General features: G+C 34.6%; 50 protein-coding genes and 1 tRNA gene. 18 read left to right on the top strand and 33 right to left on the bottom strand.

All coding sequences use genetic code 11. The annotated features are described in order from the left end of the window. Nucleotides 1-96 precede the first annotated feature (96 nt). Nucleotides 97-1,719, top strand: coding sequence for a phosphoenolpyruvate carboxykinase (ATP) (pckA, locus tag AC1DCD_RS05685; protein ID WP_008448895.1), 1,623 nt, complete (start codon nt 97-99; stop codon nt 1,717-1,719). Between the two features lie 297 nt (nt 1,720-2,016). On the opposite strand, the gene AC1DCD_RS05680 is transcribed toward pckA, so the two are convergent. After that, nucleotides 2,017-2,679, bottom strand: a complete 663-nt coding sequence (locus tag AC1DCD_RS05680; RefSeq protein ID WP_008448092.1) for a hypothetical protein — start codon at nt 2,677-2,679, stop codon at nt 2,017-2,019. Between the two features lie 176 nt (nt 2,680-2,855). Beyond that, nucleotides 2,856-4,742, bottom strand: a complete 1,887-nt coding sequence (locus tag AC1DCD_RS05675; protein WP_464640723.1) for a heavy metal translocating P-type ATPase — start codon at nt 4,740-4,742, stop codon at nt 2,856-2,858. A gap of 128 nt (nt 4,743-4,870) precedes the next feature. Between AC1DCD_RS05675 and dusB the strand changes: the two genes are divergently transcribed. Then, nucleotides 4,871-5,848 (top strand): tRNA dihydrouridine synthase DusB, encoded by a 978-nt coding sequence (gene dusB / locus AC1DCD_RS05670; protein WP_464640725.1) that lies wholly within the window; start codon nt 4,871-4,873, stop codon nt 5,846-5,848. Between the two features lie 34 nt (nt 5,849-5,882). On the opposite strand, the gene AC1DCD_RS05665 is transcribed toward dusB, so the two are convergent. Beyond that, the gene (locus AC1DCD_RS05665; RefSeq protein WP_464640727.1) at nt 5,883-7,511 is read right to left on the bottom strand and encodes an ArnT family glycosyltransferase; all 1,629 of its coding nucleotides are present in this window, start codon (nt 7,509-7,511) and stop codon (nt 5,883-5,885) included. A gap of 34 nt (nt 7,512-7,545) precedes the next feature. Continuing rightward, nucleotides 7,546-8,697: a glycosyltransferase family 4 protein gene (locus tag AC1DCD_RS05660; protein ID WP_464640773.1), complete on the bottom strand. Its 1,152-nt coding sequence runs from the start codon at nt 8,695-8,697 to the stop codon at nt 7,546-7,548. 118 nt (nt 8,698-8,815) lie between these two features. Between AC1DCD_RS05660 and AC1DCD_RS05655 the strand changes: the two genes are divergently transcribed. The 3 genes from AC1DCD_RS05655 to AC1DCD_RS05645 are packed head-to-tail and all read left to right on the top strand — an operon-like array spanning nt 8,816 to nt 11,827. After that, nucleotides 8,816-9,775, top strand: a complete 960-nt coding sequence (locus AC1DCD_RS05655; protein ID WP_353585976.1) for a lysophospholipid acyltransferase family protein — start codon at nt 8,816-8,818, stop codon at nt 9,773-9,775. A gap of 3 nt (nt 9,776-9,778) precedes the next feature. Then, nucleotides 9,779-10,591, top strand: coding sequence for an alpha-1,2-fucosyltransferase (locus AC1DCD_RS05650; RefSeq protein WP_464640729.1), 813 nt, complete (start codon nt 9,779-9,781; stop codon nt 10,589-10,591). 15 nt (nt 10,592-10,606) lie between these two features. Then, on the top strand, nt 10,607-11,827 hold the full coding sequence (locus AC1DCD_RS05645) for a glycosyltransferase family 87 protein (RefSeq protein WP_464640731.1): 1,221 nt from the start codon (nt 10,607-10,609) through the stop codon (nt 11,825-11,827). On the opposite strand, the gene AC1DCD_RS05640 is transcribed toward AC1DCD_RS05645, so the two are convergent. From AC1DCD_RS05640 to AC1DCD_RS05540, 21 genes are all read right to left on the bottom strand, one after another. Beyond that, on the bottom strand, nt 11,721-12,701 hold the full coding sequence (locus AC1DCD_RS05640; RefSeq protein WP_464640733.1) for a glycosyltransferase family 2 protein: 981 nt from the start codon (nt 12,699-12,701) through the stop codon (nt 11,721-11,723). The two genes, AC1DCD_RS05645 and AC1DCD_RS05640, sit on opposite strands and share 107 nt — an antisense overlap. Nucleotides 12,702-12,714: 13 nt before the next feature. Further along, nucleotides 12,715-13,497, bottom strand: a complete 783-nt coding sequence (locus AC1DCD_RS05635) for a polysaccharide deacetylase family protein (RefSeq protein ID WP_039864044.1) — start codon at nt 13,495-13,497, stop codon at nt 12,715-12,717. Nucleotides 13,498-13,911: 414 nt separating this feature from the next. Continuing rightward, complete coding sequence (locus AC1DCD_RS05630; protein ID WP_464640735.1) at nt 13,912-14,685, bottom strand: HNH endonuclease; 774 nt, start codon at nt 14,683-14,685, stop codon at nt 13,912-13,914. 1 nt (nt 14,686) lies between these two features. Beyond that, nucleotides 14,687-15,928, bottom strand: a complete 1,242-nt coding sequence (locus tag AC1DCD_RS05625; protein WP_464640739.1) for a DNA adenine methylase — start codon at nt 15,926-15,928, stop codon at nt 14,687-14,689. Nucleotides 15,929-16,011: 83 nt separating this feature from the next. Further along, nucleotides 16,012-16,212 carry a DUF4250 domain-containing protein gene (locus tag AC1DCD_RS05620; RefSeq protein ID WP_464640741.1) on the bottom strand — a complete coding sequence of 67 codons (201 nt, stop codon included), beginning with the start codon at nt 16,210-16,212 and terminating at the stop codon, nt 16,012-16,014. A gap of 91 nt (nt 16,213-16,303) precedes the next feature. After that, on the bottom strand, nt 16,304-16,783 hold the full coding sequence (locus tag AC1DCD_RS05615; protein WP_464640743.1) for a cytidine deaminase: 480 nt from the start codon (nt 16,781-16,783) through the stop codon (nt 16,304-16,306). Then, entirely contained in the window at nt 16,780-17,550 is a 771-nt protein-coding gene (locus AC1DCD_RS05610) for a glycosyltransferase family 2 protein (RefSeq protein WP_464640745.1), read from the bottom strand. Before AC1DCD_RS05610 ends, AC1DCD_RS05615 begins: the two co-directional genes overlap by 4 nt. 19 nt (nt 17,551-17,569) lie before the next feature. Next, nucleotides 17,570-18,409: a glutamate racemase gene (gene murI / locus AC1DCD_RS05605; protein WP_464640747.1), complete on the bottom strand. Its 840-nt coding sequence runs from the start codon at nt 18,407-18,409 to the stop codon at nt 17,570-17,572. Nucleotides 18,410-18,474: 65 nt separating this feature from the next. Next, nucleotides 18,475-18,978 carry an OmpH/Skp family outer membrane protein gene (locus AC1DCD_RS05600; RefSeq protein ID WP_464640749.1) on the bottom strand — a complete coding sequence of 168 codons (504 nt, stop codon included), beginning with the start codon at nt 18,976-18,978 and terminating at the stop codon, nt 18,475-18,477. Nucleotides 18,979-19,117: 139 nt separating this feature from the next. Further along, entirely contained in the window at nt 19,118-19,621 is a 504-nt protein-coding gene (locus AC1DCD_RS05595) for an OmpH/Skp family outer membrane protein (protein ID WP_353585986.1), read from the bottom strand. Between the two features lie 42 nt (nt 19,622-19,663). Next, complete coding sequence (locus AC1DCD_RS05590; protein ID WP_036856023.1) at nt 19,664-20,182, bottom strand: OmpH/Skp family outer membrane protein; 519 nt, start codon at nt 20,180-20,182, stop codon at nt 19,664-19,666. A gap of 34 nt (nt 20,183-20,216) precedes the next feature. Further along, nucleotides 20,217-22,832, bottom strand: a complete 2,616-nt coding sequence (locus AC1DCD_RS05585) for a BamA/OMP85 family outer membrane protein (RefSeq protein WP_464640752.1) — start codon at nt 22,830-22,832, stop codon at nt 20,217-20,219. Between the two features lie 15 nt (nt 22,833-22,847). After that, nucleotides 22,848-23,606 (bottom strand): isoprenyl transferase, encoded by a 759-nt coding sequence (locus AC1DCD_RS05580; protein ID WP_008447208.1) that lies wholly within the window; start codon nt 23,604-23,606, stop codon nt 22,848-22,850. An 85-nt stretch (nt 23,607-23,691) separates the two neighbouring features. Next, entirely contained in the window at nt 23,692-25,029 is a 1,338-nt protein-coding gene (locus AC1DCD_RS05575; protein WP_464640754.1) for a DUF6242 domain-containing protein, read from the bottom strand. Between the two features lie 273 nt (nt 25,030-25,302). Continuing rightward, nucleotides 25,303-25,683 carry a DUF1634 domain-containing protein gene (locus AC1DCD_RS05570; protein WP_008447234.1) on the bottom strand — a complete coding sequence of 127 codons (381 nt, stop codon included), beginning with the start codon at nt 25,681-25,683 and terminating at the stop codon, nt 25,303-25,305. A 3-nt stretch (nt 25,684-25,686) separates the two neighbouring features. Then, nucleotides 25,687-26,520 (bottom strand): sulfite exporter TauE/SafE family protein, encoded by an 834-nt coding sequence (locus tag AC1DCD_RS05565; protein WP_008447255.1) that lies wholly within the window; start codon nt 26,518-26,520, stop codon nt 25,687-25,689. Nucleotides 26,521-26,677: 157 nt separating this feature from the next. After that, nucleotides 26,678-26,749 (bottom strand) — tRNA-Arg (locus tag AC1DCD_RS05560). Between the two features lie 40 nt (nt 26,750-26,789). After that, nucleotides 26,790-28,451, bottom strand: coding sequence for a putative transporter (locus tag AC1DCD_RS05555; protein ID WP_464640757.1), 1,662 nt, complete (start codon nt 28,449-28,451; stop codon nt 26,790-26,792). Between the two features lie 5 nt (nt 28,452-28,456). Beyond that, nucleotides 28,457-29,275, bottom strand: a complete 819-nt coding sequence (locus tag AC1DCD_RS05550; RefSeq protein ID WP_008447277.1) for a pyridoxamine kinase — start codon at nt 29,273-29,275, stop codon at nt 28,457-28,459. 179 nt (nt 29,276-29,454) lie between these two features. Further along, the gene (locus AC1DCD_RS05545) at nt 29,455-30,399 is read right to left on the bottom strand and encodes a DMT family transporter (protein WP_019036320.1); all 945 of its coding nucleotides are present in this window, start codon (nt 30,397-30,399) and stop codon (nt 29,455-29,457) included. A gap of 334 nt (nt 30,400-30,733) precedes the next feature. Next, nucleotides 30,734-32,674 (bottom strand): starch-binding protein, encoded by a 1,941-nt coding sequence (locus AC1DCD_RS05540; protein WP_036856035.1) that lies wholly within the window; start codon nt 32,672-32,674, stop codon nt 30,734-30,736. 674 nt (nt 32,675-33,348) lie between these two features. Here AC1DCD_RS05540 and AC1DCD_RS05535 point away from each other — a divergent pair. From AC1DCD_RS05535 to AC1DCD_RS05525, 3 genes are all read left to right on the top strand, one after another. Then, nucleotides 33,349-34,497 (top strand): hypothetical protein, encoded by a 1,149-nt coding sequence (locus AC1DCD_RS05535; RefSeq protein WP_036856038.1) that lies wholly within the window; start codon nt 33,349-33,351, stop codon nt 34,495-34,497. Nucleotides 34,498-34,568: 71 nt separating this feature from the next. Continuing rightward, entirely contained in the window at nt 34,569-36,509 is a 1,941-nt protein-coding gene (locus tag AC1DCD_RS05530; protein WP_464640758.1) for a DNA topoisomerase IV subunit B, read from the top strand. Nucleotides 36,510-36,594: 85 nt separating this feature from the next. Next, nucleotides 36,595-38,172 carry a S41 family peptidase gene (locus AC1DCD_RS05525; protein WP_464640759.1) on the top strand — a complete coding sequence of 526 codons (1,578 nt, stop codon included), beginning with the start codon at nt 36,595-36,597 and terminating at the stop codon, nt 38,170-38,172. Nucleotides 38,173-38,282: 110 nt separating this feature from the next. Here AC1DCD_RS05525 and AC1DCD_RS05520 read toward each other — a convergent pair whose 3' ends face one another. From AC1DCD_RS05520 to AC1DCD_RS05510, 3 genes are all read right to left on the bottom strand, one after another. Then, complete coding sequence (locus AC1DCD_RS05520) at nt 38,283-38,987, bottom strand: ATP-binding cassette domain-containing protein (protein WP_464640760.1); 705 nt, start codon at nt 38,985-38,987, stop codon at nt 38,283-38,285. Nucleotides 38,988-39,018: 31 nt separating this feature from the next. Beyond that, nucleotides 39,019-40,413, bottom strand: coding sequence for a DUF5687 family protein (locus tag AC1DCD_RS05515; protein ID WP_464640761.1), 1,395 nt, complete (start codon nt 40,411-40,413; stop codon nt 39,019-39,021). A 122-nt stretch (nt 40,414-40,535) separates the two neighbouring features. After that, a complete protein-coding gene (locus AC1DCD_RS05510; RefSeq protein WP_019036315.1) occupies nt 40,536-41,399 on the bottom strand; it encodes a YitT family protein in 864 nt (287 codons plus the stop codon). Between the two features lie 203 nt (nt 41,400-41,602). Here AC1DCD_RS05510 and AC1DCD_RS05505 point away from each other — a divergent pair, with 203 nt between their 5' ends. From AC1DCD_RS05505 to ruvB, 3 genes are read left to right on the top strand one after another with little or no spacing between them, the layout of a single operon-like run. Further along, nucleotides 41,603-42,148: a hypothetical protein gene (locus tag AC1DCD_RS05505; protein ID WP_464640763.1), complete on the top strand. Its 546-nt coding sequence runs from the start codon at nt 41,603-41,605 to the stop codon at nt 42,146-42,148. Beyond that, complete coding sequence (locus AC1DCD_RS05500; protein ID WP_464640765.1) at nt 42,130-42,489, top strand: DNA methyltransferase; 360 nt, start codon at nt 42,130-42,132, stop codon at nt 42,487-42,489. The genes AC1DCD_RS05505 and AC1DCD_RS05500 overlap by 19 nt, the downstream gene beginning before the upstream one ends. 14 nt (nt 42,490-42,503) lie before the next feature. Then, nucleotides 42,504-43,541: a Holliday junction branch migration DNA helicase RuvB gene (ruvB, locus tag AC1DCD_RS05495; RefSeq protein WP_353586005.1), complete on the top strand. Its 1,038-nt coding sequence runs from the start codon at nt 42,504-42,506 to the stop codon at nt 43,539-43,541. Between the two features lie 390 nt (nt 43,542-43,931). Here the strand turns inward: ruvB and AC1DCD_RS05490 are convergent, their stop codons facing one another. The 5 genes from AC1DCD_RS05490 to AC1DCD_RS05470 form a co-directional block, all read right to left on the bottom strand. Continuing rightward, nucleotides 43,932-45,200: a THUMP-like domain-containing protein gene (locus tag AC1DCD_RS05490; RefSeq protein ID WP_464640768.1), complete on the bottom strand. Its 1,269-nt coding sequence runs from the start codon at nt 45,198-45,200 to the stop codon at nt 43,932-43,934. Between the two features lie 198 nt (nt 45,201-45,398). Further along, the gene (locus tag AC1DCD_RS05485) at nt 45,399-46,583 is read right to left on the bottom strand and encodes a protein kinase domain-containing protein (RefSeq protein ID WP_008447244.1); all 1,185 of its coding nucleotides are present in this window, start codon (nt 46,581-46,583) and stop codon (nt 45,399-45,401) included. Nucleotides 46,584-46,777: 194 nt separating this feature from the next. Then, nucleotides 46,778-47,533, bottom strand: coding sequence for a succinate dehydrogenase/fumarate reductase iron-sulfur subunit (locus AC1DCD_RS05480; protein WP_008447174.1), 756 nt, complete (start codon nt 47,531-47,533; stop codon nt 46,778-46,780). Between the two features lie 2 nt (nt 47,534-47,535). Further along, a complete protein-coding gene (locus AC1DCD_RS05475) occupies nt 47,536-49,518 on the bottom strand; it encodes a fumarate reductase/succinate dehydrogenase flavoprotein subunit (RefSeq protein WP_019036309.1) in 1,983 nt (660 codons plus the stop codon). 65 nt (nt 49,519-49,583) lie between these two features. Beyond that, nucleotides 49,584-50,258: a succinate dehydrogenase cytochrome b subunit gene (locus AC1DCD_RS05470; RefSeq protein ID WP_036856052.1), complete on the bottom strand. Its 675-nt coding sequence runs from the start codon at nt 50,256-50,258 to the stop codon at nt 49,584-49,586. 269 nt (nt 50,259-50,527) lie between these two features. On the opposite strand from AC1DCD_RS05470, the gene mnmG reads away from it, so the two are divergent. The 7 genes from mnmG (at nt 50,528) to deoC (ending at nt 57,204) form a co-directional block, all read left to right on the top strand. Further along, entirely contained in the window at nt 50,528-52,423 is a 1,896-nt protein-coding gene (mnmG, locus tag AC1DCD_RS05465; RefSeq protein WP_036856054.1) for a tRNA uridine-5-carboxymethylaminomethyl(34) synthesis enzyme MnmG, read from the top strand. An 87-nt stretch (nt 52,424-52,510) separates the two neighbouring features. After that, nucleotides 52,511-53,041, top strand: a complete 531-nt coding sequence (locus AC1DCD_RS05460; protein WP_008447279.1) for an adenine phosphoribosyltransferase — start codon at nt 52,511-52,513, stop codon at nt 53,039-53,041. A gap of 347 nt (nt 53,042-53,388) precedes the next feature. Next, nucleotides 53,389-55,230 (top strand): excinuclease ABC subunit UvrC, encoded by a 1,842-nt coding sequence (gene uvrC / locus AC1DCD_RS05455; protein ID WP_036856057.1) that lies wholly within the window; start codon nt 53,389-53,391, stop codon nt 55,228-55,230. A 24-nt stretch (nt 55,231-55,254) separates the two neighbouring features. Further along, on the top strand, nt 55,255-55,707 hold the full coding sequence (dtd, locus tag AC1DCD_RS05450) for a D-aminoacyl-tRNA deacylase (protein WP_019036305.1): 453 nt from the start codon (nt 55,255-55,257) through the stop codon (nt 55,705-55,707). Nucleotides 55,708-55,743: 36 nt separating this feature from the next. Then, complete coding sequence (locus AC1DCD_RS05445; protein WP_008447290.1) at nt 55,744-55,869, top strand: hypothetical protein; 126 nt, start codon at nt 55,744-55,746, stop codon at nt 55,867-55,869. Between the two features lie 6 nt (nt 55,870-55,875). Further along, nucleotides 55,876-56,214, top strand: coding sequence for a nucleotide pyrophosphohydrolase (locus AC1DCD_RS05440; protein WP_008447269.1), 339 nt, complete (start codon nt 55,876-55,878; stop codon nt 56,212-56,214). 42 nt (nt 56,215-56,256) lie between these two features. Then, complete coding sequence (deoC, locus tag AC1DCD_RS05435) at nt 56,257-57,204, top strand: deoxyribose-phosphate aldolase (protein WP_008447218.1); 948 nt, start codon at nt 56,257-56,259, stop codon at nt 57,202-57,204. The last annotated feature ends 467 nt before the right edge of the window (nt 57,205-57,671 follow it).

Raw genomic sequence — 57,671 nt, 5'->3', positions numbered from 1 at the left:
CAAGTTTATTAAAAATGCTACCTTTGCGGTGTCTTAGTAAATAAGATTAAATTAAAAAAAAGAATAATTATTTTCCAACTAAATACATTTTATAAAATGGCACAGTTTGATAAAAGTGTACTAGAAAAGTACGGTATCACAGGTACAACAGAAGTTGTTTACAATCCTTCTTACGAGAAATTGTTTGAAGAAGAAACAAAAGCAAGTTTAGAAGGCTTTGAGAAAGGTCAGGTAACAGAGCTTGGTGCAGTAAACGTGCAGACAGGTGTTTATACAGGTCGTTCTCCTAAGGATAAGTTCATCGTAGATGATGCAAACTCTCACAACACAGTATGGTGGACTTCTGAAGAATACAAGAACGACAACAAGAAGATGTCTGAAAAGACTTGGGCTGTAGTTAACGACTTAGCTAAAAAAGAGCTTTCTAACAAACGTCTTTTCATTGTTGATGGTTTCTGCGGTGCTAATAAGGATACTCGTATGAAGATTCGTTTCATCGTAGAAGTAGCTTGGCAAGCTCACTTTGTAACAAATATGTTCATTAAGCCTATCAACGAAGAGGAATTGGCACAGGAACCAGACTTCATTGTTTACAATGCTTCAAAAGCTAAAGTTAAAAATTACGCTGAATTAGGATTAAATTCTGAAACCTGCGTTGCTTTCAACGTAACAACAAAAGAGCAGGTTATCCTTAACACATGGTATGGTGGTGAAATGAAGAAAGGTATGTTCTCTATGATGAACTACTATCTACCTCTAAAGGGTATTGCTTCTATGCACTGTTCTGCTAATACCGACCTAAACGGTGAGAACACTACTATTTTCTTCGGTTTATCAGGTACTGGAAAGACTACTCTATCAACCGATCCTAAACGTCTTCTTATAGGTGATGATGAACACGGCTGGGACGACAATGGTGTGTTTAACTTTGAGGGCGGTTGCTACGCTAAGGTTATCAACTTAGACAAGGAGTCAGAGCCTGATATCTATGCTGCTATCAAACGTAACGCTCTTCTTGAAAACGTTATGGTTGATGCTAATGGTAAGATAAATTTTGCTGATAATAGCAGAACTGAGAATACTCGTGTATCTTATCCTATCAATCACATTAAGAATATCGTACTAAAGAAGAATTCTGTATCTGCTGGTCCAGCTGCTAAACAGGTTATCTTCCTTTCTGCAGATGCTTTCGGTGTATTACCTCCTGTATCTATTCTTAATGCTGAACAAACAAAATACTACTTCCTATCTGGTTTTACAGCTAAATTAGCTGGTACAGAGCGTGGTATTACTGAGCCAACTCCTACTTTCTCAGCATGTTTCGGTCAGGCTTTCTTGGAGCTACATCCAACAAAGTATGCAGAAGAATTAGTTAAGAAGATGGAAAAGAATGGTGCTAAGGCTTACTTGGTTAACACTGGTTGGAATGGTACTGGCAAGCGTATATCTATTAAGGATACACGTGGTATTATTGATGGTATTTTAAGTGGTGCTATTAACAATGCTCCTACAAAGACTATTCCTTATTTCAACTTTGTTGTTCCAACAGAGCTTGAAGGTGTTGATACTAAGATCTTAGACCCACGTGATACATATGCTGACGCTACACAGTGGGAAGAGAAAGCTAAAGATCTTGCTGCTCGTTTCCAAAAGAATTTTGTGAAATACACAGGCAACGAAGCTGGAAAAGCACTTGTAGCTGCTGGTCCACAGCTCTAATATCTCTCTGAAGATATATCAATATAATATTAAAATGCTCACATCTGAATATATAGATGTGAGCATTTTTTATATAATGCAATAGTATATAAGCTCGCCCCATCGTTACCTAAACACATAATATAATACTTATTTCATAGCACAAACTATATTCCTATCTGCTTGTATATACCCATTTTTATAACCTTTATAACCTCACTACAAAACTAAAAAATAATATAAAACATCTTTTACTATTTATCATAAGACAGAAATGATAAATAGCTTTTCTGTAAAATGTTTTTTTTAATAAAACTATTATTTATTTTTATTTTGTGGTTTAGTAGTAAAAGAGTATGTAGAAATAGTATCTTTAGGAATTTTCCTTCGTTCAAAGGCAGCGTCCAGCACACGCTTTTTTTCTATTTCCTCAGTGTATATTTGTTCTATAATATTTTTGCCATTTAGCTTTTTTATTATTTCTTTATTTTGCTGAACATGCTCTCTATCGCGATTAAGTCGCCTATCAAGTATAGTAGCAAGATCAAAGCTACCTCCGCTTGATTTCAAATAACCATAATCATATAGCTCTCTTTTAGACATATTGCGTGATAAACTATCTATATTGAGCTTGTGCTTTCCTATTACAACTACTTCATTGAGACTATGTTTGCTTGGAAATAAGAACACTGTATCGCGTAAAACTTCTTCACGGATAAGTTTTTCTGAAGAATATCCCTTAGCTTTAAAACTTGCTTGCTTAAACTGCTTTGGTAACGTTATAGTACCAAGATATATCGTTTTACCTATAAACTGCCCATCTACACATACCTCTACATCACGCACAGGAAATCTACTTATAGCATCGCATACTAATATCTGTTGCGCTTTTACATCTACTGTAATAATAATAGATATAAAAAAGCATAAGTATAAAAATATTCTTTCAGGATAAATAAAGGAAGATATGGATAGTTTCATAAAACAAAATTATTTTTTATAAAAGTAGAAATAATATATTATTTACGTTATGCTTATTACATAATAATAACAATATTTATGTCTTTTGCATAAATAACATAGTTATGTTTTATAAATATAAACAAAAAAAATGCGGTAGAATAAAACATCTACCGCATATTTTTTTTTATTTCAAATTATGCTTTTAAAGCTCTCATTGCGTTTATAACAGCTAATATCATCACGCCAACATCTGCAAATATCGCTAAACCCATTGATGCTAACCCAATAGTAGCAAGTATAAGCACAGCTATTTTTATTCCAATAGCAAATATCACGTTCTCTTTAGCTATATTAATGGTACGACGTGATAGCTTAATAGCTGTAGCTATCTTAGCAGGATTATCGTCCATTAATACCACATCGGCTGCTTCTATAGCAGCATCACTACCTAATCCGCCCATAGCTATCCCTACATCTGCACGCGATAATACAGGTGCATCATTAATACCATCACCTACAAAAGCTATGGTCTTATCTTTTGGTTTAATACTTATAATATTCTCAAAGTAGCTTACCTTATCGCTTGGTAATAGTTCTGCATGATAGCTATCAATGCCAGTTTGTTGTGCTACTTGTGCTGCAACACTTTCTTTATCACCAGTTAACATAACCGTCTTGGCTATTCCTAAATGTTTTAATTCTGCAATAGAAGAAACACTTTCGCTCTTTATTTTATCAGCTATTACTATATGTCCTGCATATAAGCCTTCAATAGCTATATGGATAATAGTACCTGTATTATGGGTAGAACAGTAATTACATATAGGAATGTTTACACCTAAATGTTGCATCATACGCCTATTCCCTACGCTCACTTGCTTACCGTTTATAGTAGCAGTAATACCTTTTCCAGCTAATTCGTGCACATTCTCTACACTGCATCCATCTGCCTCTTTAGCATAAGCTTCGCGCAATGCAAGAGCTATAGGGTGACTTGAATAACGCTCAACATGAGCTGCTAAATGTAATAACTCTTGCTCATTTATTTGGTTTGGGTGAATGGCTGTAACCTCAAAAGTACCATGAGTAAGGGTTCCTGTCTTATCAAAAACCATAGTGTGGAGCTTGGAAAGCGCATCCATATAATTGCCTCCTTTTATCAATATGCCTTTATGTGAAGCTCCTCCTATACCCGCAAAGAATGTTAAAGGAACAGATATTACTAAAGCACAAGGACAACTTACTACTAAAAAGGTTAATGCACGATGTAACCAAACAGAAAAATCTGCACTATAAGAAGCTGAGAAAAAAGGTGGTATAAATGCTAAAACAAGGGCTAATATTACAACTATAGGGGTATAAACATGAGCAAAACGACGTATAAACGATTCGCTCTTAGACTTGTTCTCATTAGCATTTTCTACTAAAGAAAGAATCTTACTTGCTGTAGATTCGCTAAAAATCTTAGACACCTTCACTCTTAACACTCCAGAAAGATTGACACTTCCTGAAATAACGTCATCTCCTTTAGACACATCACAAGGCATACTTTCACCTGTTAAAGCCACTGTGTTAAGGCTTGAAGTACCCTCTAAGATAACACCATCTAATGGTATTTTTTCACCAGGCTTCACTATTATTACATCGCCTATAGACACGTCCTCAGGATTAACCTTTTCGATGTTTCCGTTATTTTCTATATAAGCTGCATCAGGACGAAGATCCATCAGGTCTGTTATAGAATCACGAGCTTTGTCTTCGGCATAATCTTCAAATAGTTCACCAAGCTGGAAAAACAACATCACAAAGACAGCTTCCAAATACTCTGGCTCTGCATTAGGTAAAAAGCCTATTAGAAGTGCACCCACTGTAGCTATCACCATAAGTAAGTTTTCATCAAAAGGATCGCGTTTTATGATGCCTTCTATAGCTTCCATTAACACATCATAGCTTATCAAAAGATAAGGTATTAAATACACTAAGAGTAGCTGCCAAAGGGGCAACTTTGCGTATTTTTCTATTAGCCATGCTCCTAAAAGAAGTATGACAGTGAGGATAATACGGAGCAATTTCTTATTCATACGACATTAATATTTACTTGTTATATTTATAATTAATATACAAAAGTAACAGTTATGTTTTACAACTTGGTTGCAAAATGACCTTCTATACCATTAGTCATATATGCTTTTTTATTACCTTTGCACTTATGAAGATAGGAAATATAGATATAGGTTATCGTCCTTTATTCCTTGCTCCTATGGAAGATGTTACTGATATAGGGTTTAGAAGTATGTGCAAGCGTTATGGGGCAGCTATGGTTTATACCGAATTTGTTTCGGCAGATGCCATTATTCGTAATATAAAATCGACATTATCGAAAATGATTATAGACGATAATGAGCGTCCTACAGGCATTCAGATATATGGTAATAATGTAGAATCGATGGTAGAAGCAGCCAAGATAGTAGAGGAAGCTAAGCCTGATGTCATTGATATTAACTTTGGTTGCCCGGTTAAAAAAGTTGCAGGTAAGGGGGCTGGAGCGGGCTTACTAAGAAATATCCCACTACTTTTAAACATTGTTCGTGAAGTAGTAAAGGCTGTTAATGTGCCTGTTACGGTAAAAACACGCTTAGGATGGGACGACTATAACTTAATTATAACTGATTTAGCCGAACAAATACAAGACTGTGGAGCAAAGGCACTCACCATACATGGGCGCACAAGAGAGCAAATGTATACAGGGAAAGCCGATTGGACGTTGATAGGAAAGGTTGCTAAAAATCCACACATCACAATACCTATCATAGGTAATGGAGATATTGTTAGTGTAAAAGATGCTTACGATCATTTTGATAAATACGGAGTAGATGCGGTAATGATTGGTCGTGCTACATTTGGGTGTCCATGGCTTTTTTGTAAAGACCAAACATCACTTTCTCTTGATGATAAGATAGATGTGTTAGAAGAAATGCTCCGCATTAATGTGGAACGTATAGACGAATATCGTGGTATCTTACACACTCGGCGTCATCTTGCAGCATCACCAATATTTAAAGGCATTCCAGATTTTAAGCAAATGCGTATTGCTATGCTCCGCTGTTCTAAAATGGAAGAGCTTATAAAAATGTTAGAAGAGATAAGAGGATTTCTCAAAGAGAATAGCTCTCGAGTAACAACTTAAACATCAAGCGCAAGCCTTACTATATAGGCTTGCGTTATTTTCGCTTATATATAGTACAATAACTATCATTATAAGCAACACTATATTTTTGTTTTTTCATCCATATATGAGTAAGTTTACTTACCTCTTCCGTTTCGCTTAAAGGTTTTACTTTTTTTAATTCTACTATTAAAGGATAACTTTTAAAAAACGCTTTCCTTTCGTTTAATCTATCTATAAGGCTTTGCCCTGTATAGATTACAGTTTGTGTATGTCCTAAAAAAGGTAAAGAATGGGTAGCATAGTAATACTCCGACTTTTGGTTTATTAAGAAAAGTAACCGCCTGTTGCTATCCTGCTCTTTGTTAATAGCTTTTATAACTTGTTGATATTGTAAAGCATTAGCAGAATCGGTGTAGATATTAAGCCTATCATTTTGCACGAGAGTGGTTTCTTTCCATCGTGGCTTAACCGCTCCATATGCCTTAAAGGCTTGTTTTATTATTCCAGATAATCCTATACATAATATAGTTATTAACAAGAGAGAGTTCCATTTCTTACTTATCTTTGTATAGCAATAAGCAGCGGGGAAAATAGCCATTCCTGCTATCCAGTTATATACTCCTGCTATACCTATATCGCTTCCTATAGGAAATATAAGAGTAGCTATTATGAGATAGCTAACAACAACCTTTCCTTCTCCTATATTTTTATTTATAATAGCATATAGGCAGATAAGTAAAGAACATGCAAGTGCTACCGTATAAGGCAGAGATGTATAAGATAAAATGAATATAATAATAGTCAATAATATTTTGGTCAATATATGATCTTTATATTTTTTTATTTGTTTAATGGTTGTTAGTTTGGCTATTATTAATAATACCACTATTGTTAAAGCAATGTTTATTCCACTTTTAAAATACTTATATATAATATTTCCTTTACTATGTGTTGCATTGTTGTTACTTAAAGTACAAAAAGCCTGTTGAATAGCATCTATATAATATGCTTCTTGATGAGATATTAATAACATACAAACAGCTAAAAAGCACCCTGAAACTATACCTATAGCAAAACATACACCTGCTTTTATATTAATCTTACTTCTTTCATGTTTTTTAAAAACAAAGAGCGGAATAATAATTAAGGCTATTAAAGCAGCATTAACAATACGCGCAAATATAGATAAGCCTATAAAAAAGCCAGATAATATGACCCATATACAATATTTTTCTTTCGTAGCTTTGTTTATACAAAAGGCAGAAATAGCTATAAGCAGATAAGAAAAGGTATCATAGTGGAAAGTAACCGTTATAGTAGGGAAGACAAAACATAAGCTAATGGCTATTAAGGAATATTGCCATGGGATATATTTCTTAAAGATAGAATATAACAAAAATATTGATAAAGTTAGCGTAAAGGCCTCAAAAAATCTAAATCCAAGCAGACCGTAATTGCCAAAAACTATTTCCCAAAATCCTCCTATAACACCTGTTAGATAATATAAGAAATTAAAACTATTAGCTTCTGGATATTTAAAAATACATTCATAGAAAGTGTTACAGAACCCAACATCTACATTGTCTATACCTTGTAGCCCCGTCAAGCATCTATAGATGAATCCTATTAAGAATGTAAAAAGAATAAAAGTATGTTTGGGTGGAGTATAATTAGCTGTCATTTAAAGGTTATATTGTTAAAGAGTATGTGTTATTTTATTTTATATTTACTATGTTAAGATATTCGTTTATAAGCTCTTGTGTTACTTTTTGCGTACTAAACTTCTGAACATAATTTTTACTTTTTTCTATTATTTCTTTTCTGTTTCTTCCTGAAAGGATTGATGTTAAGGCTTGTTTCATACCTATAACATCATCAGGACCAACATAAATATTATATGGTCCGCCTGCCTCTTCTAAACAGCTACCCGTACAAGCCACTACGGGTAATTGGCTATATATGGCTTCTATAATAGGAATACCAAATCCCTCATAACGTGAAGGATACACAAAGCTATGGGCAAGCTGATAAATAGAAGGCAGATCTTCGAAAGGTACGTTGTGTAAAAACACCACCCTACCCTGCATATTATGCGCGTTAATATAACTTATTACTTTTTTTGTATAAGGTGTATGCTTACCAACAATAACCATTTTAGCATCTGTCTTTATATCTTTAAATGCTTTTACAGCAAGTAATATGTTTTTTCGTTCCTCTATACTACCTACAGAAAGAATATATTTTTCTGGTAAATGATAATGCTCTTTTACCTCTTTGAGCTTTTCTTCGTTTACCTTTTCTTTAAAAGATTGTTCACAATCTTGATATATAACAGTGATTTTTTCTGGTGCTACGTTTCCAAATTTTATAATATCACGCTTTGTACATTCACTAATAGCTATTATATGGTCAGCCTCTAAACAAGCAGCCGCAAACTTATATTTATAGAAAAACAAGTCGAGCGAACTATAATATTGTGGATAACGCAAAAATATTAAGTCGTGAATAGTAACTATCGACTTAATTCCTGTTTTGCTAATACCTTTTGGTAGCTCACCTGATAAGCCGTGATATATATTTACTCCATCAGAAATTAAATCTTTTTTAATACGTAAAAAGCGCCATAATGCTTTGCCTATTTTCCCTTTTCTACCTTTAGGATAGACGTAACGTACCTGATCCGTTTCCTTTATTTGACCACGTAAAGTGTGATTACCTTTATCTGGAGCATATAGACGAAGAGAAAAACGCTTATCTTTTTCGCTTAAAACATTCTTGATAAGTGTCCTACTATAATTACCTAACCCTGTGCTGTTATGCACTATCCTTTTGGCATCATATCCTATTATTATAGGTAGAGTCTTCATAAATATCATTTTTTATAAGCACCAAAGGTAAATAAAATATATGATACTTATATGATAACCTATTAAAAACTTGTTGGATAGCAATGATTTTGCTAATTTTGCGCAAAACTAATTCTCAATGAATATACTTTACTTACTTGTTTACCTCTGTTGGTATTTACTCTCTTTATTACCATTAAGGCTACTTTATTTGCTATCAGATGTGCTTTATTTTTTTGTAGCTAAAGTAGCAAAATATCGTTATAAAGTGTTATGGGATAATGTTTCTTCTTCTTTTCCAGATTATAATGAGGCTCAAAAAAAGCATATTATTAGCAGTTTTTATGCTTGGCTGTGCGATTATTTTGTAGAAACTATTAAGCTGCTTACTATGAGCAAGGCAGAGATTAAACGCCGTATGATATTCACAGGGTGCGATGAAATGGACAAATATTGGGCAGAAAAACGGTCTATAGGCATATATTTAGGTCATTACGGGCAGTGGGAATGGGTTACCTCTTTGCCTCTTTGGCTTAAGTCGGAAGGTAAATGTACGCAGATTTATCATCCATTAGAAAATAAAATATTTGATAAGCTCTTTTTAAAAGTACGTCAGCGTTATGGTGCTGTGTGTATCCCTATGAACGAATCGTTAAGAAAGATTGCAAAATATCGTGCCAAATCTGTAGCTGTAGTGGTAGGATATATTGCCGATCAGGCTCCTTTTTGGAATAATATTCATCATTGGATAAATTTTCTTCACCATGATACACCTGTTTTTACAGGAGCCGAACGTATGATAAAGACCACTAATCAGGTGGTATATTATGCCGACGTGCATAGAGTGAAGCGTGGATACTATATCTGCAACTTTAAAAAGATAAGCGATCAGCCTAAGAAATACCCTGACTATGAGCTTACTGATACTTACTTTAACCTTCTTGAGCATAGCATAAGGTATGATCCAAGTATATATTTATGGAGCCATAAACGGTGGAAACGCACACATGAGGAGTATAACATTCGCCTAAACAAAACTACAGGTATAGTTGATTTACGCGATTTAAACATTATAAAACAAGAGAAAGGAATAAGTTGAGCTATGTTTTTTGTACATGATAAAGGTAGAATGTGTAATAATATCCTTCAGTATGCACATGTATATGCTTGGGCACGTGAGCATCATAAACACACTATGTCTATGCGTTTTGCTTATAAATATCCTTATTTTGATATTTGTAACATGCGTTATCACAACTTTTTTTTCTATCTCTTAGGCAAATATAGTGCTAAAGTGGGGCTGCTAAAAACGGTATCTTTCAATGAAGAAGATTGTGATTATACTCTTAACGAAACGTTGATGTCATCTCATAAACATTTATTCGTAGAGGGGTGGTATGTGCGCTACTACGACTTGTTTTTAAAATATAAGTCTGAAATATTATCGCTTTTCCGCTTTCATACGGCTATTGAGACTAAGATTAATGCTGTATTGGCTCCTTTTCAAGGTACAATAAAGTTGGGCGTGCATATCCGTCGAGGCGATTATGCACGTTGGCAAGGGGGCAAATATTATTATAACGATGACCAATTTATGCACGTTATAGGGCAGTTTGTTGCTTTACACCGCGACAAAACAGTGAAAATCTTTATCTGTGGCAATGATCCTAAGCTCGATAAAGATGCTTATAAGCACGCTTTTGGCAATGGTAATGTGCATTTTCCAGCAGGCAATCCTGGAGAAGATCTTTGCCTTTTGTCTCATTGCGATTATATAATAGGTGCACCGAGCACGTTTAGCCTTACTGCTTCGATGTATCATAATACGCCACTTTATTGGATTTTAGACCCTCTAAAGCCACTTGACATATCGTCATTCGGCTGTTTCGACAATCTTTTTAAACAGATTATTTAAGTAAATGTATTTTAAATGAATATGATAATAAAGCATATTAAAACTTTCTTCTCTCGCCCTTTTTTTAGTGATAAGCGCACACTCTTAGGAGTATGGGTTCTTATAGGTATTCTTTCTTGGGCTTTTAAGTTTACCCGTCAGCATAATAACTTTGAGATATTCCGTGGAGTTTATTGGCATACCGTGCAAGGAACGTCCCTTTATGAAGCTTACCCTAAGGAGTATTTTGATATTAATCACTATGGTCCTGTTTTCTCGTTAGTCATAGCTCCATTTGCTATTATGCCCGATTGGCTGGGTATGCTCTTCTGGTGTGTGGGCTTATCGTTGGTGCTTTTTGTTGCGGTAAGCCGTTCTAACATGAAGCATAACGAGAAGATATTTCTCTTTTGGTTTTGTGCTCACTCGCTCTCTACTGCCCTTTTTATGCAGCAGTTTAATGTTGCTATTGCCGCTATTATTATAGGTGCTTTTTATATGATAGAGAATAAGCGCGACTTTTGGGCAGCTTTTCTTATCATGCTCGGCACCTTTGTTAAGCTGTATGGCATAGTGGGCTTGGCTTTCTTCTTTTTTTCTAAGCAAAAAGGTAAGTTTTTGTTATCGTTATTGTTTTGGGCAGTAATAATGTTTGTAGCTCCAATGCTTATTAGTTCGCCTGCATATATATTAGGGCAATATCAAGAATGGTTTACCAATCTGATAGAAAAAAATGGCGAAAACATTGGTTCCATCGCTCAAAACATATCCGCTTTAGGATTAGTTCGTCGCATTTCAGGTAACAATACCTATTCCGATTTATGGTTAATACTGCCATCTTTATTACTTTTTGCTCTGCCATATCTGCGCATAAATCAATATAAATATTTAGGCTTTAGGTTATCGTTGCTTGCTTCGGTATTGCTCTTTGTAGTGCTGTTTAGCACAGGCAGCGAGTCGAGTTCTTATATTATAGCCCTTTGTGGTGTTAGCTTTTGGTGGTGTTCAGCTCCAAGCAAGCGTGGAAAGTGGGGAGTTGCACTACTTGTTTTTGTGTTTATGATTTCTGGTTTTGGCTCGTCAGACCTCTACCCTCCTTGCATAAAACGTGGACTTATACAGCAATATGCCCTCAAAGCCTTGCCTTGTCTTATTGTTTGGTTGAGGCTTTGCTATGAGATGATGGTGTATGATTATAAGGGGGCGCCAGCTCTTTCTCCGCAACAACATATACCGGACGATGTTTTATCTCATTAAACACCTTGCCGAGGTATACACCAATAATACCTAAAGATAGTAGCTGTATACCTCCAAGAAAAAGTATTACTGTGAGCATAGTAGGGTAACCTTGTACGGGGTCGCCATATATCCATGTGTGTATGAGTGTGTAAATAAGAAACATAAAGGCTACAACGGAAAAGAACATTCCCACAACCATTGACCATTTCAGTGGAGATACCGTAAACGAAGTAATACCATCTATAGCTAAAGATAGTAGAGAGCGTATAGACATATGGCTTTTACCCTCAGCCCTGTCTTGTGTTTCAAACTCCACTCCTATTTTCTTAAATCCTATCCACGCATACATACCTTTAGTATAACGTTCTGTTTCACGAAGTTTTTGCAGTTCGGTTATACACTTTCTGTCTAACAAACGAAAATCGCCTACGTTTTCAAGAATATCGTAACGTGTAGAATGTTGTAAAACCTTATAATATAATAGTGATATACGCTTTCTTAAAAACGACTCTTTCCCTCTTGTTTTTCGTTTACCATATACATCATCATATCCCTCTTCCCACTTTTTAAGCATCAAAGGAATGACGTGAGGAGGGTGCTGCAAGTCGGCATCCATTATAACAACACAGTCGCCACTGGCATTATCAAACCCTGCCAACATAGCATTTTCCTTGCCAAAGTTTCGAGACAAATTTATATAACAAATGCGGTTATCTTTCTTTCTTAACTGCTTAATGGTGGTAAGTGTGTGATCGGTACTACCATCGTTAATAAATAATATCTCCCAAGCGTAGCTGTTGTTTTGCAACATTAAGTCTGCTAAGGCAGTGTATAACTTGTTAAGACATGCTTCTTCGTTATAGCAAGGAATAAGAATGGTAACTTTTCTCATTGCATAAAAGTTATTATTGCTTTGTTTTTTGTTCTGTAAAATATCTATATGTAACAAACTCTTCACCTCTCGCCTTTAGCATCTTAACGAGCTTATCAAGACGATGTACCATAGCCCAACCGCTATTTTTCTTTATTATATATGGCATTTTATATTCTGGGTGCTCTTTAAGGTCGTAAAACTCCCATGGGTGGAAGTAAGTAACAAAATAGCCATCATGACGCAGCACACGGCGCACCATAGCATGATAGAGAGCTTGTGGAAGATTATGAAGTGAAAGCCAAAATAACGGAAAACGTATTATAGGGGTAACAGAGGCTGGAATTTGTAATACTTTTCCTTTCATAAAATACGTACGAGGGTCAGTAAGATGCATATAACGACCGGGAATAAAAGCAGGATTGAGCGATGAATTATAGCTATATCCTGCCTTTTCTATATCAGCATCTGAGACAGGAAACATACGTGGCTGCCTATATCCATACACCTTTACACCAGAGACACGCTCTACGATAGCCTTCGAGAGGAAGATGTCTTCCGACTTAGGTTGCCAATGATCCACACCATGGCAAGCCACTTCATGCCCTTCTTTCACTATGCGTTGCAGGATATGCGGAGCGTTTTGGGCAAAATTGCCCGTACAGAAGAAGGTTGCCTTTACGTTGTTTGCCTTCAGACAGTTGAGTATTCTGGTAGTTCCCTCTACAGAAACCGCCATCCCTTCCTCAAGTGTAAAAGGCACACCGTGCTCCTTAGGGACATCAAATTCTTCTGTATCAAAACTCAATAAAATCATAACTTTTTGCCATATATTGATAACTTTGATATACACACAGCCCGTGCGTGTAATATTCTGTTTTATGCAAAGTTATCTATTATCAGCGGAGTATGCAAATATTATGACGAATAGTAAGCCACATCAGCTCTTTGTTATTGCTTATTTCTTACCAAGAAAGCAAAGTGCTGCCAATATGTTTATTATTACAATATAAAAAAAAATGATATAGTTTGCTTATTAACACATAAGGTTTATTACATCTTTATACGAAAGATTGTTTTAAAAAATAGATTATTTTTAATAGAAAAATAAATTAAAAATAAGGTAAAAATAAATTATTTTTATTGTCAAGAATTGATGTTTCATCTAACAAAAGATGGTGTTTTATGCTGCAAAAGACCATCTTTTGTTAGATGAAACATCAGAGATGTGTTATTTTATGAGGATAGATTTGAATTTATTTCCTGGGTTACACGCATCAATATCAGCGACAAATTGAGGTAAATCGGCTTGTTGTATGTGTTTTTTATGTATGATACGGTGGCAGTTAGGGCATACAGGGAGCAGATTGTTTAAGGCTTCTTTGATAGTTTTTTCTTCATCATTTGCATTGTATTGGAAGATTGGTTTCATATGATGAAACTCTATGCATGAGTATTTTTCCTCATAACCATAGAAAGATGTAAACCTGAAGCCACAGCAATTACAGTGATAAAGCTCTTGTGCTTTATAATATTTTACAGCCTCATTTCTTAGTTTTTCAGACCTTACCCTTACTACTTGGTTGCGTATAACCTGTTGACCTTCTTGTACAATTTCGGTATATGGTAGTAGTACTTGTTTGGTTTCTTCGTTTTGAAGTTCTGAAACGACATCATCATAGTTGAAATTGTTATTTAGAAGATATGCAAGCGTATCTCTGTTTTTCTCAACATAAGCAATGCCTTCTGTTGTTATTTCATACATCCCAGTATCTTTATTGTAGGTGGCATAACCAAGATTAGAAAGTGTATTGTGTGATTTTAGGTTTCTTACCTTTTGTGAAAAGTAGGTATCATTCCTATTATCTATAATCTCACTATCGTGTCCTGTTGGTTTCATAATAGCTGTAAGCTGAGGAATGAGTTCGCTTGTACTGATACTTCCATTATTACTTTCCTGCATTAGGTAAAGACTTGGTAAGATAAGATTTCTTTCTGTTATCATCTTAGTAATTAGTTATAATGAGGTGCTTGGTATTTTTTTCGTTTCTATCCATAAAGCTCACTTGGTATTTCTTATCAAAAGCTTTAATGTTTAGTCCTTTATTTTCGTATAAAGATAGAATGAAAGGAGTGGCTTTTATAATCATCATCCATTTAGCAAGGCATTGATGGATTAGGTAATGAGCCAGTCTTTTTTGGTCATCTTTAGTAAAACTATGTTGTGCATAGGTGCTAAACTCGCTATCATAAGGAGGGTCTATAAAAACAAAGTCGTGCTTTGTAGGTGGGAAACAATGAAAGAACTGCTCAAAATCTAAGTTGGATATATTTGCAAAAGCAAGTTTATTGGCAAGTATTTCCGACTGATAATAAGCTAATTCTTTGTGTAGTGTCTTTTTATTATATGATATTCCGCCATAAGGAACATTAAATTTTCCTTTGTCATTATAGCGGAACATTCCGCTATAAGCGTAGTAACGTAAGAAGAGAAAGAGAGCTATATGGAGTGCTTTCTCATCTTTTCTTAGCAGTATGTCATTGTATAAAAGTCGGAGATAAGTATAAAAGCTACCCATATAAGCGGTAATGATATTGTCAAGAATATCATTATCGGGCATTAGCAGGCGTTCCCTTTCAATTTTTTTCATACGAAGGAACTTTCTTTTTAGTGTACTTTCTAATAGAAATTGTATCTTGTTACGATGCCATTTAAGGGTTGAGGAGATGATGTTATCGATACTTTCTGCCTCTTTTTTTATATGCGATTCGAGAGTTGAGAATAATGTTATTTCATCTATTTCATCCTTGCGAAATTGTTGATATAGCTGTGTTAGGAATGTTTCTTGTGTAGCAAACTGATACAGTTTAGTCCAAATCTTGTCAATAGAGTATGCCCAATTGAAGAAGTGTATATCTTTAGTAGCTATACTATGGTATAGCTCTATGAGTTCTTCCGACTTATCATTGATAAAATATCTGTGTGCGGTAAAGGCTGCAAAGACTGACCCTCCACCTACAAAAGGTTCGTAATAATTTTTGAAAGTAGGAGCATTGGGGATAATAAACTTTAGCTCTTTCTCTTTACCTCCAGGCCATTTTAAGAGCGGTTTTAGCTTGTTTTCTCCCTTAACAGCACCTTTCTTTGCTAAAAGGCTATTTGAGAGATGAGGCTGCGAGGTGCTTTGAAAGGTGTTATTCCCCTTATATTGTGTATGATTGGATATTTTAGAAATTCCTATTGGCATATATTTTTATGTTTGAATTTATGGAAAGTGTATGCAAAAAGCACTTATTTATTATTGCAGTTATGGCTGATTATAGTATTTTTTTACTCATCGTAGCCCACTGGGCGAAACTGCTTTTGCTCCTCGCTATATATATACCCTTCTTCTTTCATGCGTTTTTTAACCTCTGTGGGGTCCTCATTAAAGTTATAACACAGCGACTCTAATGAATCAAATTCACCATCTCGTAACAGCATATTCACTGCACTAACAAGTATGGCTGGTTCTTTTGGTAGATATTCCATATTCTTTTTTTAGTTTATTAAATTGGTTTTATATATGTTAAGACGGTTATCTTCGTCTTAATAGTTTTTAAACGATGTAATTTCGTATAATTTATTTCATTGATTCTCCTACAAATTGTAATGGTAGAATGTCTTTAACAGAGTTGATGACATAAACACCTTCTGTACCATATAAAAGAATGCGAATGGGCTTTTTATAGCGATCTTCCATCTCAAGGAGTACCTGCCTACATGAGCCACATGGCACTATAGGGTTTTTAGTAAAGCCATAACCGTTGCGGGCAGCAATGGCAATGGTAGTGATAGGCTGGTCTGGCTGTGTAGATTGGGCAGCAAAGATAGCAGACCGTTCTGCGCATAAGCCTACGGGGAATGCTGCATTTTCTTGGTTAGCACCATGTATTTCAGTGCCATTAGATAGTAACAATGCTGCACCTACAGCAAAATTGCTATATGGCGAATAACTCTTAGAGGTGGCAGATATTGCACCGTTAATGAGTTTTTGTTCTTGTTCAGATAGCTCATCGAGCTGACAAAATCCTATTTTGATGCTTAAATCTATTGTTTTCATGCTTTTTTGTATTTTCGTTTTTCTATTGATTTAGCTACTATAAGAAACTGGTAAAAACCAGAAAGACAGCTTGAGATGAATCCAGGAAGTCCTTTCTTGTACTGCTGATCCATGATGTAAGCCTTAAAAAAACGCCATATAGGTCGCCATAAAAGTGCACCTAAGCCATATTGTTTGCTAATGCGTTTGTCTATTTCTCCGTCAGAATAGCGATTTATTTTTTCTATTCTCTCATGTAGATAGTTCTCATCAAGATGTATAAGCACAGCTCTGTTGCTATCTGTAAGTTTGCCTATTCTGCCTTGCACTTGTGGGAAAGTATGCACGTATGGTGGCCAAATAGTGCCTTTACGTATAAAGAAACGTAACTGAAAATCTCGTAATCGTCCTTTATCTAACACATTCATATCACGGTTACGACGAGCTATGTATAATCCTTTAGGGCAGGCTTCTTGCTTGATAATATTATATAAGTAGGTACGAAGGTCTGTAGTAACAAGTTCGTCAGCATCTACGACGAGCACCCATTTATAGCTCGCACTTTGTATAGCAAATGTACGTGCTGGCTCTGCACTAAGATGGTTTGCTTTGGGAAAGGTAACTATTTTGCAGTTATATTCTTTGGCTATGGCGAGAGTATTATCCTTACTCTCCATGTCGCATATTACGATTTCATCGAAGCTTTTAACACTTTCGAGTACTTCACGTAGATGTTTCTCTGCGTTATAAGTATTGATTACTACTGATATTTTGTTATCTTGTGGCATTGCTTTTATAAGAATATAGTTACTCTAATGTAATATGCTTTACAGTGATTTCATCGGTAAGAAAGATGCGAGCATTCTCAGTAAACTTAGAGGGATTCTCTGTAGTATAGTATTTTGTAGTGCCTTGCTTAGTACACTTTTTGTCCATTTCAGGGTGTCGGTATAGATAATCTTTTAAAGACTGTGCTACATACTTTCCTTGCGCTACTATTTTTATTCCTTTGTTAATATGTTTTAGTATCTTAGGCATAAGTATAGGATAGTGTGTACAGCCTAAAATGATGGTATCTATTTTAGGGTCGAGCCTCATAATATGCTCAATGCGCTTCTTAACAAAATAATCAGCACCCGGCGAATCTGCCTCATTATTCTCTATGATAGGTACCCAAAGAGGGCAAGCAATACCTGTAACTGATATTTTAGGCCATAGCTTTTGTATCTCAATATTATAACTTTTGCTACGTACAGTGCCTTCTGTAGCTAAAATACCTATATGATTAGAGTGGGTTAAAAGTCCTACTACTTCAGCTGTAGGACGAATAACACCTAACACACGGTTATCAGGTGCTATTACAGGAAGGTCGTTTCGCTGAATGGTTCGAAGAGCTTTTGCAGAAGCAGTGTTGCAGCCAAGAATAACTAAGCTACACCCCATATCAAAGAGTTTCAATACTGCTTGACGGGTAAACTCATATACTACATCAAACGAACGAGAGCCATAAGGAGCGCGTGCGTTATCTCCTAAATAGATATAATCATATTCTGGTAATAGCTTCTGTATAGCATGAAGGATAGTTAAACCACCATAACCACTATCAAAAACACCTATCGGACCAGTTTTTTGCAAGGATTGCATCATGTGTATATATAAAATTATAGATACTTTATATAGATTGTCTTTCAGCTATAACCCATCTTTTATAGCTATTTTAAAATTGCTGTAAGCATGTTAGTAATATCTTCACCAATAGCATCGTTTATGAAAGGAACAGCGTCGTTATCGGTATTAAAGATAAAAGCATAACCATTCTCCTTACCTATCTGCTGTAATGCCATGTTAAGCTGTTCTTTAACAGGCGCAAAAGTGTCTTGTTCGGCTTTCTGAAGGAGCCGTTCTGTCTCGCTTTTAAAAGCTTTGTTACGCTGCAAGAGCTCTTCAAGCTCGGCTTGACGCTTATGAAGTATGGAAGGAGCAAGAGTGCGTTGTACCTCTAAAAAGTCTTCGTAACGCATGTTAAAATCATCTTCGGATCGTTTTACCTCTGCATCATATTTAGCTTTAATAGAAGCATAGGTGCTTAATGCTTTTGTATAACCTGCCATAGCATGGAACACTTTGTTATAACTAAAATACCCAAACTTTAAGTTTTGAGCACTTATGAGCAAGGGGAAAAATATAAGTAGGAGAGCAAAACAGATTTTTTTCATTCTTTTTTTATATAGATATTTAATAAAAAGTGAAATCAACGCAAGAAATTTTATTCATGCGATGACTTCACCCTAAAGCCCTATTCCACAACAGAATGGGGTAAATATTTATGGGGGAAAGACACCCCACGACTTTTCTTTATTTAGTCTTTGATAGCTGAGCCTTAACCTCGGCGGTAACGTCCTTGCTGATAGCTTCATTTATATATATAGGCTGACCAGCTGCCTTTTCCATAATATAGGTATAACCACCTCTTTTAGCAACGGCAGCAATAGCTTTACGTACCTTATCAAGTACAGGACCAAGAAGCTTTTGTTGCTCTTCGTTAAAAGCCTTTTGATTGTCTTGTGCTGTCTGCTGTATCTTTGCATATAGCCCCTGAAGCTCTTTTTCGCTTTCAGCTTGCTTAGTTGGGTTCATAGTGTTCTTTGCTTTTTCGTATGCCTCACCTTTACGTTGAAGCTCAGCTTGCATATCTTCTATCTGCTTTTGGTACTCCTTTCCTTTAGCTTGTAGCTTGTTTTGGATAGCTATAGCCTCTGGAAGTGATTGTAAAAGAGCCTGAGAGTCGAGATGACCAAACTTCTGAGCAAACATTGTCATTGGTGCACATAGCATCAATATCAATAATAACTTTTTCATTTTTTGTTGTTTTGTTAAAGTGTTTATAATTTTTTTTGTTTATTAATTAGAAATACCACCGAGAGATTGCAACACTTCATTGCTTATATCGATAGCTGGTGAACCGTAAATAATACCTGCCGTTTCGCTCGAACGGTCGATAACCATACTATAACCACGCTTTTCTGATATTTGCTTAATAACCGTATATACTGCATCTTGTATCGGACTAAGCATTTCTGAGCGTTTTTTTGCTAATTCTCCTTGTGGTCCAAAGTATTTTAACTTAACTTCTGCAGCCTTCTTCTCCTTATCCATAATGGCATCTTGACGTTTCCTTTTTTCCTCAGGAGTTAAAGTAGATAAGTTCTTTTGATAATCTCGGTAGAGGTTAGCAGCATCTTTTTTTACTGCATCTATTTGCTCCTGTACCTTCTTACTTAACTGGTTAAGCTCATAATTAGCCTTTGTATAATTGTCTATATGATTGAGGATATATTCCATATCTACAAGTGCAAAGCTCTGCGCATTAGCTGATATTGACAAAATAGCCAGTATAGATAGCAATATTAGTTTCTTCATCTTTTATGTTTTTTTTATTAGTTTCTTCTAAGTCTTAAAACTCTTGTCCAAGTATAAAGTGGAATTGACTTCCGCCTTTCTGACCATATACCTTATCAAAACCATATGCCCAGTCGATACCCATCAACCCTATCATAGGTAAAAATATACGTACACCAAGACCTGCTGAACGCTTTAATTGGAAAGGATTGAACTTGCTGGCCTCTGTCCATGCATTACCAGCCTCAACAAAGCCAAGTCCATATATTGTAGTGTTGCCTAAAAGGAAAGGATAACGTAGCTCAAGAGTTAAGCGATCGTAAGCATAACCTTCAGCACGATACGGAGTTAGCGAACCGTTTTCATACCCACGTAGTCCAATAGTTTCGGTAGCATATCCAGTAGAGTAACCACTCATACCATCACCACCCATATAATAGGTTTCAAATGGACTCTTTTTATACTTATTATAACTACCTAATATTCCAAATTCTACACGAGTCATCAATACAAGATTCTTTTGTCCATTAGTAAGAGAAGTAAAGGTACGTGCCTTAAATTTCCATTTATGATATTCTATCCACTTATATTTTTCCTGTTGCTCCGTACTATATGCACTCGACTTAAGATCCGTTGCCAAATGCTCATAATCCTTATTATCCCACTTACTCCATGGAGGAGTGATCGTAAGTGATGCTATAAATTCGGAGCCACGACGTGGGAAAAGCTGATTATCTGTAGAAGAACGGTTAAGCGAAATACTTAGATTTAAGTTGTTTGCAGTACCGTTAGCCATAATAAAATAACGCCAATTTTTAAGCATATAACGCTGATAAGATAACTGAAGAGATAGGGTAAAATAGTCATCTGGCCATGTTAGACGCTTACCCCAACCAACGTTAACACCTAATAATTGTATATATTTGTTAGGGTCAAGATAGTTTTCGTAGTTGTTATAATTATAATTACCATATCCATACCTATAGTTATAGTAATTATTCATATAAGCATTGTTATAGTAGTTGCTACTTACATCGGTCTGTTTGCTATAATAAGAACCCACGGAAAACTGAATAGGACGCTTCCCTCCAAACCAGTTAGTAGAGTAATTTACACTATAAGATTGATAGTATCTACCATTACTTTGTGCACTTAAAGACAAAACCTCTCCATCGCCAATTGGTAAAATACCACGGTGTTCACGGTTTTTATTAAAGAGGTTAGCTATAGAGAAATTGTTTAGCTTTAACCCTACTTTACCTACAATACCTGTTTGTTGCCAGCCAAGAGATAACTCTATTTGGTCATTAGATTTTGGTTTTAAGTTCCAATTAAGATCTACCGTACCTGTTTCATAATTTGGTTTTACATCTGGATTAACATGTTCTGGGTCAAAATGTCCCATAGATGCCAATTCTCGAGCTGTACGTTGCAGAGCTTCTTTAGAGAAAAGATCGCCTGGTTTGGTACGCATTTCACGACGTATGACATTTTCATATAAACGGTCATTACCATTTATACGAACATGATTAATATGAGCTTGTGTACCTTCAAATATACGCATTTCCAAATCAATGCTATCTCCATCTATATTTATTTCCGTAGGTTGCAGATTGTAAAACAAATAACCATTATTCCAATACGCATTTCCTACAGCATCTTCGTCCTCAGATAAACGCTTATTAAGGCGCTTTTGGTTATACACATCTCCCTTATGCATATCAAGCAAACGTGATAGATAATCAGTACTATAAACAGTGTTTCCTACCCAAGTTATGTTTCGGATATAGTATTTCTTACCCTCATTAATCTTAATATATATATCAACGTGTTTTTTATCAACATTGATTACACTATCTTTAACGATGTTTGCATCTCGATAACCATATTCATTATATTTTGAAATAATATTTTTCTTATCCTCTGCCCAACGCTCTGGGGTATATTTTTTAGATTTAAAAAAGTTAGCAAATTTACCAGATTCGTGTATTTTAGCAAAAGCACCTTTTTTAAACAAGTTACCTTTCAGCTTTTTATCAGAAACTTCTTTATTACCTTCTATGATAATATTGCGGACTTTTATTTTTTGTCTTTTATCTATATTTACATCAAGGATAACATGTTCCTTACTATTATCATCATGTTGTATTATATTTATTTCTGCATTTTTATAGCCTTTGTCTTCAAAATATCTTTTTGCAATCATCTTAGCACGGTCTATCATGTTAGGTGTTATTTGCCCACCTTTTAATAGTCCGAGCTTACTTTCCATATCATCTTTTTCCTTTTTTGATACCCCATTATAGTTAATAATAGATACACGTGGCCTTGCTTTTAAATAAATGTTGAGATAAATATCTTCACCAACAATAGAATCGGCACTTATAGAAACATCCGAAAAGAGACCATGCTTCCAATATCGTTTTACAGCATCTGATATAGCTGTACCGGGCACTTCTACTTTTTGCCCAATAGAAAGCCCAGAGATACCTGTTAAAACATAATCTTCATAACCTTTAATACCAGTAACATGCATTCCTGCAATGCGGTAAGTAGCAGGGACACCTGAATATGAAATATTAGGTTTGATAATTTTCTCTTGTGCATTAACAGTATATATACCTCCAGTAGCAAAGGCTATAAGTATTAATATTTTATTTATATTTTTCATCTATATCACGTTTGCTTATTTATTTTCATTTTCTATTTGGTATCCAGTCTTTCCGAATCGACGTTGACGACTTTGGAAATTAGCTATAGCTTTGTATAAATCTTCTTCTGAAAAGTCCGGCCAAAAGGTATTACAGAAATATAGTTCAGTATAAGCTATTTGCCAAAGTAAATAGTTCGATATACGTACTTCTCCCCCAGTCCTTATTAATAAGTCAGGATCAGGTATAGAAGCTGTAGTAAGGTGTTGTGAGATTGTTTCTTCTGTAATATAAGTCTTTATATTATCAGCATTGAGCTGAACGTTCTTTTGCTGTAACTCGCAGGCTATATCTTGTGCTGCTTTTGTTATTTCCCATCGTGCAGAGTAGCTAAGAGCTACAACCAACGTAAGCCTTTTGTTATTTTTTGTATTATTGATAGTACGTTTAAGAGCCAATTGTACATTACTTGGTAAACGTCCAATGTCCCCAATAACAAGTAATCGCGCATCATTTTTCATAAATATTTCATCTTCTAAAGAAGAGATAACAAGCCCCATAAGAGTGGATATCTCATTTGAAGGACGATTCCAATTCTCTGTTGAAAATGTATAAAGTGTTAGATATTTCACTCCTATTTTGCCACATATATTTGTTATACGTCGCACAGTTTCTACTCCAGCCTTATGTCCTTCTGTACGTGGCTGGTTACGTCTTTGTGCCCATCTGCCATTGCCGTCCATAATAATAGCTATGTGTTCAGGAATGCGGGTCATATCTATTTTTTCTTCCATAATGAAAAAAATAAGGTGCTTGATAAAGTTTTCTCTATATGTGCTATTTATGTTAATGTTGAATATTTATATATATATTAAAAGATTATCTTAGCAATCTTCTCCATACTTTACTACCATTAATTATCCATAGGTTATTATTTTTATCTATAGTAGCTGCCATTGTTTTTGCTGTAGTTGTGGAAGAAGGTATTGTGTATGCTTTATTCTTTTTCCATGTTATACCCTGATCGTAACTTATTAGCAGTGGAGCTATTTTGTTATCGCTTGTCAACCCTAATGCTATTGGACAATTATTATAGCTTGTTACAATAAGATTTTTATATTCAGGAAGCATATAGCTTGAAAATGATTCTATAGTGTTCCAATTATAATTATTGCTATTGTTAGCAGTATTTATAAGTCGTGTCCATTCCACTATCTTTTTATTTGAGTTATATCCAATAAAAAGTAAACGCTTTAAGTTATTTCCAGAGTTTGTGGAAAATAATAAAGCATCGCTAATACTACATATAGGCAAATCTGAAACATCACTTGATAATACTTCCTCTTTCCATGTTTTACCTTTATCTGTTGAAATTTTAATTTTATTATCTGCTGTGATAGCATATAAAGATAATGGTGAAGCAAAGAGGCTTACTAAATTATTGTCTTCATTTACAACTGTCCAATGCTCTCCATCATTAGAACTCAACACTTGATGGTTATCCAGTATAAAGAGTGTATTATCTAATGTTACTATATTTTTGTATGCGTCTTTTGAGAAAGTATGACTATATTTTTCCCATGTATTTCCATCTGTTATAGATGTAGAATATAATGTAGTAGTTGTTTCATTTACACCTGCTACAAAAATTTTATCATTAGTGCAAACAGCTTTTGTTGCAGAGAGAGTTTCAAAAGGTTTATAGTCATTTAAATCTGTCCATGCACTATTATTATTATTTTGCTGCTTTTCTACATTCACAGTAACAGTATATATGCGATATACTTTTGAATTATTTGCATATACATATAGCTTTCGTTCTTTGGAAAAGTCTATAGAATCGTTTGTTCTATATGGTTTAAATGTATCATTAGTAAGCGATTTTATAGCAATAAATCCACCATTTTTGGTTTTTATAGATGCTAAAACAGCATTAGTCTTTATGCCATAAGGCAGCATCTCTGTATTATAAATCTTAGCATTAGCATGATCTATATGAAATTTATATTTATTTCCAGCACATATTGCTGTATAAGTACTATCCTTGCCATTCTTTCCTATGGTATCTCTAACTTGTTTTAGCTTTCCCAATGTAAAGCTCATTATGGCTGTATCATCATAATTTACATCTTTATTTTGCGTATCTTCTGTTAAGCACGAAGAAGTTGCAAACAATGTTGCAGCTAACGTGATGAGCGTAAATATCTTGTAGTTCATCTTTATTCTAATAAATAATTTATCTGCAAATTTAATTAGAAAACTTTATATATCACTGCCTTTTAGTGGTTTATTATGAAAATAAGCAAAATATATTAGTTTTTTAAGGTTGTTTAGTAGTGATAGATATGTATTATCATGCTATTTGTTTCTATTTTATCTCATTTGATATGTTTTATATTATATTATTTTCATCATGAATAGAGGTTTTATTAATATATAATATTTAGCCTGTATATATCTTTATAAAAATAGTCTTTATATAAAAAGGTCTTAAAGTCCACTTATAGAGTTTGAAATAATTACTGCAAGAACTATAGCAGTGATAACAACATATAGCCAATCGCGCTGAATAGCAAAGTCGAACAAAGAGAGTATTATGCGCGAAATAGGGGTTAGCAGCAGAATGATGACCCCTAATTGAATACAGTTTTCTGCTTGTTTTTGGTACACACCTGCAAAAATTCCTTTCAATGTTGTAAGATTAGTAGCCTCACCGTGGAACTTATGATAGTTTGGTATAGTATCTGCACCATGACAGATGAGATAATAAATACCACCTATTAAAGCTATCGTTGAAGCAGTAATAACACCTATGCGTAGCGTAGAACTGATGAGTAACTGCATCTTTTTACTTTCATTATTCGTTTCCATATCCTAAAATTTACCAATTATTCCATTATATATCATATTAAGAGCTACTAAAACTATTGCTATTGAGAAAACTTTTCTTAGAATATTTACATTAAGACGTTTTAGCAATTTTGCTCCTGTTAATGAACCACATAGTACTCCAATGATAATAGGAAAAGCTATTCCTGGATCAATATATCCACGTTGAAGATATACTACAGCAGAAGCAACAGCAGTTACGCCTATCATAAAATTACTCGTAGTAGTACTCACTTTGAAAGGTACTTTCATAGCAGTGTCCATAGCTAACACCTTTAAAACACCACTACCGATACCTAATAAGCCTGATAAAATTCCTGCACTAACCATTATAGAGAATCCTCCTCCCACATTTGTTAGTTCGTAAGATTTAATACCTTCTTTGGTAGGATAAGTGCCATAGAGCTTTAGCTTCTTAGCCATTGTACTACCTATAACGTTAGAATGGTCGGTTTTACGTCGTTGCTGTAACACAGCTGTCATCATCATAACAATACCAAATATAACAGCAATAATATTTGTAGGCATCCAAATGGCAATAAAAGCTCCAAGAACAGCTCCTATCGTAGTAGCTATTTCGAGAAACATTCCTAAGCGTATATTTGTAATACCTTCACGAACATATGCACTTGCTGACCCTGATGAAGTAGAAATAGAAGCTATAAGAGCTGCTCCTATAGCATAATGAAAGTCTATACCAAAACCTAAAGTTAAAACCGGTATTACTACTACCCCACCACCTAATCCTGTTAAAGATCCTAATAGTCCTGCTAAATATGCAGCTAATATTAAGATAAGTGTAAACGTTAAAATTGTCATCCTTATATCTTTTATACAAAGGTAAATAAAAGTTTATCAAAAAGATGCCAAAAGTTTATTTTTTTTACCTTTATAATATAAAACTTCATATAAAGAGAATGGTTATTGTATTATAAAAAAAATCCCAATTAGCATTATACTAAATGGAATTTTTCTGTACTCTGACTGGGAATCGAACCCAGATCAAAGGTTTAGGAAACCTACGTTCTATCCATTGAACTATCAGAGCAACATTCGTTTATATCTGCAAAGGTAATTATTTTCTTTCGTCAAACAAAGAACATGACTAAAATTTGAGCAATGATCACGCGAATAAACATACCTAAGGGATAAACAGTGGCATAGCTTATATTGCTCGATTCGTCCTTAGAAGTATCGTTGGCATAACCTAAAGCCATGGGGTTAGCCATGGAACCACATAAGATTCCACACATAGTACCAAAATCTAATTTCTTTGTTTTTAGTGCTATAACACCTATTATAACAGTAGGTAATACTGTTATAGCCAAACCTAACCCTATCCATAACAATCCTTCGGGGCGCACTATAGTATTAAAAAAATCCTTTCCTGCTTCTAAGCCTAAGCACGCCAGATAGAGGGACAATCCTAATTTGCGAAGCATGAGAGAAGCACTTCGGGTAGTATAAGTTATTATTCTGAAACGCGGGCCAAAGGCACCTATTAGGATTCCCATAATAATAGGACCACCAGCAATACCTAAACGTATAGGAGCGTCCATGCCAGAGAATGTTAAAGGGATAGTACCTAAAGCAAGACCAAGTAGCATACCAAAGAGAATACTTGCTACGTTAGGTTCATTAAGTGTCTTAACAGAATTTCCAAGAAACTTCTCTGCATGAGCAATATCTTCATGCTGCCCAACAATAGTTAAACGGTCACCGTAACGAAGTACAAGATCTCCTGTAGCCAAAAGCTTGATATCACCACGAAGCACACGGCTAACTGTAACTCCATAAGTTTCACGAAGGTGCAAGTTTCCTAAATGTTTACCATTTAGAACGCTACGAGAAAGCACAACAACTCTACTTTCCATTTTTGTGTCAAGGTGATTCCAGTCTATCTTTTCTTTGTTAAGATCGCGATGAACCATCTTGCCAAACATTATTTCCATAGCTTCTTTCTCATGGTTACCTGTTACAACAAGTATGTTATCATCTTTTTTAAGCACTGTATCTGGCATAGGAGTAACCACATCTTCTCCACGCCATATACGTGAAATAATAAATTTTTGATGACTTCCTTCTGCTATTGCACCTATATTTTTACCAATTATAGCAGGGTTAGCTACAACAAATTGTCCTACAAAAGTATGATTATCATTTTCGTGCGACTTTGATTTCATATCCTCAGCCCTTGCAAATATTTTCCTTATAATTATCATTGAAAAGATAACCCCCACCACACCAAGCGGATAAGTAACGGCAGTTGCTAAAGCAGCACGTGCCCCACTCACACCAGCATGCTGAAGAGCTTGCTGAGCAGCACCAAGGGCAGGAGTATTAGTTGTTGCACCACTAAGAATACCAACCATATCCGACATAGGAATATTAAATATATACACAAGAGCAATAGAAAACAAAGTTCCTAATAATATTACAGCTAAAGACCATATATTAAGCCCTAAACCTTCATGTCGTAATGACCCAAAGAAATTAGGGCCCACATGCAATCCAAGTGTGTAAACAAAAAGAACAAGACCAAAAGTCTCGCAAAAAGAAAGCATTTGCTTATCAACACTTAAGCCAAAGTTACCTACGGCAATTCCTATGAAAAACACAAAGGCTATGCCGAGAGAAATACCAGCTACTCTTATCTTGCCAAGTGAAAGCCCTATAGAACAGACAAGAGCAACAATAGTAATACATTGTAGGGCAGAGTGTAAGGAAAAAAGCCCGTTAATCCAATCCATACTTGTTATAATAAGTGTAAATATTTTTCTAAAGGAATTCCTCTATTCTTATCTTCATTATCCTTGTTATAGTCTATAAGCATATATACCCCGTCCATAGCTTTACGAGTACTACTAACAAGAGCTTCACCTCGTAGCAGATGCCCTATAAGGATAGCAGAGAAAATATCTCCTGTACCGGGGAAGTGGACAGGAATTTCTGTATAAGGAAGTGTGAAATAATCATCATCAATATGGTTATAACCCACCACAGAGGGCTGACCATCTACAGTTATAGATGTTATTAAAGCCGACCTTGTGCCTATTCTACATAAATTGTCTAACAGCTCTTTTGCTTCTTTTTTAGTTACTCCCTTTTCAGAGAAAGACGCCCCTGTGAGATAACAAGCCTCTGTATAATTAGGAAAAGTAAGGTGAGCCACACTTATCATTTCACGCATAGAAATAATAGTAGAAGGAGTAACACCATTATAAAGTTTTCCCTCATCACCCATAATAGGGTCTACATAGATAGTTGTTCCGTTCTTTTCTTGTTCACGACAATACGCTGAAATTATTTTAGCCTGATGTTCCGAACAGATAAATCCTGTAGCAATAGCATCAAAACTAAAGTTTAGTTCTTTCCAAATAGGAAAAACTTCCTTAATATAATTAGTAGTTTCTAAAATCTTAAACTTACCATAATCTAATGTATTAGAGACTAAAGCAGTGGGCAGATTATACACAGGGTTACCAAAATAAGACAAGATAGGCAGCATAGCTGCTGTTGCCACCTTACCATATCCTGCTACATCATTAATAAGAAGAATTTGTTTCTTATCCATTCAAATAACTATTAAACGTTTGCAAAGATACTGCAAACTGTATAAAAGACAAAATATTTAGTTGGTTTTGATTATTCTAAAAAGTAAGATAGTAACACTATATATTACGAGAATTAGCTGAAACAACCTGCTTAAACGAAAAAATATTAATAATAACCTTTTATTGCTTTCCTTTTATACTATTTACTCCTATTAATAATATAAATACCTATTGTGGCAAAAGTACCTGCTAAAACATATTTCCAATAAAAGGTCTCATTAAGGCATAAACAAGAAGAGATAGCTCCTATAATAGGAATTAGCGAATTGTAAATAGCTATTTTTCCTACAGGATTACAGCTGATTAGCTTGTTATATAAAGCAAAACCTGTTGTAGAAATACCTATTAGAAGCAGCAATATCACAACACCCCAAGTAGTAATTATAGGGAAAGTACCTCCTGCAAGCAGTCCAAACACTACAAGCAAAGCACCACCTAAGGCAAGGCTATAACCTGTTCCTACAAAGATATCTACTCTATGGCTCAAACTGCGAGTGAGTAACGACGCAAAAGCAGAACATAAAGCATTAAGAACTATTAAATTGTCGCCCAATATAGAATAATCTGTCTCTTTTGAAGTATCGCCAAGATTTAACATAGCAAGACCAGCGAAACCTATAATACAACCAAACAACTTGTTTTTAGTCATCTTATCGCTTTTAAAAAATAAGCAAGCAAGAATAACTACTGCAAACACACCTAAGGAATTGAGTAAAGCAGCACGAGAACCTTGACTATGTGATAAACCAAAATAAAAGAATGCGTAATGAAGAGTAGTATTAAGCAGAGAATAAACAAAAATAAAATAATAGTCAGAAGTTTTGCTAACAGAAAAAGAGCGATGCAATCGTTGTGCTATAACGAGGATTATCAATCCTGAAATAAAAAACCTTACCCCAGCAAAAAGCATCTTACTCCCTGTCATGGAAGTAGTAATTTGAAACTCTCTAAACCCTATTTTTATTAATGGATAAGCCCACCCCCACACTATAGCTGCTATAAGAGCAAAAACAGTTACCCATATAGGGCACTGAAAAATACTTTGCTTTCGTTCCTGAAACATCATACTCTTTCTTATTTGCATAATCTTTTTCACCTTAACATATAAAATACTTTTACAAAGGTACTGCTTTTATATCATTATAAGGAATATTTTATATAATGCTATCTTTTAAAAGTTTTACTCACACAGTTTTGTATTATCTTTATAAAAGTAGATAAAAGCAAAGATAAAAATATTATATTACAATTCCTTAAAAAGAAATTTCACCGAAAAGTTAGATTATAATAACTTTTCGGTGATTATTTTTATAAAACCTAAAAGAACCTTCACTGCTCTTTTAGAACTATATATTGCAGTTATCTGCATTAATTTATAGCATCTCCTTTTACCATTTATAATGGTAAACACCTATATATTAATGCTTTGAAGTAACGTCTACTACACTATATTTACCTGTATCATCTGCCACACCAAGCTCATAATACGTATCTTTGCTAACACCAACTATATCTTTTGTTTGTACCGCATTTGCCACTTTCCCTTGGTTAAAAATCACATTTACAGTATATCCTCCTTTATTAATATCAAAGTCGTAATAATACCAACTCTCACCATTTATAGTAGTAGCATGCATTGAAACTCCTGGCCACTGAACACCTAACAAAGCCGAATTATCAGCGTCCCATGCCCATATATACACCTCGTTCCAGTCTGCTGGCTTCTTAAAGTAAACTCTTGCCTTATGAGGTGTAAAAGATAAAACGGTATACTTATGACGTACTATTGTAGTAATAGCACCATTTTGAACAATACCCACCGATAATGTTGCTGTCTTGTCCAAAGTAATTATGCCATTATCAGGCACAGCAGAAGAAGTTACTAAAGGGTCAGAACCATCTAAAGTATATACTAATTTAGCACTTTTTGCTGTAGCTGGCGAACTCACTTTTACCGCTACACTATTATAATATGTGCCTTCTGACTTATCAAATAATATTGTATTACCTGCGTATTTACCTGTATTTTCCAATAAATAAGCATAGTTATTACCATTAAGAACGTTAGTATACCCTGCTTCTGCCGACTCTTTACCAGCTTTTGTACCTACACAAACTATAAGTTTTCCGTTTTTACCAGTAACTTCTGCTCTGAACAGATCATGCTCTGAAGTAAGTATTTTATAATCGGACATATTTGTTATACCTACTGTTTTGCGAATATCTATCATAGACTTTATTTCTTCCTTATATTTTTTCCAATGCGGAAGAAAAACACATGGAGTGCCTGGCATGGCTAACATATAGGCATTGGCTGCTAATATGTTATTATTAATAGGATCTTTTGTATATCCACTGGCATTGCCACGATCCTGCATATCATGGTTTTCTACAAAAGTTACAGCATATCTTCTGAAATTAACATCGTGTATTAAGTTGTTCTCCGTGTTAAGTTTTGTCCAATCTCCATTATTTGCTGCATCTCGCACATTATATCTAAACTGGAAATCGAATGCAGCACTCTTTCTATTTGTACGATTTATCCAAATCTTTATGGCCTCATTATTGTCCCAATATTCACCTACAGAAAACTCAATATTTGCTGCATCATTATAATTACCTACATGATAACCATCATATCCTTTTACCATGTCATAACGAAAACCGGTATATCCAAGGTCGTTTTTAAGATATTTCAAATAAGCCTTTAGTACCTTTTGCACATTCTCGCTTTTATGATCTAAGTCGCGACAACCACCCCAATCAGCTCCTTCATCATTATTTATGCTTAGCTTATATCCTTGTTTGGCTGTGTTTCCACCATCATCATTAGCAACAATATCTGTTGGCAACATTTGGAAAGTCTCACCCTTATATGTCTCAACAGGAAAATCTACCCAAGAACCACCTGCACCAAGATTGTTACGATGGTTAATAACTACATCTGCAACAATACCAGTACCTTTTTCCTTAAAAGTTTTTATCATTTCCCTAAGCTCTGATTCTGTACCAAAACTGGAATTTTGCTTAAAATAATATACTGGCATATACCCCATATTTTTATAAGGAGTATTACAATCGCCGCTCTGTGGTACCCAAATAAGTGAAAAATACTTAGACAGCTCATCTGCCTGACTGGATAGATTTGTCCACTTAGTATCATCAAAAGAGTCCCAAGAAAAACCTTGAAGCATCACCCCTTCATAGTCTTTAGGCCACCCCTGAGATACCCCAACTTCCTCTACTTTTGGCTTAGGCGGATTAGGTTCTTCTCCTGTAATGCCAAGATCACTGCTCTTAGCACAAGCAGATAGCAGCAATACTACGGCTGCTGAATAGGTAAAAGTACGAATTTTCATATCTTGATCGATTAATAAATAATAGTATATAAAGGTTGTATTAATAAATAAAAATAACAGCTCATGCTGAAGACTGCCTTAAATAATTTTAGGCAACACTACATCATATCGCATGATAAAATTACATTTTGTTTTTTAACCTATAAAGGAAAATGATACAAATCAACACACAACCCTTGTGCAAACGTTTGCCCTAAATTCACCTACCCTCCTACTCTTCCATATAAAAAGTCCACAATTTTATAGCTAAAAATCACATCTTTCCAACCTAAACATAAACTACTATATGTCAATACATTATAAAATAGTTTGAAAAATAAACTATTTTTATATGAAAAATAAATTAAAAATCATATAAAAATAGTCTATTTTTGAGTACAATATAACACCTTTTGCTCTTTTATAGTTTGCCGTTTTTCGCTATAAAAGTAATCTTTCGTAAAACAAAACATATACTTCCTTACTTTTAAAAGTTCCATTTACCTCTTCTAATATCCTATTTATATCTACATTACAAATACTATTATAAAACATATATTTAACACCTTAACAATACCTAACATAACCTATTAGACAAATATGTCGTTATTAAAAAAAGATAATGTTGTTTGGCTTTTTGCATATTAATTACTATTTTTGCATGTTTTAAAAATTTATAATAACATAATATAACAATGTCATTAATAAAAATAAAAAAGGTTGAAACAAAGAAAGATTTAAAAACTTTCATTGATTTTCACCATGACCTTTACGAAAACAATCCCTACGATGTCCCTAACTTGTTTAGCGATGATATGAACACACTATCTAAAGATAAGAATGCTGCGTTCGACTTTTGTGAAGCAGAATATTATCTTGCTTATAAAGATGGTAAACTCGCAGGACGTGTAGCAGCTATTATTAATTATAGAGCTAACGAAAAATGGAAAATAAAAAATGTCCGCTTTGGCTGGATCGACTTTATAAATGATATAGAAGTGTCTAAAGCATTGCTAAATGCTGTAGCAGAATTTGGTAAAAGCAAAGGAATGGAACAAATAGTAGGACCATTAGGCTTTACCGATATGGACCCAGAGGGTATGCTGATATGGGGATTTGATAAGCTCGGTACAATGGCTACTATTTATAATTATGATTATTATCCTAAACACTTAGAACAGCTTGGAGGCTGGGAGAAAGACAACGATTACATCGAACAATTCATTACTATTCCTTATGGAGTTCCTGAAAAATATGCTCAAATAGCAAAAATGATACAACAAAGATATAATCTTAGAGTAAAAAAACTTACTAAAAAAGATGTCTTTGAAAAAGGATATGGACGCAAGCTGTTCGAGATAGTAAACAAAACCTACAAAGACCTATATGGATATTCACAGCTTACCGACAGGCAAATAGATCAATACGTAAACATGTATTTCCCTTTTGCTAACCTCGATTTCATAACAGTTATAGTAGACGGAAATAAAAACGATGCTATTGCAGGCATGGGAATAACTATACCTTCGCTAAGTAGGGCTCTTCAAAAATGCCATAGAGGAAGGCTGCTTCCTTTTGGTTGGTGGCATTTGTTGAAAGCTATTAAGTTTAACAAAACTGAAGGTGTCGATTGTCTATTAGTAGGTGTTTTACCCGAATATCGCACAAAAGGAGCAAATGCTCTTCTCTTTAGCGACTTAATTCCACGATTTAATAAAGCTGGATTCAAATGGGGAGAAACACAAGTAGAAATGGAAACCAACGAAAATATACAAAATCAGTGGGGACCTCTATCACCTGAAATTCACAAAAGACGTCGATGCTTTAAAAAGAGCTTACTATAAAAAGACACCATAACATTATCTCATAAAGAAAACTTTTCATAACCTCTAAAAAGGTAAAACTAAAAATCAATATGGTAGAAGAAACTAAAAATATAGTACAATATACCGATGATAACATACGACATCTTTCAGATATGGAACATGTTCGTACACGCCCCGGTATGTATATAGGAAGATTAGGTGATGGAAAGCTACCTGAAGACGGTATTTATGTTTTACTAAAAGAGGTTATAGACAACTCTATTGACGAGTTTAAAATGGAAGCTGGCAACAGAATAGAGATAGATATAGAAGATAATCTTCGTGTTACAGTACGCGATTACGGGCGTGGCATTCCACAAGGAAAGCTCATTGAAGCCGTTTCTATGCTTAACACAGGAGGTAAATACGATTCTAAAGCTTTCAAAAAAAGTGTCGGACTAAACGGAGTTGGTGTAAAGGCTGTAAACGCTTTAAGCTCTAAATTTGAGGTGAAAAGTTTCCGCGATGGTAAAGTAAGACATCTATGCTTTGAAAAAGGCTGCTTGAAAGACGACAAAACGTCTAAAAGCAACGATGAAAACGGAACTTTTATATATTTTGAACCTGATAACACTCTATTTAAAAACTATAAATTTCTTGATGAAATAGTAGAAACAATGCTCCGAAATTACACTTACTTAAATACGGGACTAACCATCATGTACAATGGACGCCGTATATTAAGTAGGCATGGTTTGAAAGATTTACTAACCGATAATATGACCGTTGATCCGTTATACCCTATCGTACACATGAAAGGAGAGGATATAGAGATAGCATTTACTCATACAAATCAGTATGGTGAAGAATATTACTCGTTTGTAAACGGACAACACACCACACAAGGAGGAACTCATCAAAGTGCGTTTAAAGAACATATTGCTAAAACCATAAAAGAATACTATGGCAAATACGAATACATAGATATTAGAAATGGATTAGTAGCAGCCATAGCTATAAACGTAGAAGAACCTATATTTGAATCACAAACAAAAGTAAAGTTAGGAAGCACACTTATGGAACCTAACGGGGACACCATAAACAAATATATAGGCGATTTCATAAAACTTAATGTTGATAACTACTTACATATTCATAAAGAAGATTGTGCTGATATTTTAGAGAATAAAATAAAAGAAACAGAACGGGAACGAAAAGCGATGGCAGGTGTAACAAAGTTAGCACGCGAAAGAGCAAAAAAAGCTAATCTACACAATAAAAAACTACGAGACTGCCGTATACACTTTAGCGATATAAAGAATGATAGAAAAGAAGAAAGCTCTATCTTTATAACAGAAGGCGACTCTGCAAGTGGGTCTATTACCAAAAGTAGAGATGTTAATACACAAGCAGTATTCTCACTAAGAGGAAAACCACTTAACTCGTTTGGACTTACAAAAAAAGTGGTATATGAAAATGAAGAATTTAATCTTTTACAAGCCGCTTTAGATATAGAAGAAGGGCTTGATACGCTAAGATATAACAAAATAATAGTAGCTACAGATGCCGATGTCGATGGTATGCACATCAGATTGCTAATTATTACATTCTTCCTACAGTTCTTTCCCGAACTAATTAAGAAAGGACATGTATATGTTTTACAAACACCTTTATTTAGAATACGTAACCGAAGAACAAAAATAAAAAACAAAAAAACAATCATAGAAGCTGACCAAAACAGAGTAAAAGGTGAAAAGAAAAATGACTTTATTACACGCTATTGCTACTCTGAAGAGGAACGATTAGAAGCTATTAACGACTTAGCACCTGAACCAGAAATTACACGATTTAAAGGATTAGGCGAAATATCGCCTGACGAATTTATGCATTTCATCGGTCCAGAAATGCGATTAGAACAAGTAACACTTCATAAAACAGATCAGGTACAAAAGCTTTTAGAATACTATATGGGTAAGAACACCATGGAAAGACAAAATTTTATTATAGATAATCTCGTCGTAGAAGAAGACGTTATTGACGAAGATAGTTAGTAAAAACACAAACTTTTCAATAGCTAAACATATACTTATCAACATATATAAAACATAATTACACTTACTAAAAAGCCACAAAGTAATGAAAAAAACAACTATATTAATAATACTTATCACACTATTTCCTATATATTCTTTAGCACAAATAAAGTTTAATTTTGGAAAAAACTCACCTCTTCGCAAACTTCAACTCGCGGAAATGGCTATAAATTCTCTTTATGTAGATTCTGTAAACGAAGAAAAATTAGCAGAAGATGCTATACGAGGAATGCTTAAAGAGTTAGACCCTCATTCAACTTATTCCGATGCAAAGGAAACAAAAGCGATGAACGAACCTTTAGAAGGCGACTTTGAAGGCATAGGTATACAGTTTAATATGATTAATGACACTTTAGTAGTTGTTCAGCCAATAGTAAAAGGACCGTCTGAGAAAGTAGGTATTTCATCTGGTGATCGCATAATAGCTGTTAACGACACCACTATTGCCGGTGTAAAGATGGATAAAATAGATATAATGAAACGACTACGCGGCCCTAAAGGCTCAAAGGTAAAACTAACCATTATACGACGCGGAACAAAAGAACATTTACATTTTATTGTTACTCGTTCTAAAATCCCTGTACACACAATAGATGCTGCATATATGATTCGTCCAAAAATAGGATATATACGATGGAGCAGCTTCGGAGCAAAAACTTATACTGAATTTATGAGTGCTATTAACACACTTCAGCACAAAGGAATGAAACAATTAATCATTGATTTGCAAGACAACGGAGGTGGATATTTACAAGCTGCCGTACAAATTGCTAATGAATTCCTAAAAGATGGGGATATGATAGTATACACTAAAGGACGAAATATGAAGCAACAAGAGTTTCGCTCAAATGGTAAAGGAAAACTAAAAGATATAAAGATATATATCCTTGTAAATGAGTTTACAGCTTCTGCAAGTGAAATAGTGTCTGGTGCTATACAAGATAATGACAGAGGAATTATAATAGGACGCCGTACATTCGGCAAAGGATTAGTACAACGCCCCATTGATTTGCCTGATGGAAGCATGATACGTCTTACCATAGCTCATTATTATTCTCCAAGTGGAAGATGCATTCAAAAGCCTTATAAAAAAGGTTATCAAGAGGATTATGATATGGATATTGAAAACAGATTGAAACATGGTGAACTAACAAATCCTGACAGTATACACTTTGATAAATCACAAAAGTTTTATACAAAAAGACAACATCGATTAGTGTATGGTGGTGGGGGAATAATGCCAGATGTATTTGTTCCACTCGACACAACACAATATACAAGATTACATAGACAATTAGCCATTAAGAATATAATTATGAATGCATATCTAAAATATGCAGATCAAAATCGTAAACAGCTAAAAAATACATACCAATCATTCGAAACTTTCAATAGAAACTATACTATACCTTTATCGCTTATCAATCAAATTATAACAGAAGGAAAGAAGCAAAAGATAGAAGCTAAAGATGACCAAGAACTGCAAAACACTCAAAAATATATAAAACTACAATTAAAAGCTCTTATAGCTAGGGATCTTTGGGACACAAATGAATATTTCAGAATATGGAATGAGCAAAGCCATATTATAAAAAAAGCATTAGAAATAAGTCGCAAATAATAAAATTATATGTCTTTTACAAATACATATAAAAAATATTTATATTACTATTATTAAATAGTATACTTATAAAACTTTTGGGCAAAAGTTAGTTAATAAAAACAATAAAACTACTTTTGCTCAAAATACTCATTAATTTCCTTAAGTATATTACCATTTTTATTACTAATATCATTAACCACTTTCCCTTTTTCAAGTAAAAGAATGCGAGTAGAAATATCTGCTATAAACTGAATATTATGACTGGATATAAGTACTGTTGTACCATTCTCGCTACAAATATTCTGTATTTTTTTAGCTACAAAGATTTGAGACGAAGGGTCTAAATAATTAAAAGGTTCATCTAATATCAACACTTTAGGGGCAATTATCATTGCACCTATAATACCTATCTTTTGCTTATTACCCTGCGAAAAATCTTTAATTAGCTTATTTGTACCAAGTATTTCACCCCTATCTATATCATAAAATTCAGCTAAACGCTGTTTAAGAATAGGCTCTTGGATATGATATACCTTAGCAATAAATTCAAAATACTCCTCTGGTGTATAAAAATCAATCAAAAAACTACCATCTATAAAAGAGCCAACCCAATGTTTCCATACATCTGTATCACATACTTTCTTACCTGATATAAGCACTTCCCCTTCTGTACTCTGTATTAAATCGAGCATAAGACGCATCAAAGTAGTTTTGCCTGCACCATTATTACCTACTAAGCCCACCAACTCCCCACTTTGGATTGTTAAGGCTTCTATATCCAATACTGTATTATCACCATATTGCTTTTTAAGGTTACTAATCTGAATTTCCATCGTTTGTCGTATTTTTTAGTCGTTTATTTTCTTACTTTCTCAACTCTTCTAAGCGGGCATACTTTTGCTTCATAAATCTATTTACTAACATTTTAATAACTCGTTTGTGAAACATGAAGGCTAAAACACCTATCATACACAGGACAGCCTCTGCCATATAAAAGGACGGAAGCATTGTTAGTAGGGCTATATAGACCACTACTCCTATAATAGGCATTAATCCATATACATTAAAACCCATATTAGCACCTTGATAATTAAAGAACCCACTGGAGAAAAGATCTATCCTCTTCGATTTTAAACAAGTAATAAATAGCAACAGATCGACGGCAAAACTAAAGACTACAGATACTATTATAAGGTCTAATCTCCATAAATTAAAGAATACACCAGGTAACAATAACAACGAAGAAGCAACATTTAAGCACATAAAAAAGTAATATTTCGTGTTTAAATGCTCCTCAAGTACATAAGGTTTAGTAAAGAGTCCGTCGATAAAATTTGCTTCTATGCCTAACATAAACTGTCCCAACATAAATGGAGCGTAAAGAATAATAAAAATAAAGAATAAATAATAGCTTGACATAGCTGACCAACCCATATCTGCTTCATTTAGATTTACCAGCAGATAAAGATCTCCTGTAAATAACAATAGAAATAAAATAATGGGATTTTTAAAACGTTTTGTACGCCATAAAGCAGCCCATTCCATCGTAAAACGCCCTACCTTACTATTTTTCCTACTACTCCTTTTATACTCTTTTTGCTCATTATAATTATCTAAATTATAAATAAAAACAAACAAGCTACAAGCATATAACACTGTAATAACACCTATCTCAAAGGCTAAAGCTACCTCTGTAAGCATCGATATGCCAAATATCATTACAAATGTAATAAACATAAGAAAACAAGCAAAGCCTACCCAAGTAGCAATTCTTAAGAGATAATTATTGGATAAACGCACACTAGTAACAAAAAGTGCCATCGTTGTACTAAGGATATATGCCAAAACAAAGGTTAATAGAGCATACCCAATAGGCATAATAAGGCAAGCCACTATACCTGTGAGTATGGGTGGAAAGGCTGTCCAATAATCTATTACACTCGAAGCTACGATAAACTGACCCCACGTCAGTTTTGAAATAGGACGAGATTTGATAGCATTATCCATACCGTTCTCCTCTATCTTCATCATAAACATTGACATAAGGCAAATAGGAATACTCCCCAATGCAATGGGAACAGCTGCTATTTGTAATGTTCTATCGTGTAAAATCTTAGTGATATTAGCATTTACCTCAAAAAGGAAACCACCTATCATTATCACTATACATAAGAAAAAATAGATCAATATACCCATTTTCTTCCAATCGAAGGTGCGCCTCTTTTGTGTCCACCATAATTGAAGTAATACTTTTAACATACTTATAAAATTATTATTGCTCCAACAAATATAAGAAGAAATGTATAATATATAACGCTTTAGAACATCATTTTGCCAAAACTATTAAAAAGCTACGTCTATAAAAACGCTAACATACACTTTCACTCTTTATTTTGCTTTAAAGACCTCTTTTTATGTTTAACCTTTAAACGATCAAAGCCATTACCATAAACACCTGTTACCTGACTTTGCGTTACAAATGCATGCGGATCTATTTCATCTACTAATCTATACATTGCTGGTGCCTCTCTCTTGCGCGTTACCGTAAGAATAAGTTTTGTTTTATGCCCTGTATAATAGCCTTCTGCGTCAAGAAAAGTACAACCGCGTGGTATTGCACCACCTGATATCTTCTCTGCTATTTCTTCATAACGTTCTGATATAATAAGAAACTGTACCGACTGCCTACCTACACTCACAACCTGATCTACAACAAAGGCTATAGTAAACAATGTTATATATCCATAAATAACATGTTCCCAGTCATGTAAAACAAGATAGCTAAGCGTTACTATAATAATATCTACTAACAAGATAACACGCCCTAACGAAATATTACGATACTTATTAACCATTGCAGCTACAATATCAGACCCTCCTGAGCTGCCATTAAATGCCAATCCAAAACCAACACCAACACCACAGAACAGACCTCCTATTATAGTTACCATGAAAGGTTGTGAATGAAGAATCATTGGATGAGGAAAGAAATGCCTCACAAGCCATGTGCAAATAGTTAACGTTACTACGCCATAAATAGTACGAACACAAAAGCGCCAACCTAAAACCTTGAGTGCTATTGCTAATAAAACAACATTCATTAAGAAATAAGTGTAGGTAATAGGTGTACCTGTACCCCAATAAATAATAGATGAAAGACCTGCTACCCCACCATTACCAATATTATTTGGCAATAAAAAAATAGCCCAACCTATAGCATATGACATCATACCTACGGCTATCATTACATAATCGATGATCTCACGATACAAAAGTTTCTTACTTATACTCACAGTTTATCTAAATAAAATAGGTGAATGATTATGTGTGCAAAAGTAGACATTTTTTCCCATATATGTATACTATAAACATGTATAATACTCGTATAATACTCATTTTGAGTTTTTTTTTGTACCTTTGATTTTCAAATTAAACATCACTATAGCAAATGAATATTTTCACAAAATATAGTATTGAGTTAGCTAATCAAAAAGATTATTTAGACCAGTTATTCTCTGTATATCCTCTAAGTCCTGACTCTATTCGTGAAATAAATAAGGATACTTGGCATAATATTGAAGAATATTACAAGTCTTATAATAACGTAGAACTTTTCAAATCTTTATTAAAATTAAAACTGTTTCCTATAAAAGACAGTTATGTTTCTTTCTTTAAACATGCAAAATCAGCAGTAGAAAGGAATCCACTAACTGTCAATAGAATTTGTGGACGTATTAGAGAATTAGGACTTGATAAACTATATGAAAGATGTACACAACCAAAAGAGACTAACAGACAGATAGGACCACTATTTACAAACTGGTTAAACTCTGGTACTTTAGGCTGCTTACCTATTGAAGAAGATGCTTTCTTAAATGCAAAAGACTTTGCTATTCTGAAAGGAACAGACCAATCTTTAAAAGAATTTGCACATAAATATTTAAACTATAATAGAGATAAAGGATTAGAAAACAATTGGATAAAAAAGGATTAATAGAATGGTCAAGCAATGGGAATCCACGCAAAATAAACTATGCAGACGATAGAATAGGGAAAAAAGCGCAAGATATTTGGGATTTTAAAGATCCTCAATATCCTATTTATCCTACCCAAAAGAATGAAGACCTTTTACATTTTATTATCAAAGCATCTTCATCAATAAATTCTATTGTATTAGATTGCTTTGCAGGTTCAGGTACAACTCTAAAAGCTGCTAATCGCTTAGGCAGGAAATGGATAGGGATAGATCAGTCGGAACTTGCCATTAAGACTATTAAAGAGAACTTAAAAAGTGAAGGATTATTCGCTACAGAATATGATTATATCACATTATAAACTATAGAATATATATGACTGAAGATTTTGATATAAGAGAAGCGCGATTACAATCGGCTGAAAAAGATTTTGAAAATGCGCTACGACCACTGAAGTTTAACGACTTTAGCGGACAAGACAAGGTAGTAGAAAACCTTAGTGTCTTCGTAGAAGCTGCTAAATATAGAGGAGAACCTTTAGATCATACCCTACTACATGGACCTCCCGGATTAGGCAAAACCACATTAAGCAATATTATTGCTAATGAGCTTGGAGTAGGATTTAAAATAACATCAGGACCTGTACTTGACAAGCCGGGCGACTTAGCCGGCATTCTTACCAGTCTTGAGCCTAATGATGTTTTATTTATAGATGAAATACATCGCCTATCACCTGTTGTAGAGGAATACCTATACTCTGCCATGGAGGATTATCGCATTGATATAATGATAGACAAAGGACCATCTGCACGCAGCATACAGATAGAACTTAACCCATTTACTTTAATAGGAGCTACTACAAGAAGTGGGTTACTTACAGCACCATTACGAGCACGATTTGGTATAAATATGCACTTAGAATATTATAACGCAGAAACTATTCAACGCATTATTAAACGATCGGCTGCACTACTAAAGGTACCTATAATAGACGAAGCTGCAGAAGAAATAGCTCTTCGCTCACGTGGCACACCGCGTATATGCAACTCTTTATTACGCCGTGTACGCGACTTTGCACAAGTAAAAGGCAACGGAACAATTACTCCAAACATAGCCACAATGTCTCTACAAGCGCTTAACATCGATCAATACGGACTTGATGAAATAGACAATAAAATATTACTTACCATCATAGATAAGTTTGGAGGTGGTCCTGTTGGAGTTTCTACTATTGCTACTGCTATAGGAGAAGACAGTGGAACAGTAGAAGAAGTATACGAACCATTTCTCATAATGGAAGGATTTATTAAACGAACAACACGTGGACGTGTTGCTACACAACTGGCTTATGAACATCTTGGGCGCAATTATCAATCTGCAAATCCTATACAGCCTAATCTCTTCGATATATAATTTATTTAAACAAAACTAACTATTCACTCGCTATAATCATAAATATTGAGCAAATAAATATATCGAGAAAACGTATAAACAGTAAATATAAAGACCTTTTACTAATTATAAAAGAAACTGATATAACAACGTCCTTAAAAGAAATATTATACCATAATAATAAGCAAAGTACAATTAAAGAAAAAGAAAAGGTATTCTTAAAGAAAAGAAAAGGATACCTTTTTTATTGCTATTAGCTAAACATTGAACCAAAAAATAACTTATTTTTATATCATTTTTAAACTATTTTTGTACAAAAAATAATCTATTTTTCAAAACAAGATATATTCCGTTAATATACAGATAGTTATGAATACAGGCAAGATAGATGCTTTTTTGTATATTTAAAAGCTATATTTTAGCACACTTTATCATATAATGCTCACCGTTAATAAGCGTGGTAGCAAACAAATAATCTTTACCACCTTCGCTTAATTTAAGCCGTTTACGCAGCTCACTAACAGTTTGGGGGAAGTTGCGAGTAGCTATATTTGCTTTAGAAAGACCAGATAAAAAGCGTTTAAGGCTTTTTTTATTAAACGAAGAAAAACCTGTTATTACAAACGATCTACCCGGGAAATTAGCGATTTCATCGAAAGAAACAAACAAATGAGAATTAGGAGCAAGAGCAGACACTGGATATTTTTGAGTAATAACACCAAAAGAAGCTGCTTTCATCAACGAAGAATTAGGTTCATAAAGATACATACCTATCTGCAATTGTTCGGTAAAAAGGCGTAAAACAGCATTTTTAGCCTCTTCGATAGAAAAACTTATTACCTGATCATCGTTTACACAAAATATATTTATATTTGACGGTGAAAGCCCTAAAAGTCTCGCTTTTTCTTCAGATTGCAGAACTAAAAGAAGCTCTTTACACTCGTTTTTTACCGATAAAATATGTACTTCTCGCACAACATCACCCACACTACAAAGATCAGTCGCAGCTTTATGCCAATCGAGCATAGGTGATAATTTAATTACTACATACTGTGCTTTTAAAAGCAACTCTTCCTCTATAGGAATAATATTAGGACTACAATCGGATATAAACACCGTTTTACCACCATTATAATCACGACGTGCAGGATCGATAAAAATAACAGTAACAGGATCTGTTATATGTAAATAGTTAATACCTTCGGCATTAACTATCTCTATGATGGTACGCTCATAATGAAAAAGATCAAAATTATACTGTGCTATTTCACACAACTCTTCTTGCTGCTCTACATACACTGCTTTGTCGAAAGCTCGAGCCATAAAAGAGAAATCTACGCCAAAACCACCAGTAAGGTCGAGCAAAGAGGTAGACAAAGTAACTTTTTCTCTATCACAGTTACCAATAATACGTCTAACAAGATGATACTTATACGTGGCAGTAACCTCACTGGAACACTGCTCTAAAGAAATATGCTTTGGATAAATAATACCCTGAATATTTGCCCATGATGGCAACTTTATGCAAGCTTTCTGCCAACCAGCAATCTGATCAAGTGCGAAAGAAATATTAATATCTTTATAAGTATTAGCTTTAAGAGCTAAAGAGCGAATATTATCAGTAAGATGCTCTGTTATAAATTTCCTTGTTTTGTCGCAGTTATCTGTAAGTGTACTCATTTACAACATATTACAATTTTACTAAACAACAAGTATAACATTGCCTTGTTTCTTTACATTACCTTTTATAACAATAAAAGAAAAGACCTACAAGGCACCTATATTTGCCTATCATTTAACAATAACCGCTCAGTTATTGCTATTACCTAACACTCTTATTACAGCCATACTTACTACAAAAGCAGAGCGAAACCTAAATTACTTCAATGCAGCTTTTTTTGCTTTAACATAATTACCAAAAATATTATCAAGTGCTAAACGCTGCTCGTTATCTAATGTGTCATTTGCAGCTATCAGACCTTTATAATAAGCCTTTATACGTGCATTTAACTTAGTTTTATTAGCAACCGTCATAGCCTTCTTATCAAATTTAGAAAAAATACCATCTAAATCCTTATACAAAGCAGGCTTCATAGTTTTTAAGAAAGCCATTTTTCCTGTAGTAGGAAAACTATCTCTTCTTACCTCTATCTTCGGCTTTTTATCAACCTGTAAAGTATCAACAGAAGCCTCTACCTTATCTCTTGAAAATAAAGAAGATAAATTAATCTTACCAAACTCAACGGAAAGCGTATCTTTAAAACACAATACGGCAATTACTATACATATAAGAATAATAACTAATCCAAACACTTTTACCATACCACCGCTAATCTTTGGCATAGACATAGACGAACCTGATTTATTGAAATCGGCTAAAAACTCGCCTACATCAGCATAACGCTCACTACGCTTAAAAGCACAACAGCGTTTTATATGCTCACTATATGCAAGTGTTAATCCCATAGATTTAATAACTACACCAAGAGAATATATATCTACTAAAGCATCAGCAGCTATTGTTTCGTCCTTTAGTTCTGGAGCTATAAAACGCATAGCTTCACTACCTGGCTTAAGAGCATCTACCGAAAGTACACTAAAATCGGTTATCTTAGCTACATTATCATGCGTGGATATTAAAACATTATACGTATTTAGGTTACGATGTATAACACCTTGTCCATGAATATACTCCAAAGCAGAAGCTATCTGATTAACAATAGCTATCTTATCGTCATCAATATGCCCTTCTAATAAATACGATTTCAATGTAATACCATCTACATATTCTTGCTCTATACAAAGACCATATTCATCTGTTTCAACAATATCATTATAACGAACAACATTAGGGTGACTAAGATTTTTAGAAATTTCAAATTCCTTTTTTAAGACATTACAAAACAAAACACGATCACGCAATTCTTCTTTTAAGGCTTTCAAAACTACAGTTTTATCGTCCTTAACTGCCTTTATGTAAAGAAATATTCCCTTAGAAGGAAGCTTATGATAAGAAGAATAAGAAACCTTTTTTATGGTTTCAGAAAGTCTATTATCAGCCATTACTATTATTTTTATTAATTTATACGCTTAGTAAGTGTACAAAATTAGTAAAAAAACACACAATATTCAATGAATAGATAAAAAGAATAGTTATAAAATAAAAAATATCCTATAGCTTGATATACAAACTATAGGATAAAATACTATTAGAAAAAATGTTAAAACACCTCGTCTTTGTTATAGACAAAGGTTTTTTAATCAGCCAACTTAGCCTTAATAAACTCACGATTTAAGCGAGCTATATTAGCTATAGACTCATTCTTTGGACACTCTGCCTCACAAGCACGAGTATTAGTACAGTTACCAAAACCTACTTCTTCCATCTTAGCAATCATAGCCTTAACACGCTTTGCAGCCTCTGGCTTACCTTGAGGAAGTAAAGCAAACTGACTTACCTTAGAAGAAACAAAAAGCATTGCAGAACCATTCTTACAAGCGGCAACACATGCACCACAACCTATACAAGAAGCACAATCCATAGCTTCATCGGCATCTTGCTTAGGAATAAGAATAGCATTAGCATCTTGAGCCTGACCAGTACGCACTGTAGTATAACCACCTGCTTGCATTATCTTATCAAAAGCAGTACGATCTACCATACAGTCTTTAATTACAGGAAAAGCTGCCGAACGCCAAGGCTCTACTGTAATTACATCACCATCGTTAAAACGACGCATATAAAGCTGACATGTAGTAGCACCTGTTGCAGGACCATGAGGGTGCCCATTTATATAAAGCGAACACATACCGCAAATACCTTCGCGACAATCGTGATCGAAAACAAAAGGTTCTTGCCCTTCATTAATAAGTTCCTCATTAAGAATGTCGAGCATTTCAAGAAATGAAGTGTCGTCTGGAATGTTCTTCATCTCACGGGTATCAAAGTATCCCTTTGCCTGTGGACCACTCTGACGCCAATATTTTAATGTGAATGATAATGTCTTTGCCATGATTAATTCTTGTAATTACGTGTTTGTACCTTTATTGCTTCATACTCAAGGGTCTCTTTTAGGAGTATAGGAGCAGTCTCATCATTGCCCTGATATTCCCAACAACCTACATAAAAGAAATTCTCATCGTCGCGCTTAGCTTCGCCTTCTTCTGTCTGATACTCCTCTCTAAAATGTCCACCACAGCTCTCATTACGAGAAAGAGCATCATTAGCTACAAGCTCACCCATAAGAATAAAATCACGAAGATGAATAGCTTTATCAAGTTCTACATTCAAACCTTCCTTAGTTCCAGGAACAAAAAGATTTGTATCAAACTCCTTTCGTATAGCTTTCAACTTATCAAGACCTATACGCAAACCTTCTGCTGTACGACCCATACCAACATATTCCCACATGATATGACCCAACTCCTTATGGATAGAATCAACAGAACGCTTACCTTTAATACTCAATAGACGATCCATTTCAGATTCTACCTTCTTTTCTGCTTCATCAAACTCAGGAAGATCGGTAGAAAGATGAGCCCAAAGAGACTGATCTGCCAAATAATTCTGAATAGTATAAGGTAAAACGAAATAACCATCGGCAAGACCTTGCATCAATGCTGATGCCCCTAAACGGTTAGCACCGTGATCTGAGAAATTACATTCACCAATAGCAAATAAACCCTTAATAGAAGTCATCAGCTCATAATCAACCCAAATACCACCCATAGTATAGTGAATAGCTGGATAAATCATCATCGGATTATAATACTTAACACCATTTATCTCATTAGCAACCTCTCCAGGATTAACATTGGTAATTTCTTCATACATATCAAATAAATTACCATAACGTTGCAAAACAACATCAAGACCAAGGCGTTCTATAGATTCAGAAAAATCTAAAAATACAGCCAAACCCGTATTATTTACACCAAAACCTTTATCACAACGCTCCTTTGCAGCTCGAGAAGCAACATCACGAGGCACTAAATTACCAAAAGCAGGATAACGACGTTCCAAATAATAATCACGATCCTCTTCAGGAATATCAGACCCCTTCTTTGTTCCTGCTTGAATAGCCTTAGCATCTTCAAGCTTTTTAGGAACCCAAATACGACCATCATTACGCAAAGACTCTGACATAAGAGTTAGCTTAGATTGCTTATCACCATGTACAGGAATACAAGTAGGGTGAATCTGAACGTATGATGGATTTGCCATATAAGCTCCCTTACGATAACACTGAATAGCCGCTGTACAATTACAACCCATCGCATTTGTAGAAAGGAAATAAGCATTACCATAACCACCTGTAGCTATTACTACTGCATTTGCAGAAAAACGCTCTAACTTACCTGTTACAAGATTCTTTGCTATAATACCACGAGCAGCACCATCTACTATAACTACATCTTCCATCTCATAACGAGTATATAGCTTAACCTTTCCTGCTTGCACCTGGGCACTTAACGAAGAATAAGCACCAAGTAACAACTGCTGACCAGTCTGCCCCTTAGCATAGAATGTACGACTTACCTGCGCACCACCAAAAGAACGGTTTGCTAACATACCACCATACTCACGAGCAAAAGGAACACCCTGTGCAACACATTGATCAATGATGTCATTAGAAACTTCCGCTAATCGATAAACATTAGCTTCGCGAGCACGATAATCGCCACCCTTTACCGTATCATAGAATAAACGATAAACAGAATCACCATCATTCTGATAATTCTTAGTAGCATTAATACCACCTTGCGCTGCTATAGAGTGTGCACGACGAGGGGAATCTTGAATGCAAAAATTATAAACATTAAATCCCATCTCGCCTAAAGATGCCGCTGCAGATGCACCAGCAAGACCTGTACCTACAACGATAATATCTAACTTTAGTTTATTTTTAGGGTTCACCAAACGTTGGTGATTCTTATAATTGGTCCATTTTTCGGCCACTGGGCCCTCAGGAATCCTTGAATTTATTTGATTAGTCATAATCTTATTTCATGCTTTAATTTTTCTTTTTATTGATCTTAGGTATTAATTAGGATAACAGCTACTTACATACTAGGAGCAAAACCTAACCAAAAAGCAAGTACTAAAAAAGCAAAGATGGCCATAAGTATAGTTACATAAACTAAACCTATACACTGCCAACGCTTCAACCAAATCTTACCACTCCAGCCAAAGGTTTGCATTGACGACCAAAACCCATGAGAAAGATGAAACCATATCGCAACAATCCAAATAAGATAAAGGATAGAATAAACTGGACTGGCAAAAGTATCTTGTATCCAAGCAAAACCATCTGCAGGACTATGAGCAACCTCTATCTTAGCTAACTCTGCAAACATCATATGTCCCCAGAAGTTATAAAGATGAAGAGCAAGACCTATAAAGATGATCAAACCTAACACTAGCATGTTCTGACTAGCCCAACTTACCTCAGGACGACGGCTTGTTACAGCATAACGTTCATTACCACGAGCACGCCTATTCTGTGCTGTTAAGATAAAAGCATACACAATATGCACTACAGCCAAGGCTCCAAGCCCCACTGTTCCTGCAACTGCATACCAGTTAGAACCTAAAAATTCACACACCATGTTATAACCCTCACCAGAAAAAAAGGCCACAACATTCATACAAAGGTGGAAAGTTAAGAATAGAATAAGTGCAAAGCCTGTTACAGCCATTATCACTTTTCTTCCAATTGGTGAATTAATTAACCACATAAATGAACTGATTTTGATTTTATTTAATTATTAGAATTTCTTTATCGTTTACTGTGGAGATTTATATTATAACAAGCTATAAAAGCTATTATTTATTACATTTGCACAAAAAGCATATAACAAAATAGTAATAAAATACTAATTTCTTGGTATTGCCTCGCACAAAATCTGTACAAAAGTACTATATTTTAGTGATTAACCCAAGCGAAAACAAAAGAAATCGGATTAAATTTCCTACTTTTGCATAGAAATTAGAAAATGTATAAACAATGATTTTTCAATATGATGTTCTTGTTATAGGTGGAGGGCATGCAGGTTGCGAGGCAGCAGCTGCTGCTGCTAACATGGGGGCAAAGACCTGTTTGCTAACAATGGATATGAACAAAATAGCCCAAATGAGCTGTAATCCAGCCATAGGCGGAATAGCCAAAGGGCAAATAGTACGCGAAATTGATGCTCTAGGGGGGTATATGGGACTTATTACTGATGCTTCTTCTATTCAGTTTCGTATGCTCAACCGTTCGAAAGGGCCAGCAGTTTGGAGCCCAAGAGCACAGTGCGACCGACAAAAATATATTGATAATTGGAGGAAAACAATAGACAATACTGATAACCTATACATATTTCAAGATCAAGCTACAGAACTCCTTGTAGAGAAGAGCAACACTTCTAAAGAAGCTGCACAAAGAGTTATAGGAGTAAAAACTATTTGGGGTATAGATATGTATGCACGTACTGTAATTATAACAGCAGGAACTTTCCTTAACGGATTAATGCATATTGGAAATAAACAAGTAGAAGGAGGGCGAATATCAGAACCTGCCGTACATAATTTTACTGATAGCATAACTCGTTGGGGAATTACTGTAGCACGCATGAAAACAGGTACTCCTGTACGTATAGATAAGCGCTCGGTACATTTTGAATATACAGAAGAACAGCCAGGCGATTCAGATTACCACCAATTCTCATTTTTTGGCAAACAACGTTCTTTACCTCAAATGCCTTGTTGGACATTTAATACCAATGAAAAAGCACACAGCATCATACGTAATAGTTTATCAGAAGCACCTATACTTAATGGGCAAATTCAGAGTACAGGACCACGTTATTGCCCTTCTATAGAGACTAAACTTATAACTTTTCCTGATAAATCATCACACCCTTTATTTCTTGAACCTGAAGGAGTTGATACAAACGAGATGTATCTTAATGGCTTTTCATCAAGTATGCCATGGGATATTCAGATAGAAGCAATACACCAAATTCCTGCTCTAAGCGATGCAAAGATATATAGACCGGGATATGCTATTGAATATGATTACTTTGATCCTACCCAATTAAAACCTTCTTTAGAATCTAAAATCATTGAAGGTTTATTCTTTGCAGGGCAAGTTAATGGTACTACAGGTTACGAAGAAGCTGGTGGACAAGGAATAGTAGCAGGCATTAATGCTGCTAACTTATGCAGTAATAACCAGCCTTTTATAATGAAAAGGGACGAAAGCTACATAGGAGTGCTTATAGATGACCTAACTACAAAAGGTGTTGATGAACCTTATCGTATGTTTACCTCACGTGCAGAGTATCGCATTTTACTCAGACAAGATGATGCTGATGCTCGCTTAACAGAAAAGGCATATACTTTAGGAATAGCTAAACGTGAACGTTACGACTGGTGGTTAGAGAAAAAAGAACATATTCTACGCATAGAAAACTTCTTTTATAATAACACTGTAAAGCCTGAATACGTAAACAGTTTATTAGAAAAAATAGGATCTTCTCCCATTAAGGGAACTACAAAATTAATCGATTTAATCGGTAGACCTAATGTAACTATAACAGATTTGGCCAATATCCTACCTACTTTAAAGGAATGTTTAGAAACATGTCCTAACAGAAAAGAAGAAATAATAGAGGCAACCGAAATAAAAATGAAATATAAAGGATATATAGAACGTGAACGTATTTTTGCAGAAAAGATGCACCGTTTAGAGAATATAAAGATAAAAGGACACTTTAACTATAACAAAATACATGACCTTTCTACTGAATGCAGACAGAAGTTAGAGCGTATACAACCCGAAACTTTAGCACAAGCAAGCAGAATACCCGGAGTTAGTCCTAATGATATTAATGTACTATTAATATTAATGGGTCGATGAAAAGAGAAAAAAGACAATAAAAACATTATTATAAAATAACATTTTATATTATAAATAAGCAACTAAAGTAAAAAGAAAAATACACTAATGAACAAACAACTATTACTTGACAACCTGAGATGTATTCCAGATTGGCCTATAAAGGGTGTTAATTTTCGTGATGTTACAACACTATTTAAATCGGCAGAAGCTTTAAAAGAGATTTCCGACGAGATGTACGAGCTTTATAAAGATAAAGGTGTAACAAAAGTTGTTGGCATCGAAAGTCGCGGTTTTGTCATGTCTTCTGCCCTTGCAGAACGTCTTGGCGCAGGCATAGTGCTTTGCAGGAAACCAGGCAAACTACCTTGTGAAACCGTACAAGAAACATACGAAAAAGAATACGGCACAGACACAATAGAAATACATAAAGATGCTATTAACGAAAATGACGTTATCCTTCTTCACGATGACCTCCTTGCTACAGGTGGAACTATGAAAGCTGCATGTAAATTAGTAAAGAAATTCAACCCAAAGAAGGTATATTGCAACTTTATAATAGAACTATTAAAAGAATTTCCAGAATGTAGATCACAATTTGACAAAGATATAGAGATCTCATCTCTGCTCCAATTCTAAAAAAATAATATTTAAACAATAGAATAATAAATAATAACCAAACAAAGGCGGAGCAACTTTTAAGAGAAAGATGTTCCGCCTTTTAATTTTAAAAACATATATAGATACGTATTCTTACATAAACACAGAAAGTAAAAACATAAACCTAAAGAAAAGATGCAAGCCAAAGAAAACACGAAAGAGTTTATAGAAACCTTACACCGTTTATCCTCTTTTTAAAATCCACTTGCTCATAATCCTTTACTAATAAAAAACCACCTATAAGGCTAAAGATAAATAAAGATTCTTAAACGTTCCACGTGGAACAAAGGAGATAGAAACAGTTAGAAACAAGATAGTTACAAAAAATGGATAAAGAAAATAATCAAAAGCGCATAGAACGTTTGAAAACTATAGTAGCAAGCATGCCAGAGAAGCCTGGCACATACCAATATTATGATAAAGATAATATTATCATTTATGTTGGGAAGGCTAAAAACTTAAAGCGCAGAGTAGCCTCTTATTTTCATAAAGAGGTAGATCGTTTTAAGACAAAGCTCCTTGTTTCTAAAATTTTCGACATTTCTTATTCTATAGTAAACTCAGAAGAAGACGCCTTATTAATAGAAAATCAGCTTATAAAACAATACCAACCACGTTACAATGTCTTGCTTAAAGATGGCAAGACATATCCCAGCATTTGTGTAACTAATGAGCTTTTTCCTCGCATATTTCACACAAGAACAATTAATAAAAAGCTTGGTACATACTTTGGACCCTACTCACACATTAGCTCCATGTACGCTATTTTAGACATTATAAAGAAAACTTATAAGCCGCGAAGCTGTCGTTTCCCTATAACAGAAGAAGGTATACAGCAAGGTAAATATAAGTCGTGCTTAGAATACCACATGGGAAATTGTGGAGCACCATGTATAAACAAGCAAAGCTATAATGAATATCAAGAGAACATAAAACAGGCAAAAGAGGTGCTAAAAGGCAATACACGTTCTGTGCAACACATCATACGTAAGCAAATGGAAGAGCTATCAGAGCAGCTACGTTTTGAAGAAGCTGAGATATGTAAACAGAAATACATTGCTTTAGATAATTTTGCTACAAAAAGCGAGATAGTATCCTACACCATTACCGATGTTGATGTCTTTTCAATAGATAATGATGAAACTAATAAAAATGCTTTTATCAATTACATTCATGTTACTAATGGAGCCATTAATCAAAGCTTCACATACGAATATAAACGCAAACTTGATGAGAGCGATGCAGAACTATTAAATGAGGCCATACCTGAGATTCGTGAAAGATTTAAAAGTAAAGCAAAAGAAATTATAGTGCCATTCGAGCTTGATTTTAAAATAAAAGATGCTGACTTTTTCATTCCTCAGCGCGGAGACAAACGCCATTTGCTTGAGTTATCGCAAATGAATGCTAAACAATATAAGTTCGACAGACTAAAACAAGCTGAAAAACTCAATCCTGAACAAAAGCAAACACGCCTTATGACAGAACTTCGCGACAAACTAAAACTTCCCAAACTACCTTATACTATTGAGTGTTTCGACAATTCTAACATATCTGGAACAGATGCAGTAGCAGGGTGTATAGTATATAAAAAGATGAAACCTTCAAAAAAAGACTATCGTAAATATAACATCAAAACAGTAGAAGGTCCTAATGACTACGCATCGATGCAGGAGGTGGTACGCCGCCGTTACAGCAAGATAAAAGCAGAAGGCACTCCTCTACCCGACCTTATTATTACCGATGGCGGTAAAGGTCAAATGGAAGTAGTGCGCACTGTTATAGAAGACGAGCTACATCTTCATATCCCTATAGCTGGCTTAGCTAAAAATGATAAGCATCGCACTAACGAACTTCTATATGGCTTCCCAGCCCAAACCATTAGTATAAAACCCACTTCTGAGCTATTTAAAGTACTCACACAGATACAAGATGAGGTGCACAGATATGCCATTTCCTTTCACAGAGATAAACGGTCTAAACATCAGCTACATAGCGTATTAGATGAGATTCCAGGCATTGGACCTAAGACAAAAGAAGCTCTTTTAAAAGAACTAAAGACCTTAAGCAATATAAAAACTACTGATTTACAGACACTTACAGGTATCATTGGCAAATTTAAAGCTGAAATAATTTTTAATTATTTCCACAACAAAACAGATAAGTAGCGGAATATTTCGTATATTTGTAACATGAGAATAGTAATACAACGCGTAACAAAAGCCTCAGTATCTATAGATGGCAAGGTAAAATCAGCTATAGGCTCAGGGTATCTTATCTTACTTGGGATAGCAGATAACGATACTCAGGAAGATGCTAACTGGCTTGTAAAAAAAGTTATTGGTCTTCGTATCTTCAATGATAATAATGGGATAATGAATAAAAGCATTATCGAACAAGGAGGCGACATACTTGTCGTTTCACAGTTTACGCTACTTGCAAGCTACAAAAAAGGCAATCGCCCCAGTTGGCTTCACGCAGCCAAACATGAGCTGTCTATCCCTCTCTACGAACATTTCTGTCAGGCTCTTTCCACCCTACTTGGTAAAGAAGTGAGAAGAGGAGAGTTTGGTGCCGATATGAAAGTGGAATTGCTAAATGATGGTCCTGTAACTATTTGTATGGATACACATAATAAGGAATAGAAACAAAATATCTAACGATACTTGCAAAAAGAGGAAATGGTAAAAGAAAATAATAATAAAGCTCTTAAAGTACTCATTATTTATATCGCTATAGTTATCATAGCCTGGATAATAGGATTAGCATTTATCGTATCTTGTGGTGGAATTAAAGGATTTACATAAAATATAATGACAATAAAAGAAGCACAATCAGCAGTAGACCAATGGGTAAAAACCTATGGCGTGCGCTACTTTAGCGAGCTTACCAATATGGCTTGCCTTACAGAAGAGGTAGGCGAACTTGCTCGTGTAATGGCTCGCCAGTATGGAGATCAGAGTTTTAAAAAAGGAGAAAAACCCAACATCGGTGAAGAAATGGCTGACATACTATGGGTACTTATGTGTATGGCAAACCAAACAGGGGTAGATCTCACCGAGGAATTGCAAAAAAGTTTCTATAAAAAAACTACCCGCGATAAAGATAGGCATATTAATAACCCTAAACTTAAAGATAAAAGAAATAAATAAGCGAAATCAATAAATAATATCATAAATATAATTAAAATCAATATGGGAAGTATAAAAGAACAATTCTCTAACGACATTCACAAACAGAAAAATACTGGTAAGGTGGATAGTAGTAAGTACGAGCAAGCCCTTTCATTGTATGACCTCAATATTACTGATGATGAGGTAAAAAATGCTGTACGGAAAATTATTGAGGAAAAGGTAAGTGAGAATAATAACAAGGAGGTAAAGAAGTTTCTCCTCAGCACAGTAGAATATACTACACTAAGTGTCAGCGATACCGAAGAGAAGGTGCTTAAAATGGTGGAAAACGTTAATAAGTTTGAGGAAGAATATCCTAACCTACCTAATGTTCGCACCATAGTAACCTACCCTAACTTTGCAAAACTTGTAGCCAACAGTCTTGAAATAGATGGTGTGGATATTACAGTGGTATCGGGAGCTTTTCCTTCATCACAGAGCTTTTTAGAAGTAAAAACAGTAGAAACAGCTCTTGCTATAAAAGACGGGGCTACTAATGTAGACATTGTTCTACCCGTAGGAAAATTCTTTTCAGAAGATTACGAGAGCGTTTGCGATACCATTTCAGAGCTTAAAGAAGTGTGTGGCGACGTAGACATGAAGGTTATCCTTGAAACAGGTGTATTAAAAACAGCTAAAAACATTAAAACAGCAGCCCTGCTTTCTATGTATTCTGGTGCTCAATTTATAAAAACCAGCACAGGCAAAGAAGGTGGTGGTGCAACAGCAGAAGCCGTTTATGTAATGTGTCAGGCTATAAAAGAATATTATAACAAGACAGGCATACAGATAGGATTAAAACCTGCTGGCGGCATTAACAGTGTCATGGACGCTGTAATATATTATACTATCTTTAAAGAAGTGTTAGGCGAAAAGTGGCTATCTAACTATTATTTCCGTCTTGGCACAAGCAGACTTCCAAACTTAATCTTATCAGAACTATTAGAAAAGGAGATAAAATACTTCTAAAAACATGATAAAACATTGTTTTTTAGGGTTTTAAAAGATGTCCTTTTTTTGTCGCAGTTCGCCTGCTTTCGGGGTTTGAACATTAGTTTGTAACGGTATAATACATACTACAAGTATGTTATACATAATAATAAAAACATACTATCCCATGTTCAAATCCCGCTTTTTAATGTCCAACCCTTACCTTTAACAACACAAGCTATACTCTCTTTATAAAACAAGAGATATTTTTTGATTTCATTTTTAATTTATTTTTAATACAAAAATAAATTATTTTTAGCACAAAAATAATCTATTTTTTAAAACAGCAAATAACATAATGGTTTACAAATAGTTACATATATACATTAAAAAAAACATCTTTTACCTGAAAAATAGTATGCCTTAAAGATAATCGAGTAGGAGGTAAACCCTAATCATAGGTGTTTATTTCCTACTTTCGTGTTCACCGACCTCTCACACCACCG

The sequence above is a fragment of the Prevotella sp. C0209C1 genome (assembly GCF_056583855.1).
Note: the sequence above shows the minus strand (reverse complement) of the source record. Positions and strands in the feature narration are given on the sequence as shown.

Coding starts and splice junctions, on each gene's coding strand:
- pckA (WP_008448895.1), top strand. CDS start 97: ATGGCACAGTTTGATAAAAGTGTACTAGAAAAGTACGGTATCACAGGT.
- AC1DCD_RS05680 (WP_008448092.1), bottom strand. CDS start 2,679: ATGAAACTATCCATATCTTCCTTTATTTATCCTGAAAGAATATTTTTA.
- AC1DCD_RS05675 (WP_464640723.1), bottom strand. CDS start 4,742: ATGAATAAGAAATTGCTCCGTATTATCCTCACTGTCATACTTCTTTTA.
- dusB (WP_464640725.1), top strand. CDS start 4,871: ATGAAGATAGGAAATATAGATATAGGTTATCGTCCTTTATTCCTTGCT.
- AC1DCD_RS05665 (WP_464640727.1), bottom strand. CDS start 7,511: ATGACAGCTAATTATACTCCACCCAAACATACTTTTATTCTTTTTACA.
- AC1DCD_RS05660 (WP_464640773.1), bottom strand. CDS start 8,697: ATGAAGACTCTACCTATAATAATAGGATATGATGCCAAAAGGATAGTG.
- AC1DCD_RS05655 (WP_353585976.1), top strand. CDS start 8,816: ATGAATATACTTTACTTACTTGTTTACCTCTGTTGGTATTTACTCTCT.
- AC1DCD_RS05650 (WP_464640729.1), top strand. CDS start 9,779: ATGTTTTTTGTACATGATAAAGGTAGAATGTGTAATAATATCCTTCAG.
- AC1DCD_RS05645 (WP_464640731.1), top strand. CDS start 10,607: ATGAATATGATAATAAAGCATATTAAAACTTTCTTCTCTCGCCCTTTT.
- AC1DCD_RS05640 (WP_464640733.1), bottom strand. CDS start 12,701: ATGAGAAAAGTTACCATTCTTATTCCTTGCTATAACGAAGAAGCATGT.
- AC1DCD_RS05635 (WP_039864044.1), bottom strand. CDS start 13,497: ATGATTTTATTGAGTTTTGATACAGAAGAATTTGATGTCCCTAAGGAG.
- AC1DCD_RS05630 (WP_464640735.1), bottom strand. CDS start 14,685: ATGATAACAGAAAGAAATCTTATCTTACCAAGTCTTTACCTAATGCAG.
- AC1DCD_RS05625 (WP_464640739.1), bottom strand. CDS start 15,928: ATGCCAATAGGAATTTCTAAAATATCCAATCATACACAATATAAGGGG.
- AC1DCD_RS05620 (WP_464640741.1), bottom strand. CDS start 16,212: ATGGAATATCTACCAAAAGAACCAGCCATACTTGTTAGTGCAGTGAAT.
- AC1DCD_RS05615 (WP_464640743.1), bottom strand. CDS start 16,783: ATGAAAACAATAGATTTAAGCATCAAAATAGGATTTTGTCAGCTCGAT.
- AC1DCD_RS05610 (WP_464640745.1), bottom strand. CDS start 17,550: ATGCCACAAGATAACAAAATATCAGTAGTAATCAATACTTATAACGCA.
- murI (WP_464640747.1), bottom strand. CDS start 18,409: ATGATGCAATCCTTGCAAAAAACTGGTCCGATAGGTGTTTTTGATAGT.
- AC1DCD_RS05600 (WP_464640749.1), bottom strand. CDS start 18,978: ATGAAAAAAATCTGTTTTGCTCTCCTACTTATATTTTTCCCCTTGCTC.
- AC1DCD_RS05595 (WP_353585986.1), bottom strand. CDS start 19,621: ATGAAAAAGTTATTATTGATATTGATGCTATGTGCACCAATGACAATG.
- AC1DCD_RS05590 (WP_036856023.1), bottom strand. CDS start 20,182: ATGAAGAAACTAATATTGCTATCTATACTGGCTATTTTGTCAATATCA.
- AC1DCD_RS05585 (WP_464640752.1), bottom strand. CDS start 22,832: ATGAAAAATATAAATAAAATATTAATACTTATAGCCTTTGCTACTGGA.
- AC1DCD_RS05580 (WP_008447208.1), bottom strand. CDS start 23,606: ATGGAAGAAAAAATAGATATGACCCGCATTCCTGAACACATAGCTATT.
- AC1DCD_RS05575 (WP_464640754.1), bottom strand. CDS start 25,029: ATGAACTACAAGATATTTACGCTCATCACGTTAGCTGCAACATTGTTT.
- AC1DCD_RS05570 (WP_008447234.1), bottom strand. CDS start 25,683: ATGGAAACGAATAATGAAAGTAAAAAGATGCAGTTACTCATCAGTTCT.
- AC1DCD_RS05565 (WP_008447255.1), bottom strand. CDS start 26,520: ATGACAATTTTAACGTTTACACTTATCTTAATATTAGCTGCATATTTA.
- AC1DCD_RS05555 (WP_464640757.1), bottom strand. CDS start 28,451: ATGGATTGGATTAACGGGCTTTTTTCCTTACACTCTGCCCTACAATGT.
- AC1DCD_RS05550 (WP_008447277.1), bottom strand. CDS start 29,275: ATGGATAAGAAACAAATTCTTCTTATTAATGATGTAGCAGGATATGGT.
- AC1DCD_RS05545 (WP_019036320.1), bottom strand. CDS start 30,399: ATGCAAATAAGAAAGAGTATGATGTTTCAGGAACGAAAGCAAAGTATT.
- AC1DCD_RS05540 (WP_036856035.1), bottom strand. CDS start 32,674: ATGAAAATTCGTACTTTTACCTATTCAGCAGCCGTAGTATTGCTGCTA.
- AC1DCD_RS05535 (WP_036856038.1), top strand. CDS start 33,349: ATGTCATTAATAAAAATAAAAAAGGTTGAAACAAAGAAAGATTTAAAA.
- AC1DCD_RS05530 (WP_464640758.1), top strand. CDS start 34,569: ATGGTAGAAGAAACTAAAAATATAGTACAATATACCGATGATAACATA.
- AC1DCD_RS05525 (WP_464640759.1), top strand. CDS start 36,595: ATGAAAAAAACAACTATATTAATAATACTTATCACACTATTTCCTATA.
- AC1DCD_RS05520 (WP_464640760.1), bottom strand. CDS start 38,987: ATGGAAATTCAGATTAGTAACCTTAAAAAGCAATATGGTGATAATACA.
- AC1DCD_RS05515 (WP_464640761.1), bottom strand. CDS start 40,413: ATGTTAAAAGTATTACTTCAATTATGGTGGACACAAAAGAGGCGCACC.
- AC1DCD_RS05510 (WP_019036315.1), bottom strand. CDS start 41,399: ATGATAGCCGTAGGTATGATGTCATATGCTATAGGTTGGGCTATTTTT.
- AC1DCD_RS05505 (WP_464640763.1), top strand. CDS start 41,603: ATGAATATTTTCACAAAATATAGTATTGAGTTAGCTAATCAAAAAGAT.
- ruvB (WP_353586005.1), top strand. CDS start 42,504: ATGACTGAAGATTTTGATATAAGAGAAGCGCGATTACAATCGGCTGAA.
- AC1DCD_RS05490 (WP_464640768.1), bottom strand. CDS start 45,200: ATGAGTACACTTACAGATAACTGCGACAAAACAAGGAAATTTATAACA.
- AC1DCD_RS05485 (WP_008447244.1), bottom strand. CDS start 46,583: ATGGCTGATAATAGACTTTCTGAAACCATAAAAAAGGTTTCTTATTCT.
- AC1DCD_RS05480 (WP_008447174.1), bottom strand. CDS start 47,533: ATGGCAAAGACATTATCATTCACATTAAAATATTGGCGTCAGAGTGGT.
- AC1DCD_RS05475 (WP_019036309.1), bottom strand. CDS start 49,518: ATGACTAATCAAATAAATTCAAGGATTCCTGAGGGCCCAGTGGCCGAA.
- AC1DCD_RS05470 (WP_036856052.1), bottom strand. CDS start 50,258: ATGTGGTTAATTAATTCACCAATTGGAAGAAAAGTGATAATGGCTGTA.
- mnmG (WP_036856054.1), top strand. CDS start 50,528: ATGATTTTTCAATATGATGTTCTTGTTATAGGTGGAGGGCATGCAGGT.
- AC1DCD_RS05460 (WP_008447279.1), top strand. CDS start 52,511: ATGAACAAACAACTATTACTTGACAACCTGAGATGTATTCCAGATTGG.
- uvrC (WP_036856057.1), top strand. CDS start 53,389: ATGGATAAAGAAAATAATCAAAAGCGCATAGAACGTTTGAAAACTATA.
- dtd (WP_019036305.1), top strand. CDS start 55,255: ATGAGAATAGTAATACAACGCGTAACAAAAGCCTCAGTATCTATAGAT.
- AC1DCD_RS05445 (WP_008447290.1), top strand. CDS start 55,744: ATGGTAAAAGAAAATAATAATAAAGCTCTTAAAGTACTCATTATTTAT.
- AC1DCD_RS05440 (WP_008447269.1), top strand. CDS start 55,876: ATGACAATAAAAGAAGCACAATCAGCAGTAGACCAATGGGTAAAAACC.
- deoC (WP_008447218.1), top strand. CDS start 56,257: ATGGGAAGTATAAAAGAACAATTCTCTAACGACATTCACAAACAGAAA.